Genomic DNA, 57430 nt, shown 5'->3' with positions numbered 1-57430 from the left:
CCCGGTACAGGCCGGAGGGAGCGGCGATCGAACCCCCGCCGCCGGTCCAGAGAACCATCGAAGGGGCGCTTCTCGGGCCGGGATAGGAGAGGCTCCGAACGGAGACCCGATGGAATCCCTTCGATGCTTCGGCCGAGGCGAGGCTTCCGACCTGTGTGCCGCTTTCGTCGAGCACCTTCAGTCCGACCTTCTTCGCCTCCTCAGGCAAGAAGTAGTCGACGACGATGCCGCTCATCGGGTTCGCACCGACTTCGGCGGTGGGATCCGTGCGTCCGCCGCCGCCCATGGAGAAACGCTGGCGGTAAGCGTCCTTCGGCCGAAAGAGCCAAGGGCGCGTCACAGGCTTGGCCCCTTCTCGGACGGCAACGGCCGCCTGCCTCAGAGATTCGATGTTGTCCAGAACCCAGAAGCTCCGACCATGGGTCGCGACGACGATGTCGTCGTCCTTGACGGTCAGGTCGTGGACCGGACAGACGGGCAGGTTGCTTTGTAGCGGACGCCAGGCACCCCCGTTATCGAAACTGACCCAGACTCCGGTCTCAGTCCCGCAATAGAGGAGGCCGGCCATCTCAGGGTCTTCGCGGACCACCCGGACGAAACTGTCTTGGGGCAGTCCCGTGACTTTGTTCTTCCATGTCTTGCCGAAGTCTTCGGTCACGAAGACATAGGGCCGCTTGTCATCGTTCTCATGGTTGTCGACGGCAAGGTAGGCCCGCCCCGCTGCATGGGGCGAAGGGTCGACCATGCTGCAAAGCCCCCAGTGCGGCATGTCTTTCGGCGTGACCGCTGTCCACGATCCGCCCGCGTTCCGTGTGACGTGGACGAGGCCGTCGTCAGAACCGGCCCAAATCAGACCCTTTTGTTTCGGTGACTCCGCGACCGTGAACACGGTCCCGTAGTACTCGACGCTCGTATTGTCTTGAGTGATCGGGCCGCCGCTCGATTGCAGGGTCTTGGGATCGTTACGGGTCAAGTCCGGACTGATCTCGTCCCATGACGCCCCGCCGTTGCGCGTACGGTGGACGACCTGTGAGCACGTGTAGAGCGTGTCGGGGTCGTGCGGCGAGAACACGATCGGGAACGTCCACTGGAAACGGTACTTCAGATCGACCGCCGCGTGCCCCATCGGGTTGTCGGGCCATGGGCTCACATCGCGGTAGATGCCTGTACGGTGGTCGAGCATGCCGAGTTCGCCTCCGTACGAACCTCCGAACACGACGTCGGGCTCGTCGGGTTTCGGCGTGACATAGCCGCTCTCGCCACCTGCCGTGGACGTCCAGTCAGAGGGCCCGATACCTCTTCCTCCCGTGCGCGAGGCGATCCGTACCGTGCTGTTGTCCTGTTGGGCGCCGTAGATCCTGTAAGGGAAGGCGTTGTCCGTCGCCACGTGATAGAACTGGGCGGTCGGGATGTCTTGTTCCGACCAGGACCGCCCGTCGACCGTGACCGTAGCGCCACCGTCGTTGCTTTGGACCATCCGCTTGTTGTCCTGCGGGTCGATCCACAGGTCGTGGGTATCTCCGTGCCTCGCGTTCACTCCCGTGAACTTGAAGCCGCCGTCCTTTGAACGGTACATGCCGACGTTGAGGACGTAAACCGTGTCCTTCTCGAGCGGGTCGGCCACGACCCGGGTGTAGTACCACGCCCGTTGTCGGTACTCTCGGTCGTCGGACGTGAGCTTCCAAGTCGCGCCGCTGTCGTCGGAACGGAACAAGCCGCCGTCTTGAGCCTCGACGAGGGCGTACACCCGCGTGGAATCGACCGGCGAGACCGAAACCCCGATCTTGCCGAGGACGCCTGCAGGCAGTCCCGGGTTGCGGGACAGGTCGCTCCAGGTCTCGCCGCCGTCCGTGCTCTTCCAAAGCCTGCTGCCCGGGCCTCCCGAATTGAGCGTGAACGGGGTCCGCCAGGCCTCCCATGTGGACGCGTACAACGTATCGGGACTCTTCGGGTCGATGCACAGGTCGCACCCTCCCGCTTTGTCCGACACGTAGAGGACTTTTCTCCAGGTCGCTCCGCCGTCCGTAGACTTGAAGACTCCGCGTTCCTTGTTGGGGCCATAGATGTGGCCGAGGGCTGCGACCCAGACGATGTTCGGATCCGACGGGTGCACGACGATCCGGGCCACGGTCTGGGTGTCCTTAAGGCCGACGTTCCTCCACGCTTTGCCCCCGTCCGTCGACTTGTAGACCCCGTCCCCCTCGCTGATGTTTCCTCGAATGTCCCTCTCTCCGGTCCCGGCGTAGACGACGTCGGGGGACGAGGGGCTGACGGTCACGGCGCCGACCGACGATGTCGCGAAGAACCCGTCGCTGACGCATTTCCATGTCTGACCGGCGTCGCCGGTCTTCCAAAGTCCTCCGCCACACGCCCCCATGTAGAACTCGGTCGGTCGCCCGACGACCCCGCTGCAGGCGACGGAGCGTCCCCCACGGTAGGGACCGATCGAACGCCACTTCAGTCCGTCGACGATCTCGTCGGGCTTCGTCTGGGCGAAGGCGGTAGGGACGAACAGCGTGAGAGCGACCAAGGCGAAGCGTCGACCCATATCGGACGACGTTACCACCTGGACTTGACCACGTCCCTACCGGATCGGTACCGCTTCGATCACGGCGTACCCCTTGGCCGACGGTACATCGATCCGCCGTAGGGTCGAGGGACCGACGACTTGCCCGGGCCGCAGTGCGCCATCGGTCTTGGCGACGCTCTCCGGCGCCAGGATGAAGAAGGGCCTTGTCTCGTTCTTCCAGGCAGAGGGGTCGTCGGTCGTCACGGCCGGACGCTTCAGATAGAAGAGGATCGACGGATGGCTCGTTTCGCGGAGAGTCAGCGAGATGGACGTGTCTCCTGATCCGCCGATCTTATAGACGTAGACGGGCCGGTCCGTTTTGCGGACGAACTTCGCTGCCTCTTGGACCCCCTTCATCCTGTTCGTCCAGTCGAGCGTGAAGGCCCATTGGGCGAGGATAAAGACCACGACGCTCCAGGACGCGCCCACCAAAGTCCAGTCCGTCCGAGGACGCCTTCGGACCAGAGCGGTCGCGAGCAAAGCGGACAAAGGGACGACGGCGGGAAGGATGTAATGGGGCAGCTTCGTGCCGCTGACGGTAAAGAACAGCAAGGGAACGGCGGCCCAGCAAGCCAAAAACGCAAGGGCAGGATCCGATCGCAAGGACGCCAGTGCCTTATGTCCCGGTTCTGGAGACGTCCGCTTCAGGAGCCGCCCGATCAGGAAAGGCAAGAACGAGGCCGCCAGGATGACAGGGTAGTAGACCGGGTGCGACCAAGCGGGGACGGCGTGCGCCTTGTCCCCACCCGCAAACCGTCCGACGTTCTGCTTGATCAGGAACTCGTCCACGAAGGACTGGCCGTTCTGCAGGTAGCACGGGACGTACCAACTCGCAATGACGGCCAGGAACACCAACGTCCCTGTCGCCCACCTCCAACCTAGGCGCGGCCAGCTCCGGGTCCAAAGGCCATATGTGACGACGGTTCCGACGAACAGGACGGCGGCGACGGGCCCCTTCGCAAGGACGGCGGCTCCGAGGGCAAAGGCGCTGACTTCCGCACCGAACTTCGGCCGACCGCCGTCTCCAGGGTAGGCGGCTTCAAAGAAGCACGTCATGGCCACGGTCAGGAAAAGGACGAGCGGTGCGTCCGTCATCATCATCCGGCCGATCGCGACAACCAAAAGGTTAGTACAGTAGACAAGCGTCGCTGTTTTAGATTCGCTAGAGCCGACCCAGCGGCGTGTGAACCGGGCGAGCACGACGGCCGTCGCCAACGTGCAGAGGACGCTCGGTAGCCGAGGCCCGACGTCCTCTCCGAAGAGTTTTAGGGCGGGAATCGAGAGCCAATAGGCCAGGATCGGCTTTTCGAACCAGGGCACACCGTTGAGGGTGGGTGTGATCCAGTCCCCGCGCCGGATCATATCGACGACGACCGCGCCGTAATAGCCCTCGTCCAGGTCGAACAGGCCGTACGTCCAAAAACCGAGAAACGGAAGGATGCAGGCGGCGACGAGCGCCCAACCGGGTAACCGCGTCTTGACCCCCGCCTCCATGTGCCCGCGAGTTTGACACAGGGCCCCCTTGCAAGCCGACGCGGGTGTCCTAGCCTTCCCAAAGCCCTTGCCTTGCCTCCCTCTATGCTGGAAACGTGAAATCTGCTCTTATCGTGTGGGGCGGCTGGGACGGTCATGAACCGGACAAGGTCGCCGGGTTTTTCGAAGGACTTCTGAAAGCCGAGGGCTTCGACGTGACGGTCCGGGACACGCTTGACGCCTTTCTGGAGCCGTTGGGCGGATACGACCTCATCGTCCCCGTCTGGACCATGGGGCAGATTTCCTGGGAACAGTGCCAGTCCGTCTGTAAAGCGGTGTCCGAGCAAGGAACGGGATTGGCAGGCTGCCACGGAGGCATGTGCGACGCGTTCCGCGAAAGCACCGAATGGCAGTTCATGACCGGCGGACAGTGGGTGGCGCATCCGGGTGACGACGGCGTCCGGTACACGGTCGAGATCGACCGGGACAACCCTCATCCGGTCACAGACGGGCTCCCCGACTTCGAGGTCGTGAGCGAGCAGTACTATCTCCACACCGATCCTGCGAACAACGTGCTCGCGACCTGCGCATTCCCTAACCCCTCCATCGGGGAGGCCCGGAACGGATTGGTCGGACCTTGTCGGATGCCGACCGTCTGGACGCGTTCCTACGGTCGTGGAAAGGTGTTCTATACGGCGTTAGGGCACAAGCGGGACGTTCTGGAAGCCGAAGTGCCGCGGGAAATCTGCCGCCGGGGCCTGCTCTGGGCGGCACGATAGACGAAAAACAGCGAGAATCGCGCGAAAAGGTGAAACGATCGGCGGTTTCGTGACACAAAGTCACTATGGGGCTGCGGATGTCACAGACGGTCAGGCTCGTCGGATTTGCGGGTTTGGCGGCGCTCGTCAGCGGTGGGACGCCTGCAGACTCCCGAGCGACGGGCGCATCGCCGGACCGGGCGCGGAAGGTTCGTGCCGAGGGTTTTCGTTATCCCAAAGAGAACGTCGGTTACAAGTACACCGTCCTTGGCGTCGCGGACTTGACCGGCAAGGCTCCGACGGCCTGGGACATCTCGGGGCACCGAGACGCCTACCTGACGCGGCTCGTCGCGGAAGCCCTTCAAAGGGATGGCGCTCCGACGGCCAAGACTGTCCCTGGCAGGAAGAACAGGTATCTCATCGTCTCCTTGACGGTGCACTTCAGCCCACGTGCCGATCCGGTCGTCGCGGACCGGATCGAAGACGACACCGCCTATGCCAACTGTATCCAGCTCTCGTCGTTCCGCGACGGCGATTCTCTGACGAGCCCCCGTACGACCGTTACGGCGATGCCGTTTTCCGCCGCGGCGGACCGGTCGTCAGCCTCGTTCTTCCTGCTCCGGACTTTGAAGCTTCCCGAAACGAAGCCGTTCCGATTGTTCCCTGGCGAAGGCGCCTCGCTTCAAGACCGGAGCGTGGTCTTTGCTCGAGCTGACAAGGGCGCGCCTCACGAAATCCCGGACATAACGGCTAAGGAGGGCTCTTGGTGGTCGCTAGAGTTCGACTGTGTCCAACCGAAAGACGATCCTGCGGAATACTATCTCACGGCCTTGGGATCCGATGGCAAAGCGATCGTCTGCACGGACCAGGACGGTACGCCCGTGTCCTCGAAAGTCCTCGCCGCGTCGAGAGCCGCCGAGGCGAGCGGAGGGCGACTTGACCCGCGGCGGCCGCTCGGAAACCGCTTCCGGATGCCTCTTCCAGGAGGGAGCGTCGCTCAAGACGGCAAGATCCGCGTCCTCTGCTCCGTCGATCCGGTCCGGATCGCCGAGATCAGGGTCGACGCTTACGTCCGGGAAGAGGTCGAGATCGCCGGCATTCCGCTCGATCCCGACGGCGTCCGACCTTAACGCCCTCGTTCGGCCCTTTCCGGTCGAGGCCACGTATCAGAATGGGGCGTGGTCAACGGAGGAGGAGCCTGAGCACCTCGAACCTGCATCGGGTCAGGATCGAAGCGACGCTCTTCGTCCTCGCCTTTCTGGACATGCTGGGTTTCAGTATGTTGATCCCGGACGTGCAACTGCGTCTGGACGCTCTCCTGCCGCCCCTGAGGGACCCCGCGACTGGATGGGACTGGAAAGGTGCCGTCATCGGCCTCGTCCTGAGCAGCATGTTCATCGTCCAGATCCTGGTCTCGTCGGGTTGGGGGCGGTTGAGCGACCGGATCGGCCGCAAACCCGTGGTCGTGATCTGCACGGCCGTTTCTGCGGCGTCGATGGGCGTGTACGCCTTGGCCACGAATCCGGCCCACATCCTCTTGAGCCGGATCCTGGCGGGCCTAGGGGCGGCCAACATCGCCGTAGCCCAAGCCTACATCGCCGACCTGGCCGCGACGGGCTCCAAGGTGGCAGCGATGGGGCGCATCGGAGCGGCGATCTCGGCGGGTCTGGTCGCCGGGCCCGCGATTGGAGGACGTTTGAGCGATGCGGGCGGGAACGCCCTCCTGGGAGCCGTCGCTTGCGGAGCATCGGCCGCCGGTGCGCTTTTGGCGTTGATCGTCTTGCCGTCGTTACCTGTCACGCCCCGCGAAAGCAAGCCCAAAGGAAACCTTGACATCCTTCGGACGGTCCCTGGCTTGACGCGGGTCTTCGTCGTCATCGTCATTGGTTGGTTCGCGCTTGCGACCCTCGAAGGGACGTTCGGTCGGTTGATCCATGCGACCCTCGGGCTCGGCACAAAGGAGTTCGGGGACGTGTTCAGCTACGAGTCTCTCCTTGGTCTCGTCGTCCAGGGCTTGCTCGTCGGGATCGTCGCCAAAAAGTTTTCGTCCACGGCGGTGCTTCGCGTCTGCTATGTCCTGATGGGTCTCGGCCTCGCACTGTTCCCCTACGCGCCGTCGTTGCCCGCGATTTTCGCAGCCTCGACCGTCTACGGCATCGGAACGAGCATCGCCAATCCCACGGCGAACGCGCTCTGCAGTCAATTGACTCCGGAAGAGCGCCAAGGAGAGATGTTCGGGCTTCTGCAGAGCGCACGTTCGTTCGGTTTCATGGTCGGCCCGTTGCTCGGCGGTGCGATCTTCGACGCGTGGCACGCCGGGCCCTACCTGCTCGCTATGGCGGTCTGCGTGTGTGCGGCCCTTGCCGTCCCTCGGATTCCCCAGCCCGAGGCGGCGACGTGACCGCAGACCTGCTCCGGCTCCGCGAAAGGCCCGACCTGCAGCCTGTCATGCGGCAGAACTGGCACGACCTGACGTTCCTCCATTGGTCGGTCGATCCGGACGTCGTCCAAAGGCTGCTTCCCCAGGGCCTGGAGGCCGACCTCTTCGACGGCCGCGCGTACGTCAGCCTGGTGCCGTTCACCATGACCGGAGTGACGCCCCTTTGGCTCCGTCCCCGGTCCGTGTTCGCCGATTTCCACGAGACCAACCTTCGGACGTACGTGCGCCGGGAGGGCCGAGAACCAGGTGTCTGGTTCTTCAGCCTGGAAGCTTCAAAGCGATTGCCCGTGGTCGTGGCCCGAAACCGGTACAGGCTCCCGTACCACTTCGCCCGGATGGAACTCCACCGGAGCGGTGGGTACCGCCTCTACCGGACAGTCCGAGTCTGGCCCGGCCCGCCCTCCGGGCTTACCGAGGTCGAAGCGTCGTTCGTCGAAGTGTTCCGGACCGCGGAACCGGACACCTTGGAATTCTGGTTGTTGGAGCGCTACTTGCTCTATTCGATGGTGCGCGGACGTTTTTGGACCGGGCGCGTCCATCATGCGCCGTATCCGTTCTGCACCGCCGAAGCGACCGTTAGGAACGAAACGCTCACGGCAGCGGCCGGCTTTCCGGGACTCGGGCCGCCGAACGTGGCCGCTCAGTTTTCTCCCGGAGTCAGCGTCGAAGTCTTCCCGCTCCGTCCGTGTTGACTAGAATGGGACATGGACGCGGCGACCGTCGCAGACCTCTTCGACCAGATCATCGGAGGGGAAGACATCCCAAAAATCGGCTACTTGCTTCAGCGGATGAGCCCGGAGACTGCTTCGCGAACGGTCCCTGGCTGGCCCTACTCGGTTTTGACCAACCTCGCCCATGCCGACTTTTGGCAACAAATCTGGTTGGCACGGCTCGAAGGCAAACCGAGGCCTAAGTTCCGAGACGACTGGCGCGTCCCTGAACCGGAAGAGTTCGAACCTGTCCGGTCTTCGTTCTTGACGAACTTGAAGCGTGCCCGCCAAATGGTGGCGGACTGGCCGCTGGGCCACGACTTGGAAAGCGACGACAAGGCCCTTCATATGCTCGTGTCGTTGGCCGTACACGACGCGTATCACATCGGGCAGATCAAACTGATGGCTAGAATCTTAGACGAAGGTCGGACGAAACAAGGGAAGGCCCGTACAGAGCGACAAAAAACACCTGTAAAATAAACGGGTTGCATTCGCGTTTGGAGAGGCACATATGACACTTTCACACCGCATCCGCGCCATCGCCGTCGCACTGTCCGTAGCCTTGTCGCCGGCCGTTCTCGCCGTCGACGCGATGACCTTGACCAGCGGAGACGTCCGTTGGTCGATGAGCGGTCTTCAGGGCCAACGACTGACCGGTTCGGGAGGCCAAGGAAGCTTTTCCGTCGGAGGCACGGTCTCCCCGTTCAGTCAATGGATGTGGTACCGGACCGAGTTCGACACGCGTGAGTTCGGGCTGTCCAACCAGACGTTCAGCGACGTCGGTACCGACCACGCCGCCTTACACTACACCGAAGATGCGGGCGGGTTCGACGACGCCCTCCTTGTCGTCACCGAGTACACGGTGGCCGATCTCGGTGGAGGCTCCGCAGAAGCGACCGTCAATTTCGGCGTCTTCAACCTTCTCGGACAAGCCGTGAGCTTCAGCCTCTTCTCGTTCGCCGACCCCGACCTCAACGGCACGGCCGGAGACGATTCAGCGGTCATCGGCGGTGACTTTAACGAGACCCAGTCCGTCTTCGACGCCGTTACAGGCACGACACTGACCACGACGGCTTCGACGCGCCGCCTCGAGGGATACGAGATCGGCCCTGGCGGCTCGATCTTGCCTCGGCTCACGGATTCGGCGCTCGATTCGCTGTCCGACACGGGCTCGCCGTTCGGGCCAGGAGACTACACGGGCGCCTTCCAATGGAACGCTTCGGTCTCGAACCTCAGCGTCGCCTTCGTGGGCAGCGTCAAATACCACTGGGAAGTGGTTCCCGAGCCGTCGCTGCTGCTGGGGCTCGGGATCCCGCTCCTTGGACTGTTGAAACGCCGGAAGCGCTAGAGCGGCTTACTTGGCCCGGTGCATGTCGAACGTGATCGATGCGCCGGGCTTTCCGTCCTGATAGGACGTCCATTCGCCCGTGATGTGGTCGTCGTCGATAAACCGATAGGTCGCCGTGTGCATGTGCATGTCCGACGGCTTCATGTTCGTCCCGCTGACGAACTCGAAGGACACCACTTTGGGATCCTTGCCCGGCTTCATCCGCATACGGGGCTGGTTGTGGCCGGCGCAATAGTGCACGAGTTCGAAACTCTCGTTGTTCAGGTGGTACATCGTCACCATTTCGTGCGGCTGGCCCGGTTCCATGGTCTCCATGACCACGCTTCCAGCTCCGGTCGTCTTGTAGGTCACGGTCGAGTCCATCTCCATATCGCCGACCTTGCCTTTGCCCTTCCAAGTCCCTTCAAGCTTCTTGAACATCTCGAAGGCGGCTTTGGCCTGTTCTTTATCGTCGCAATAGGCCGCCGTCGCGACAAGGGCCATCGTCAGCACAAGTGTGAGAATCCGCTTCATGTCCTCAGTCCTCTCAAACGGCACCTTTTACCCCAGTCCGGTCCCGCTTCAAGCTCAGGGTCGTCACGACAGGGGCACGAAAATCTCGTCGGTGGCGACAAGCCCTTGGAATCGTGGTACACCTAGCACCGCTCGACCGTGGTGAACCGATGACCGCAGCTTTGACCGCCGCCCTTCTCCTCGTCCCTTCTGCCGCTGACTGGAAGCCTCTCTTCGACGGAAAGTCGCTCACGGGATGGACGCGGCGCGGCGGGAAGGCCGCTTACAGTGTGGACAAAGGCGAAATCGTCGGACGGACGGTGGTCGGCGAACCCAACAGCTTTCTTTGCACGGACAAGTTCTACGGCGACTTCGAGCTCGAATTCGACGTCAAGACCGTCGCGACCCTCAACTCCGGCGTGCAGATCCGTTCCATGAGCGTCCCGGGCTACAACAAGGGGCAGGTCCACGGTTACCAGGTCGAGGTGGATCCTAGTGACCGTGCGTGGTCGGGCGGTCTCTACGACGAGGGACGGCGCGGCTGGCTCCAAGACCTCTCGAAGAACGAGCGGGGCCGCAAAGCCTTCAAGAACGGGCAATGGAACCACTATCGCGTCGTGGCCGAGGGGGACAGGTTCAGGATCTGGGTCAACGGCGTCAGCACCGTCGACCACCGGGACGACCTCACCCGCTGGGGGTTCATCGGGCTCCAGGTCCATAACCACGAAAAGGCTGGACTGGAAGTGCGTTGGAAGAACCTGCGGATCAAAGACAAGGGGATCCCAAGCTCGAACCCTCCCAAGGGCGCGGACATCCTGATCGGCGGTTCCAAGGACCTTGCGAACTGGCAGTCCGAGCGGAACCTGGGCCAGGCCAATCCGTGGCAGTGGGTGGACGGTGCGATGCAGGGCGTACCTGGATCAGGCGACGTCGTCACCAAGAAGGCATATGGCGACCTACGGTTGCACATGGAGTTCATGACCGACGAGAACGGCCAAGCCGGCCAGGCGAACGGCAACTCGGGGGTCTACATGATGCAAAGCTACGAAGTCCAGATCCTGAACTCGGCCCCCCGCGGCCCCCTGATCGACGAATGCGGCGCGATCTACTCGATCAAGGCGCCGGACACCGCGATGGCCTTCAAGGCAGGCGAATGGCAGACCTATGACGTCTGGTTCAAAGCGCCTCGGTGGGAAGGAGACAAGAAGGTCTCCGAGGGCCGCATGACGGTCGTCCATAACGGCACCCTCGTCCACCGCGACGTCGCACTGCCTCGCGAGACGACGGCGGGCCACCCCGAAGGCCCTGGGCTGCGTCCGATCCGGCTCCAAGACCATGGCCACAAGATCCGGTTCCGGAACATGTGGGCCGTCGGTAAGCTCTGAGAGGCCGTGTGACGGTGGAAGGGCACCCCTGTCCACCGTCTTTGGCACATGGTCGCAAGACCGATCAAAGTCCGGTCAAAGACCGATCAACGACCGATCAACGACCGATCACTCTCGGTCATCGCGCGGCTGTCGGGCCTTTCCCATCTGGACAAGCTCCGGGCGTGCACCGAGGTGCCAAAGGTGGTGCTCCGTCGCCGAATGAGGAATGTGGCGCCCGTCACCAGCTCATCCGTTGGGCTTCGGCTCGGCAGTAGGGGCACTGGAGCCGGTTCTGCCCCACCGGGAAGCTGATCGGGCCTGCGCAGTTCTTGCAGTTGACTTCGGGGTTTCCGACATCGACCTTCGTGCCGCAGTCTTCGCAGACCATCACTTTGGCGCCGGACACCGTCTGCAGTTCGCCTCCGCAGCCGCCGCAGTGCCGGACAGCGGTCTCGACAGGTTCGAGGCGTGAATACTCGCCTTTGAGCCCGGCGTCGGCGATCATTCGTTCCGAGTCCTCCGGTGACAGCGTCGGAAGCCACCCTTGGCAGAACATCGACCACGTCATGCGGCGCTGGAGGCTTTCCGGTGCCTGGTCCGGGTGGAGGTCGAGGATGCCCTCCTTCTTGAGGACGGTGTAGCTGTGCTCGAGCTGGTCTTTGACGGTCTGGTAGAGGGGCCAGAAGGTGGCGCTCTCGGCCGTCACCTTGGGGAACGTCCCCGCCCACTTGATGCCACGGACCTGCTCGGCGACCTTGGCGGCAAAGCCCTGATAGGTCTCATCGAACTCGTTGACGGTCGCGGTCTGGGCCATATATTCGACGAGTTGCGACCGGTAGTCCTGGTCGCGTTTGGCACGAGGGGACACCGCGTTCGGACAAAGCTCGACCCAGCGGTCGAAGAGCCTCTTTTGGATCGCCAGATAGGCGTCCCTGTCCTTCGTCTGGCGTGCGAGTTGGGCGTCGGCGTTGGTCTCATGGATGAGGGCTTCGTAGGCAGGCCCCGGCATCGCCGACTGCGGGTTCTCGCAAGCTTTCTGGAAGTCGTAGTCGGTGAGACTTCCGCAGAAGTCGCAGTAGACGTACGCGGTCTTCGGGGCAAGCGTCTTGGCCCCGCCGCAGTTGTGGCAGGTCGTCTTCTTCACGAACTGAGCTCGGGGCTCGGCCTTCTGCCCGGTCAGGGCCTCCATGTTGGCCGTGGCCTGCGCCATGAGCTGGTTGACGTCGGTGGTCTGCGACCCTTGCTGGACCTGGCCCGAGAACTGCTGCTGCAGGTCTTTGGCCTGTTTGATGAGGTCGCCAATGCCGCCTTGATCCCCCTTGTCACCGCCGCCGAACAGCTTCTTCAGAAAGCTCATACAAGCTCCATCATAGTGTATAGGTGCGGATCACAGGAACCTTTCGAAGAATCTCCGGTTACACTACGATCATGTCCGCACGGTCTTGGGGAGTCCTCTTCGTCGCGGCGACCGTTGGTGCCGCCCATGCCCAACTCCCTCAGCTCGGGACTCCGACACCGGTCGACGTCCGAGTCGACAACGTCTTATGGCACCCCCACGGCCTTGCACTTCTGTACTCGAGGAAGGAGAAGGAGGGTCTGGCCATCGGTGTCTACGAAGTCGGTGGCGAAGAAGGGCGCGTGGTCCTTCGCTTACCGGCGGGGACACGATGGATGGGACAGTGGTTCGAGAACCAGCGGACTTGCGTCCTCATCGTCTCCAAGTCCCTCGGCCCGAAGGAAGACGTCGATCCCCGCGAACTGAGCGTGCATTTGTTGGACGCAAGGACTTTGACCGACCGTGTGGTCTTCAAGCGCGTCTTCAAACCCGACGAGAGACTCGACATGAACGTCGATCCTTCGCCTTCGCTGTTCCACGCGATCTTTCGCCTTCGATCCCAAGGCCCGGTCAGGCACTTCGTGCTCAGTCCGGGGGCGAGCGTCCTGACGCCTGCGCCGGATATCGACGCCGCGGTCACCAACGGATTTCATGGGCCGAGCTGGTCGATCTATGGCACCGCCGTTTACTCTCAGTTCGAACCCCGGTCCCAGTCGAAGCTCGATCGGTCCTATGAGCGAGCCAAGGCGAGGGACAAGGCAGCCGCGGCCGTCCAGCAAGAAGCAGAGGCCGAACAGGTCGCCAAGTATCAAGCCGTTAAGTTGAACCTGACCTTGGAAACGGCCCGGTGGCTCGCCAAGCCTTCGCCGCCCCCGACAGGGTCTGACGTCGCCGAAGTCGTTCCTTCGAACGGAGTCCTCCGGCCTGTGAGGTTCCGAGGACCATGGGAGGACGCGGTGTCCGAGTGGCCCCTGTTGACCGACGTGAACCGACCGATGCCCTTGAGGTTCGACCCTAAGACCGAGTCGGCGAACAGTGTCTGGCTCGTCTTGAAGAGCGATCCTGAGAAGGCCGGGACGCTCGTCGGGGCGGACGTCGACCGGGTCTGGGTCTCGCCTTGGAACAACGCCGTGGCCTACCTCGTGGACGGTGCGCTCTTCGTCCGTCCGTGTGAGAAACCCTGACCGACGCCGCTCGGCCTGGGACGGGCTGATCCCGGTTCAGGGCCGGACCGAACGGTCGGGACGCAACGTTAACGAGGTTTGACACAGGGACAACAGCTCGACAACGGAACCTTAAGACCGTCGTCGGATCATGACCGACGGAGCGCAATCATGTTCCGTAAAGCATTCACACTCATCGAACTTCTCGTCGTGATCGCCATCATAGCGATCCTTGCCGCGATCCTGTTCCCGGTCTTCGCCCAGGCCAAGGAGGCCGCAAAGAAGACCTCCGCCCTCAGCAACATGAAGCAGATCGGCACGGCTTCCATGATCTACATTTCGGACAACGAAGACCGCTTCCCGTCCGTTTTCGACGGCGGCGATGCGACGAACTGTGGCGGCGACCCCATTTGCTCGCTGTACCCGTACACGAAGAACACGCAGATGTGGTCCCAGTACCGCCAGAACAAGGACGACGTCAAGCTCGACGCCAACGGCCACCTCGACTACGACAAGAACGACATCGGCTACAACTGGGGCTGGGAGATCCGGTGCGCCGAGGGAATGGTCAGCGAGGAGCAGTGCACGGACGGCGGAGCCGTCCAAGGTTGCGGCGGCCGGGGCGGCCGCCGTTACAACTCGGGCAAGTCGAACACTCAGATGGCGGACCCGGCCAACCTCTTCGCGTTCGGCAACACGTATGACACGCCGAGACAGACGATCGGCGGTATCGACTGGTACTTCGATAACTTTCCCGGCGCAAAACGGAACAACAGCATTTACTTTACGGGCAAGGTCACGATGGTGTACGCAGACGGTCACGCCGGAGTCGTGGCCTGGCACGGAGGAGACGCGGGCGGGTCCATGATCGGGTCTCCGAAGAGCTTCCAAAAGCGCGTCGACGGATACTGTTCGGATCCGAACGGAACGGTCAACCCGTTCCCGCGCGACGGCTTTCCTCTAGGCAAGAACTGGAAGTGCAGTACGTTCCTCGCTTATCCTGAGGCGATCGGGGTCACGTGGTGGCAAGACTGATCCGGACGATCTCCCTGACGGCCCTCTTGACCGTTCCGCTCGCGATGTCAGGGTGCGCCAATGAGCCCGCCGACGCCCCGGAGCCTCAGGCTTCGAAAGAGTCGGCGCAGGCCGAAGCTGCGGGTTGGACCGAGGAACAAAAGAGCGCCTTTCAGTCCGCTCACGAGAGGGCGCGGAAAGGCGAAGACGACAAGTAGCTTCTTCGGGCTCTGCCCGTGTACGGTCAGAGCCGGTCGCCCTTGGACGTTCAGCGGCGGTCCATGCCTTGCCCGTCCAGGAAGGCCTTGAGCCGGTCCCGACCCGTCAGTTTGCTGTCATCGGCCCGCCGACCCGACCGCATCGACCATGTGACCTCGCCTTTCATCCCTTCCAGGACGTAGAACGCGCGCATCCGTTCGTCGTATTCGCTGACATCGATGTCTGCGGAATACGTCTCCCGGAACCAGACCGCCGACTGAGCCAATCGGGGCTTGACTTTGGCCTGCAGCCCCTCGACGGGCCACCCTAAAGTCATGCCGAAGACGCCGAAGACGCCTTCGGGAAGTCCGAACAAGTCCTTGACCGCAGCCGCGTCGTTCCGCAGGGCGCCGATGTAGCACAGACCAAGGCCCATCGACTCTGCCGCACAGGCCATCCGCTCGGCCGCGAGAGCGGCATCGATGACGGCCATCGTGAGGAATTCGGTCGTGTCCAGGGCCGAACATCTCTCGCCGACCCGGACGGCGGCAGACCGTAGACGGTGGTGGTCGGCAAAGAAAGCGAAAAACCAGGGTGCACGACGGACGTGTTCTTGGTCGTCGCACAGACGGGCGACGGCTTCGCGACGGTCAGGTTCTTGGACGGACACGACAGACCAGAGCTGGAGGTTACTGCTCGTGGACGCGCTTTGGGCCGCGCCGATCAAGGAAACGACGACCGATTCGGGAACGGCACGGTCCGAATACCGACGGACGCTCCGGTGCCGGAAGAACGCGTCCGGTACCCCGTCGGCTTCGGGCCCTTGCTGACCGTATCGTGCTGACCACGCTTCGCCCTTGGTCTCGTCCACGCCTTTACTTGTCCTTGAGGACCTTACGAAGTTGCTTCTTGAACAGGGTCAGATCGTAATAGCCGTCGATCATTCCGAACGGCTTTTGACCCGGTTTTACGAAGAACATGACCGGAATCGCCGTTACGAGGTGTTCCTTTTGCAGCTCCTTGGTGGCCGGATCGTCGACGTCCAGGGAGACCGGGTGGGCACCTTGCAGCAACTTGGCCGTTTCGGCATCCGAAAAGACCTCTTTCTTCATGATTTTCGAGCCCGTATGCCAGGGGGCTTCGAAGACAAGGAGCACGTAACCGCCGTCCTTTCGAGCTTCGGCCGTCGCTTCGGCGACGGTCTTCGACCAAGAGACCAAGGAGGACTTTTCGAGTTGGGCCGGCGTCGGGCCCTGGCCCTGCGACGGGGCCGGAGTCGTCGGTTCCTTGTCCTGTGGCGGGTTTGACGATGTCGACGGCGTCTTTCCGTCGCCTGTCGCCTTCCGGTCGGTCGAGCCGTCCGGTGCGGGCGTCTGGTCAGAGCCGTCGCCGACCGGCCCTTGAGACGCCTGCTTGCCCGACCCGGACCCGTCGACCTTGACGGTGGGCTGATCGGTAGGGCCGTTGCACCCCGCCAGTGCGACGGAGAGGAGCAACGCCGGAAGCCAGGACTTCATAGTCTGGATTCTGGCCGATCAGCCGCCTTTCTTCTTCAGTTCCAGCAGAAGGTCGTAGGCCAGCGGGTCGAGGAGGACGGCACCCACCCAGCGACGGAGTTTGTCCCGGTCGGTCACTTTGCTCTCTTTGTCACCGGCGTTTTGGATCGAGTTGGTGGCGGCTTTGATCTGACCTTCGTCGAGGGTCTCTTCGACGGCTTTAAGGACCGTCTCCAATTGCTCGTTGACCATGATCTCCCTCACTTTGCGCAAGGCGGCCAAGACTCGCAGGTACTCGGTCGTCTTCTCTTTCGCCGTCACGAGGCCCTTTTCCTTGGCGTCTTTCAGGTCGCTGTCGACCTTCGGTTCGAGTTTCTTCAACTCGTCGAGTTCGATTCGTTCGGTCGCTTTGGACGCTTCGCGGGCCTTCTCGATCACGGGGAGCAGCTTGCCGAGTTGCTCTTTGGTCAAGAGGACGGGAAGGATCTGGTTCAGCAGGTCGAGTTGGCGTAGCTTGACGAGGATGCGCGAAGCGACGTCCTGCTCCGGCGGGCCGGACGGTAAGGCCGGACTGACGAGACAGACGGCGAAAAGCAACGGTACGAACAGACGTCTCATGAAGGATCCTTCTTAGCCACAGACGGCTCGGTGGCCACTCCCGTTTCCCGACGGAACGCACGGGATGCGACGGCGAGCGCGCCCCAAGCTTGGACGTACACGAACAGGGCGCCCAAGACCGTGACCGCGGCCCATGCCCACGGCGCAAGGACTCCGTCGACGAGCCCACGGCCGGCCGCGATCCCGACGAGTCCAGAGACCAGAAGCAACGCTCCGCCGATCAAGGCGAGGACGCCGAGGGCCGGATGAGGCGTTCTGGCGGAGGCCAGCACGCGCTTCGCAGCCCAGACCCCGAACAAGCACCAGACCAAGAAACTGAGACCGGCTTGCGCCCACAGCACGTCTGGCAATCTACCCGTGCGGACGCTTCCCGTCCGGGCCGGGTCTGCCGCCTCAAAAACGGAATGGGCCGGAACCTGCACAAGTGCAGATCCCGGCCGCAATCTGCGTAGCGGCACGTCCCCGAAGGGCGCCACCGCACGCCGGGCGTCCCGAACCCTGAGCCGGCGAACCGCCGAAGCGGTGCCGAGGGCGGTGCCCGAACGCTTTCGCCCGAAGGCTTCGGCGTCGTCCGCCGGACGAGGACCATCGGGTCGGCTTGAACCCGCTGCCCGATTCGACCAGTCTTAGCAAGCCTTATGGCGACCGGCCGAACCTCCGTCCAGCGTCGTGTCGCGATCGCTGCCCGCTGTTCGGCCCACGGATCCCGCAGGATCCTTGATGCGTGCCGGACGGGCGTTCCCGCTTCACGGTGTCGGTCTTCTGAGCGGCCACCGGTCTGAGCGGATTTCTCTCTCTGGATCGGCTTGTCGGCCTTTCTTCTTCCGACATGAGAACTGTACACCGTATTCGGGCGGGGCGCAAGCGGTTTCATCGGCTTCTCTGCACCGCTTATCCACCGACTTATCCACTTCGACTACAATGGAAGAATGATCTGGCTCCTGGCCGCGGCGTTGTCGGAGCCGCCCTGGCGGTCGTTCGGACTCGCGGATCCGGTCAGGGTCCTGGCCGACGGGACTCCGATCGATACCGAACACGGGCACGCCGCACCGTGCTTGGCCGATCTTGACCGCGACGGGAAGCCGGACCTCCTCGTGGGCCAGTTCGAAGGCGGCAAGCTCAAGGTCTACCGGAACACCGGGACGGCGGCCGCCCCCGTGTTCGGAAAGCCGCAGTGGTTCCAAGCAGGCGGCACGACCGGTGCTGTCTCCTATGGGTGATGCATCGGATTCGGCCCGCAGTTCGCGGACCTGGATCAAGACGGTCGGCCGGACGTGGTGTCCGGAGGTTATGACGGGCCTGTCACGGTTTTCCGCGGCCGGAACGACGGAACGTTCGACCTCGGCGTCACGATGTCTGGCCCGGACGGAAAGCCGCTGGCCCCGGACAGCGCGATCGCCGTGTCCCTCTTCGATTGGAACTCGGACAAGCGTCCCGACCTCTTTCTCGGTTCGCTCGGGGGGGCCGTCTACTACGCGCCGAACAAGGGAGCGCTCGCCTTGGGGACCCCCGTCAAACTGACGGCGGCAGGCAGCGAAATCGTGGCACCGGACGGAGGCCCTGCCGTCGCGGACTGGGACGGGGATAAGACCGCGGACCTCCTTCTGGGTTCGGAAGACGGTTCGGTCACGTTCTATAAGGGCGTCAAAGGCACGGTCCCGACGTTCGAAAAAGGCCGGGCTATCGTGCCTCCCATCGTTCCCCCAGGCGTCGAAGACGATCAAAAGCGGCTCGACATCTTCGATGCGACGGCAGGCAAACGACCTTCCATGAGGCCTAAACCGTTCGTCGGAGACTGGAACGGCGACGGGAAGTCCGACCTCGTCGTCGGCGACTTTACGATGCTGAGGGGCACTCCCCCGAAGTTGACTGAGGCCGAAGCGGCCGAGCATCAGAAGTTCACGGCCGAAATCGCCCGGCTCTCGAAGATCCTTGACGGGCTGCAGTCAAAGGCCAAGTCACGGGCGCTGAAAGACCTCGGACTTCGAGAGGGCCAGACCTTGACCGCAGACCAGGAGTCGCAACTCGCAGAAAGGTCGGCAGCGATCCTGTCCGAAGACCCGCAGTTCGAACCGACCAACAACGCCCTCATCGAAGTCTTCGGCAACGACCAGAAGTACCAGCCTCCCGTGGACTACCACGGGTTCGTTTACGTCTTCCTCCGAAAGTAGGCCCAGGGTCAGTAAGCTTTCGCCCAGACGACGCGACGTTGGCTCGGGCGGCCCGTCAGGACGCAAACACCGGGTTCGCCGTCGGCCGGATCGAGCGGCGACATCGGAATGCACCGGATCGTGGCCTTCGTCTCGTCGTTGATCCGCTGTTCCGTTTCCCTCGTGCCGTCCCAATGGGCGAGGACGAAGCCTCCGCCACCTTCGCCGTCGAAGGAGGATTTGAAGGCCTCCCACGTGTCGACGCGCTTCGTGTTCGCCTCACGCAAGGCTTTGGCGCGTTCGAACAGTCCGGTTTGGAGCGAGTCCAAGATCGACGCCACTGCGCTCGTCGCTTCCGAGAGTCCCATCGTCGACTTTTCGCCATCGAGACGGGAGGCGACCACGCAGACGCCCGCGTCCAGGTCGCGCGGCCCGAGTTCGATCCGGACGCACGCCCCCTTGAGCTCCCATTCATTGAACTTGAAGCCCGGTGACTTATCGGTTTTGTCCACGGTGACACGAAGAGCGGACCCGTGCCACGTCGAAGACCTCAGCTCGCCCGCGAGCCGGTCGCAGGCCTCATAGACCCGGTCACGGTCGTCTGCCTTTCCGATCGGGACGATCACGACCTGGACAGGGGCCAAGCGGGGCGGGCAAACGAGCCCCCGGTCGTCGCTATGGGCCATCAGCATCGTACCGATCAGACGCGTCGATACGCCCCACGACGTTCCCCAGACGTACTCCTCCCGGCCCTCTTTGCTTTGGTACTTTACGTCGAAGGCCTTGCCGAAGTTCTGTCCCAGATGGTGCGACGTCCCAGCTTGGATCGCTCGCAGGTCTTGGGTCATCGCCTCGATCGTGTAGGTGTGATCGGCGCCCGCGAACTTCTCGCCGTCGCTCTTGAGACCGGGCACGACCGGGACGCACATCCACTCTTCGGCCATCCGCCGATAGACGTCAAGGATTTTGAGCGACTCTTCCTCCGCCTCGTCGTAGGTGGCGTGTGCCGTGTGGCCCTCTTGCCAGAAGAACTCGGACGTCCGAAGGAACAGTCGGGGGCGCAGCTCCCAACGCATGACGTTCGCCCACTGGTTGATGAGGATGGGCAAGTCCCGCCAGGACTGGATCCAGTTCTTATAGGAGTACCAGATGATGGTCTCGCTTGTCGGCCGGATCACATAAGGTTCTTCGAGCTCGGCAGCGGGATCGGGAACGAGCCCCTTGCCGTCCGGGTTGCCGGTCAACCGCGTGTGAGTGACGATGGCGCACTCTTTAGCGAATCCCTCGACGTGCTCGGCCTCTTTCTCGAAAAACGACTTCGGGATCAGGAGCGGGAAGCACGCGTTGACGTGGCCCGTCGCTTTGAACATGCCGTCCAAGGCGTCCCGCATGAGTTCCCAGATGGCATAACCGTGCGGTTTGATGACCATGCAGCCGCGCACGACGGAGTTCTCCGCCAGGTCGGCCCGCTTGACCAGGTCGTTGTACCAATCCGCGTAGTTCTCCGCCCGGGGAGTGATCCCGAGATCCTTGCTCATGGACAAGGATTGTGGCACGGCCAGGGTCGGGAGTCCGGCCGACGGGTCGACTTACCGAGCGACGCTTCCGAACACCACGCGCACGGACTTCCGCGAGACCATTCGCCCGCCCCCATAGGCTTCGACCGTCAGGACGGCCGGACCTTTGGGAAAGGCCGAAGTGTCCAACACCCGTTGCCAATGACCGTCGGCACCCCCGCCTGTCAAGGGTTTGCCGTTGACCAAGAAGCGGGCCGACGGCTTTTCGTCGTTCACTTTGGCCCAAGCGGACAGCCGGACACGGCCCATGAGGGGTTCTCCGTCGCGGACAGGCATCGGCGTCACCGGCGGGCGGGCGGGCTCTTCGTCCGGAGCGTCCGAGTGCCCCAGGAAATAGGGTTGTTTGACGACGGCCCGATAGGTCGCAAGGACGTCCGGATCTTGTGTGACGGCGTAGTTGTTGTTCTTCGCGTGGCTCAGGTCGAGGTTGTTGCCGTTGAAGTAGTTGATCGCCTTGACCCTCGGATACTTCCTTGGTAAAGCGAGGTACAGCGACTTGATGCACCGCACGGCATATTCGGTCTTCTTCTCGTCCTCCAGGGCGGAGTAGTGCGTCGCGCCGTATTCGCCGATCATGATCGGTTTCCGGTCCGAATACATACGGTACACCGGGTCGAGCATGTCGCAAGGGTGGACCTGCCACCCGGGGGTCGATGGATCCTGGTTGAAGTAGGTGACGTTGTACATGTTGACGCCGACCCAATCGACGACGTCGTCACCGGGATAGAAGCTTGGAATGTTGGTCACGGGGCTACAGTACGGAGCCCACACCATCGCGACGTTCGGCGCCCGGTCGTGCATCGTCTCCGCGACGAGCCGGAACTTCTCCTTGTAGAGGTCCGGATCCTCGCTGTAAGGCGTCCACGTCCCGTTCATCTCGCTCCCAAAGCGGAGGAAGACCTTGGCTCCGGTCGACCTGAGGTCGTCGGCCAGTTCTCGGAGATAGTCGTCGCTTTTGACGTATGCGAGCCCGTTGTTCGGTTCGAGCGCGATGTGGACGATCCGCCCTTCTGCGCCGCGCTCGGCCACCCAAGCTTTGGCGAGGGGCACTCCGTACCCCATATAGAAAAAGTAGCTGGCATGACGCTTGCCCGCCAGGGCCTCGAAGTCCTCAGGGAACCTGTGGACCCGGCCGACTTCGTCCCGCTCGGTCCTTGGAAGGCTCCGGTCCAAGTCGATGTACGCCCCCAGGTAACAACCCCAAGGCGGTTCGAACCGGGCGCCGGTGTCGTTCTGGGCGACCTCTTCGGGAGAGGGCATCCGGTCGACGTACACCTCGAGCCGCCCGGCCGGATGGGTATCGGGCAGGCAGGTCAAGGCGAGTAAGAGGCGTAACGACGTCAAGCCAGTTTCCATTTTCGGCAGAATTGCCGGGTCTAACGATAGATGTCCTTCCGGACCGAGAAATAGGGCCGCCTCAAGGCGCCGTAGACGATCCTCTTTGCGCGGCTGTCGGCCCAGAGCGTGACGCCGCCCTCGTGGTGCAGCCATTCGAAGTGGCGCTTGGTCGTCCACGGCGGGACGTCGAACCAGCCGGGCCGCTGGAGGAAGTTACAGGCGGGTACGAACGCACCGTGTTCCCAGGCGACGAGGGTCGCGGTCGGTTCTTCGACCTCAGAGTCGCCGACCCCTTCGCAATGCATGTAGGGCACGGAATTGCAGTTCTTTCCACCAGGGCCGTACTCGTTCCCCTTCGCCTTAGGGTTGGTCTGGTAGTACGGCGACAGCATCTCCATCTGATTGAACCAGGAGTAGGCGATCACCATCTGGTAGCCCGTCGGCGTGTTCGGGCACCGTTTGATCGCCTCGTTTTTCAGGTAGGGGTCGATCATGCCGGGTGCGGCCGGATACTTGGCGGGCTGGTCCATCCGGCCGTAGAACCCGCTGTTCAACCCGGCGTTTCGCGTGTCGTAGCCCATCCACATCATTTGCGGCGGATAGCCGGGCGCCTGTGTCATGTTCGCGGTGGCGGGCCAAACGTCGTCGTTCGCGTCCCGGTAAAGGGCCAGACCAAGGCCGATCTGCCGCATCTGCAGGATGCACTGGGTCTGCTTGGCGGATTCCTTGGCCTGGACGAAGACCGGGAACAGGACCGCTGTAAGGACCGCGATGATCGCGATCACGACCAAAAGCTCGATCAGCGTAAAGCCGCGTCCGCGCCTCATCCCAGCATTGTAGGCCGTCCAGGGCCGAATCCCGGGTGCGCTACTGATAAATGTCCTTCCGGACCGAAAACATGGGACGGCGCAACTGTCCATAGGACATACGCTTGACGTGCCCGTCGCACCAGACCGTCACCGCCCCCTGCCTGTGGAGGAAGTGGAAATGGTTCAAAAAGTTCTCGGAGTCGGGAGGGCTGTCGTACCAGTTCGGCCCGAAGAGGAAGTTGCACCCCGGGACCCAAGCACCGTGCTCCCATAGCGCGATCGTGTTCGCGCTTTCTTGGATCTCGGAATCGTTGACTCCGCGGGTCTCGACGAATCCGCGGGGCGATTCGTAATCGACGGCGCCCGGCCCGTACTCGTTGAACTCGGCCTTGGGATTGCTGGTCCAATAGTTCGAATACGCACACTGGTATGGGACCTTGCATCGCGGCCACAGGTTGTAGGCGACGGCGAGCTGCCATCCGTCGGGCGTTTTCGGACACCGCTTGACGCTGTTGTTCTTCAGGTACGGGTCGATCTTGCCTTCGACGGGCGCGTTCCGCGCCGGTAAGGTCATGTCCCCGTAGAACCCGCCGATGAGGCCGGCGTTCCTCGTGTCATATCCGATCCAAGGTTGCTGCGGCCGTCCAGGTGCGACCGTCGTCGCGTTGGCCATCGGGCACCACGTGTCGTCATGGTCTCCCGCGTACATGATGAGCCCCAGTCCGGTCTGCTTCATCTGCATCATGCACTGGGTCTGTTTCGCCGATTCCTTGGCTTGGACGAAGACGGGGAAGAGGATGGCGGCCAAGATCGCGATGATCGCGATGACGACCAGAAGCTCGATCAGAGTGAACGCACGCCGCATGTCAGTTCCTTTTCGTCCCCGTACATCCTATTGCATCGGGGGCCCGGAAATCCCGGTCCGCAGCAAAAACGACGACGGCGGCCCTGGCGCCAGGGGCACCAGGGCCGCGTCAGGTCGCCGGGGGCTCACTGATAGATGTCTTTTCGGACAGAGAAGTAGGGCCGTTTGAGGGCTGAGTAGACGATGCGCTTGGCCCGTCCGTCGCCCCAAATGATCACGGCGCCGTCATGGTGCAGCCATTGGAAGTGGTCCTTCAAGGCCGGATTGTTCGGGGGAGAGTCGAACCAGTCGTCGGTCTGCAGGAAGTTGCACATCGGGACCCGGGCCCCGTGTTCCCATGCGACGATCGTGCCCGCAGGGTCTTCCATCTCAGAGTCGTTCGCCCCTTTACACTCGAACGTCCCCAGCTTGAACTCGCAATCCTTGGCACCGGGGCCCCATTCATTGCCTTGCGCCTTCGGGTTACGGCTGTAGTAGGCCGAGTAGTACTGCTTATTGAACCAGCTGTAGGCGATGACCATCTGGTAGTTGTTCGGCGTCTTCGGGCACTTCCGGATGTCGTCGTTCTTGATGTAAGGGTCCAACATCGCAGGCGCCGAGGGGCGCGTCGCGGGCATGTCCATCCTTCCGTAGAAGTTCTGGAACATACCGGTGTTCCGCGTGTCGTAACCGATCCAGATCATGGTCGGCGGATAGCCAGGCTGTCCTCCGCTGAAGTTGATCGCAGGAGCCCAGCAATCGTCGTGGTCGCCCTTGTACATGATGTGGGCGTAGCCGATCTGCCTCATCTGCATGAGGCACTGGGTCTGCTTTGCGGCGTCTTTGGCCTGGGCGAAGACCGGGAAGAGGATGGCGGCCAAGATCGCGATGATCGCGATGACGACCAGCAGCTCGATGAGGGTGAATGCACGGATAAGGGAATGTCGGGCCATAGGCTAGACCTCTGAGTGAACATGGTAATCCATGAACAGCCTCGAAGGTTGCATTTTTCTCGACTTTTTTGAAGCGCGGCCTGGAGGAACCTAGCGTCGTGCTCCACCGATGGCCGTCGGCTTTCGCGCCCTGAGGGCCATGAATCCGGCCAGGACGGCGAACTCGGCCGCCTGCGACGCGGTCACTGCCGCCGACGCCGTGACGACCCCCGGCCACCGGGCCGTCACGCCGTATTGGAGCACCGAGATCAAGACACCGACGGACGCGACCGTCGCTGCGGCGCGGGTGACGGTGACCTTCTCCGCCGTGAGGACACCCTTCGTGTAGCTTGTCGCCGCCGAGAGCAGAGGCAACGCCGACGACCACAAGAACGCCTGGTGGGCGCCTGAAGCCACGTCGGCGTCGGCCCGGATCACGGCACTGAAAAACGATCGGTCGAGCCCGGTCGCGGACATGAGGAGCATCAAAGCGGACAGTCCCGCACCGATGCCGAGGCAAAACCGTGACAAGAGCTTTGCGCCCGAACCCTCGTGCCAATTCGAGATCACGATCTCAGGAAGGGCGAACGTCATCGTCCGGAACAAGAACGCCAAGCCCAATGCGACTTGCCACGAATTCATGGCAAGGATGCCTTCCGGCGACTTGTTCAGAGCCCAACTGACCATCGGAAGCGTCGTCAGCATCGCCATCGTCGACAGCGACAACGGAAGGTGGAACCGGAGCAGGGCCTTCGCATCGAGCGGCCCGCCCCCGGATTCGCGCCAGAGCACGGTCGCCAACGCCCGCCGGCCCGCGAAATGAATATAGACGGCTTCGGCCACGACCGAACAACTGAGCGCGACGGCGGCCACTTCGGCGCCTTTCAATCCCTTCGAGGCGAACCCGACGACCGAGACCAGGGTGATCGTCGAGATGCGGACCAACGTGCCGAAGCCGATCGGCCGGGTCGTCCCGTTGCGGATCAACAGTCCTTGGACGTGCCGACGCCAACCGATCGCCGGACTCCAAGGAAGAAGGATCAGCATCGGGATGCGCGCCGCCTCCGCCACCTCTGTCGTCTGCCGCAAGACCGTCTCGAACACGAACGTGAACACGGGCGTCGCGGACAAGACGAAGTGGAACACGAACGTCCAGGCCATCAGCCAGCCCGTGAACTTTCGGATCGCCTGATAGTCGGAACGCGACCCGGCCAGTGTCGTCGACGTCGCCAAAAGGTCGATGACCGGGCTTTCGATGAACAAGGCCATCGCGAACACGACCTGTAGCGCGGCGAGCTGGACACGGTGGTCGGGCAACGAGTTCACCGTGCCTGTGCAGACCGGTGCCTCGGCCGCCATCATGATCCACGACACGGCGAGCGGCACGTAGCTCCGGACGACGTCGCCCAAGGCCGGCGCGGTAAGGGAGGAATGAGCGGCCAGGCGGGAATGGTACCGAGCGTGCCGCGTCGATCCGATGACCGTCGTGGGCCTTCCCGTACGATCCTGCGGGTCAGGGATACTGGCCCCGTGGCCAACCGACGGGCTGAAGGCAACCGGCACGAAGACCGTGCGGCCGAGTACCTTCTTGGATTAGGTTACACCTTAGTGACCCGCCGCTTCAAGGCTGCCGGCGGTGAGATCGACATCGTCGCCATGGACGGCGACACGCTCGTCTTCGTCGAAGTCAAGTTCCGCGCCAGGGGCGCACCGGAAGCAGCCGTCGGCCATACGAAAGCCAGCCGGCTGTCCGACGCGGTGGACGCGTACCTGACCAAGACCGGGACCCATGCGGCTCCGACCCGATTCGACATCGTCGCGGTCACGCCCGAAGGCATCCGTCACCATGTCGGGGCGTTCGGAGCTCCTAGACGACGCGACGGTTGACGTCGTCGTCCTGCCCGGCCATCCCCGAAATCCCGGCCGCGTCCCGCACGTTCTTGTGCGTGTACATCCAATGGTCGGCCCGTTGGACGACGGTCTTGGGGTCGGGACCGCTATGGGCGTAGCCGATCGAAGCGAACACGGTCATTTTGCGTCCCCGCACGTCCATTTCGGCGCACAGCGATTCGCGCAATCGGTTCGCGGCTTCAGTGAGACCGACGATGGTGACGTTCGGCATCAGGACGGCGAATTCGTCGCCGCCGATCCGTGCGACGAGGTCGCCCTCCCGGACCAGGTGCTGGAGCCTCTTTGCGAACTCGACGAGGACCTGGTCGCCGACCGTGTGCCCGAAGGAGTCGTTGACCTGCTTGAAGTCGTCGAGGTCGGCCAGCACCACGCCGAACTTCCGTTCGTCGGCCTGGGTCAGATGGGCCAGGGTCTCGTCGAACGCCCTACGGTTCGCGACTCCCGTCAGCGGGTCTTCGCCAGCGAGCTTGGCCATCCGCTGTAACTCGGCCACGAGGCGTCCTTCAAGGGCTTTGACCATGGACTGGTCTGAAAAGAGGCATCCGTAACCGGCAAAGTCCCCTTGCTCGTCGAAGATCTTCTCGGTCCGTACGGTCACGTGACGGACAATGCCTGAGGACGACTTGAGTTCTGCCTCGAACTCTCCCGGCGGACACCAGACCGAGGGTTTTTCGATCCAATCGGTCATGGCCGTGCCTTCGGGGTCTGGCAACTCGAGCCATCGGCACAACAACGGGTTGGCCGTGACGATCGTCCCTTGACCGTCTAGGAAGCAAGCACCTTGTGAGACGAAGTCGAAGAGAAACCGGAACGCGGACTTAGGTCGCAAGCGGAATGGCATGTGGTCGGTTGGCGGGCCTAGTACATCTGACGGAGCGGCACGGCTGCCGATGCCGACGACTCAGGACCTCCGAACCTTTTTAGGGCTCGACACCTATTTTAGCCGGACCACGAACCTTGCGTTGCCCAAAGCGATCTCGGTCCCGTCGAAGATCTCCGATTCCGTAACTTTTTCGAAGTCGTCCCTCAGAACGTAAGTCCCGTTGGAGGAGCCAAGGTCGATGATTCGGTAGACGCCGTCGTCGCAGGTGATCTTGGCGTGCTTACGGCTGACATAACTGCCCTCTGGAAGGTCGCCCAGGTCGATGTCCACCGGCCCGACACTGGCGTCGAAGCGACCGATCACGGCCGGAGCCTGGAACGGGAACACCTCGTCGGTCTCCTGGCCGGCGCGTTTCAGAACGAGCGAAGCTTCGATCGTCCCCGGTTCCGGATCCGACCCGCTCTCGTCTTGGGGCTCGACGGCGGCGACGGTCTGGTCGACGGCGGCTTCTTCGGCGGTCGCCGTTTCGGGCGCCGTTTCGTGCTGCGAAAGGTCCATGGTCGTTTACAGGGGCGACGACGCCCCCGTCTCACTATAATGGTCGGCTTGCAGGGCTCAAAAGGTTCACCATTCGGGCGGCGAGTCGGGCTCGCGACCGACGAACAGCAAAGCGGTACCGCTCTCCAACCGGGCCGAAACCGGTCCCGCGCCCTCGTTCGAGACGCTCAGAAAGCCCGCCGGAGCCATGTCCCGATCGGTCACGTCCCACTTCGTTCCGGTCAAATGGACGCCCCGGCACGAGGTCAACGGGATCAAAGAGACGCGCCGTCCGGCGGCGGCGGGCTCGGTCGCCGGAACGCCCGCCCGGACGATGTGGCCGATCCCGCTCCGGAAGACCACGCGAAGGTCGAGGGGGCTTCGTGCCAGCGTGGACAGGCTTGCCAAGACATGGTCTAAGAGGTCTCCTTCGAGCCCGGCCACGGTGGCCGATCGGCGGCCCTCGGCGTGGAGGAGGTCGAACACTTTGTCAGCGTCCGTGCGGTCCGGATCCGGATCTTCATGGACGCGCGCGACGCCGCCGGACAAGGCCCTGTCGAACGAATCGAGGTCTCCGACGACGATCGGCCGGACGCCGAGCCGGACGAGGCGGTTCGCCGCTTGGTCGGCCGCGTAAACGACGTCCGCGCTCTTCGCCCAGGCCTCGATCTGCGTGTCGCTGGAATCCGATCCGCCGAGGACGGCGAGCACCCTTTCGGACATGGTCCAGTCTGGCCGAAAGTCGGGCTCCGGTCCCGGACAGAGCGCGGGAAGGCCCGTTGAGAACCCGTGGGAAAATAATGTCGAAGGGGCCTGCCCGCGCACCGGGAATTCGACCGGCTCCGTGTGTATAATGCCCTTCCCCGACCGGCCACACGGCCGGCACTTGCGGCCATGGCGGACCAATACACGATTGAGGACAACGAGCAGCAAGTGATGCTAAAGACGGCCTGGGAGGCGGCTTTGAGATCGCTCGCAGGCGTCCTTCCCGATACCGCCATCAAGAAGTTCCTCAGGCCGTTGACGCCTGTCGGCCTCGACAACGGGACGGCCGTCTTCGACGCTCCGGGACAGTTCGTCCAGGAGTGGGTCCGCGAGAAGTACAGCGAGCCGGTCCAGACGGCTCTGTCCGACGCGGTCGGTTCGCCCGTCCGCCTCGAGCTCCGGGTCCAGCCGCGCGAACGGAGCGACCCCGCTTCTGATCCGGCCCGTCACGCCCTCAGTTTCGAACCCACGGTTTCCGACTTCCTTCCCGACGGGAGGTACCGCTTCGAGAACTTCGTCGTCGGCCAGAGCAACCGGCTTGCCTACGCCGGAGCAAAGGCCGTCGCCGCACAACCCGGAGTCAAGTACAACCCGCTTTTCATTTACGGGTCGAGCGGACTCGGAAAGACGCATCTGATGCGGTCGATCGCTTATGAGATCCACCGCCGGGACAACCGTTGCGTGGTCATGTACGTCACGGCGCAGCAGTTCGCCGAAGAGTTCGTCCAGGCGCTCCAGAACAACCGGATCGACCAGTTCCGCAAGTCGCAGCGCAACGTCCAGGTTTGGCTCCTTGACGACGTCCAGTTCATTGCAGGCAAGGAACGGACGCAGGAAGAGCTCTTCCACACGTTCAACTATCTCTATGCGCTCGGCAAGCAGATCGTGCTGTGTTCGGACAGGCCGCCGCGCGACTTGCTCTTGATGGACGAACGGCTGCGGTCGCGGTTCGAAAGCGGTCTCGTCGCCGACGTCCTCATGCCGGACACCGAAACCCGCTGCGCGATCCTTCTCGCCAAAGCTCAGCAAGAAGGCTTCGAAATCTCGCACGACGTGGCGATGTACATGGCCGAAGCCATACCGAGCAACGTCCGTATCCTTGAAGGCGCCTTGACCAAGGTCGCGGCCGAAGCGAGCCTCAGTTCGGAAGAGATCAGTCTCGGCCTGGCACAAAGCATCGTCGAGCGGTACTACCAGACGGTCGGCACGGCCAAACCCAGTTTCGAACAGATCCTCGACTCGGTCTCGAGGCACTATCAGATCAAAGTGGACGAGATCAAAGGCGTATCCCGTAAAGCGCCGGTCGCCCACGCCCGTCACGTCGCCGTCTTCATCGCCCGAGAGATCACAGGCGACTCGTGGAAGCACATCGGCGCCCTCTTCGGCAACCGCGACCACACCTCCATGATGCACGGTTACCGGAAGATCCGCGACCTCATGAACAGGGACAAAGAGCTCAACGCCTCCGTCCGCCTCCTGATGCGCGACCTCTACCCTGAAGTTTAGGTTTCGCAGGTAAGATTCCAACGGTTCGGCTCTTGCACCGGCTGGGTGCGGGTTCTTTTCGTCTGCGTTTCAGGGACTAAGCATGCGGGTGCTGTTCGTCGGGGGCCATAAGGAGGACATCCTCTTCTCGATCATGGGGTTCGAGCGCGCGTTGGCACGCGAACTCGAGGGTCGTTGCGAGTTCAAAATCGTCCGACCTGGGCCCGAGAACCCTCAGGGACAGAAGTCGAAGTGGTTCCGCTATTTCGAGAAGTACGTCCTCTTCCCACGGGTGCTGAAGCGGGAATCGAAGCACGCTGACGTGGTCCACTTTTGCGAGTCCGGCATGGGCATGAACGCGCCCCACGTCACGGCCGCGCCGACGCTCGTGACCGTCCACGATTTTCTCGCCTTAGAAGCCGCCATGGGCGAGTTTCCGGGTTGGGAAGTCCGGGCCTCCGGCAAGCGCTACCAGCAGATGATCCTGAACGGGGTACGCCAAGCGACCGCGCTTGCCTGCGTCTCCGAGACGACGCTCCGGGGCGTCGACCGGCACCTTCACGCTTATCCCGGAATCGTCAGACTGATCCGGAACAGCACGTACAAGCCGTATCACCGCGTGACTTCCGACCATGCGCGAGAGACGCTCCGAAAGTTCAAGTTGACCGGAGCCCCGTTTTTCTTCCACATCGGGGGCAACAAGGCGTACAAGAACCGGCCCGGCGCGCTGAAGATCTACGCGGCCATGCGACGCTTATCGCCCGACATGCCGCAGCGGCTCGTGATGGCGGGCGGCGACCGCGAGGAGGCGTTGGCCCGTCTCGAGGAAAGTCTGGGGATCGGGGCTTGGGTCGATTGGGCGCCGAACATCGGGGACAAGGAAGTCGAAGCCTTCTATTCCCTCGCGACCGCGCTGATCTTCCCGTCGTTGGCGGAAGGCTTCGGGCTGCCGATCATCGAGGCTCAGTGTTGCGGGTGCCCGGTGTTCGCCTCGAACCGGGCCCCGATGACGGAAGTCGGCGCCCAATCCGTCATCTATTTCGACCCGACTTTGCCCGACCTCGCCGCTGGGGAGATCCTGGCCCACATGGACAACCTTCCGGGCCTAGTCGAGCGCGGAGAGAGGAACGTCAAGCGCTTCGATCCGAAGGTGATGGCCGACGCGTACTTGGAGTACTACCGCGACCTTTCGGGTTCGAAGGGCTGACGGGGCGCGGGTACTATCGCGCCTATGCGTCACGGACGATACCTCTCGACCCTCGCCGTCCTCCTCGCGGCAGGAGCGCCCATGATGGCCGACGCTCAGGCCGATCCCTTCCTTGGCCCTTCGATCGGCGTGTTCTATCCGAGCGACAACACCCTTCGGGACGCCCTGGGCGACGCTTGGATCAGCTTCGGCGTCAGCCGCGTGCGCATCGATCCGTACTCGAAGCAGAACCTTGGATTCGACTGGAACGCCTTCAGCAAAGAGCGCAGCGGCAGCAAGGTCTTCATGATCGCGGGCACGATGGGCTACACGGTCCCCTTCGCTAAGCCGGGCCAGCAGATGCGCCCCTACCTCGCAGTCCGTGGCGGCCTTTCGTACATCGACTATGCGGTCAACAAGGCGGTCAACAACCGCGTGTCCGGAAAACGCATCGGCTTCAACGGCAACGCGGAACTCGGCGTCAACGTGGGTGAGAGGCTCAACGTCAGCGTCCGATACGACTTGTTCCCCGACTACGAAGGTCTCGGCTTCAGCGGCCTGAGCCTCTCGTTGAAGTGGGGCCTCGCCCGCTTCTAGACCTGGAGGTCCATGCCCCGGCCGCACGAGACACAAGAACCCACCGAAAAGCTGTTCCTCGTCTACGTCAATCCTGACGATTCCGAGGACGACCTGGTCGAAGGCGAACTGCGTGGGCTCACCGAGGCGGCCGGGGCCGAGGTCGCTGGCGAGATCCGACAGCGTCTGGACCGCCCGTTCAAAGGCACGTACATCGGCTCGGGCAAGGTCGGAGAAGTCGAAGCGGCCGCGGTCGAGACGGGCTCGGACACCATCGTCGTCGACACGGAACTGTCCGGTATCCAGATCCGGAACCTGGAAGAGAAGACCGGAAAGCGCGTCATCGACCGGCCGACGCTGATCCTTGACATCTTTGCCCGAAGGGCGCGCACCCGGGAGGGCCAGCTCCAGGTCGAACTCGCACAACTCTCGTACAGGCTCCCCCGCCTGATGAGCGTCTACACGAAGTTCGAGCGTCAACGAGGCGGCATCGGCATGCGGGGCCCGGGCGAAACCCAGCTCGAAAGCGACCGCCGGATGATCAACACCCGGATCGCGAAGCTGAAAGAGGAGATCGACGACGTCCGGCGTCACCGTGCGCTCCAGCGCAAGTCCCGCTCGACCCACCCCGTTCCGACCGTTTCGCTGGTCGGCTACACCAGCGCAGGGAAGAGCACTCTCATGAACCGGCTGTGCGGGACCGACCTGCTCGCCGACGCGATGCCCTTCGCCACGCTCGATCCCACCACCCGGCGCGTCGACGCGTCCGACGGGACATCGTTCTTCCTGACCGACACGGTCGGGTTCATCCGCAACCTGCCGACCACTCTCGTCGCCGCGTTCCGCGCCACGCTCGAAGAGGTCAGCCACGCCGACCTGTTGCTCCATATCGTCGACGTCAGCCATGACGAGTGGGAGGCTCAACGCGACGCCGTCCTGGAGACCTTGGAGGACATCGGCGCCGACGGTGTCCCGATGGTGACGGTCTTCAACAAGATCGACGCTATGGAAGACCCCGCTTTGGCTCGGGCGCTCGTCGCACAGTGGCCTGATTCTGTCGCCGTCTCAGCCCTCAAAGGAACAGGAATCCAGGAACTGGTCGAACATGTCCGCAAGCGACTCGCCGATCGCTGGACGCGCGTCAAGGCCCTCGTACCCTACGACAAGTCGAGCCTCGTCGAGTCCTGCCGGAAGACCGGCCGACTGATCAGCGAGGAGTTCCAGGAGGGGGGCGTGCTCATTGAGGCTGACGTGGTGCCGGAATACCGGAAAAAGCTGGCCCAGTACGCCGTCGACTGACCGGCAGCGACGAAGCCTCCTGGCTCGGGTCCGTTGTAGCCCAATGAGAGAGAGACGGCAGCAACGGGAACCAAGGCCGACCCTCGGCCCGTTTCGGACTTGTCCATGAGAAGTTTGTCGACGATCCTCGCCGCGGCTATGGCCGCAGCCTCCATCGCACAGGGGTTGCCTCCGCTGGCCTGGAGCGTGTCGGGCGCCCACTCCGGCCGGATCCAGGGAATGGACTTTTCACCGGACGGCCGGACGCTCGCCACCGTCGGAGAAGACAAGTCCTTAAAGCTTTGGAGAGCTTCCGACGGTGCCTTCGTGAGGGGCAAGACCGACTTTCCGCAAGCGGTCGGAGGGGTGCGTTATTCGCCGGACGGGCGGTTCCTCGCCACGTGCAGCTTCGTCCATGAGGGCCTCGATCAGAACGACCATACCGTGCGCGTCTTCGACTCGACGACCCTGTCTCAAGTCGCCGTCTTGCCTGCCCTTCTTGCAGACGTTCAGGCCGTCGCATGGTCGAAGGACGGTTCGGTCTTGGCCTGCTCGACCCGGGACGGGTGGTTGCGGTCATGGAAGACGGACGATTGGACGGTCCTGACTTCGAAGTTCCTCACGACGTGGCCCGTCATGGACCTCAAGACCTCGCCGGACGGGACCGCTTTCGTCAGCCTCGACTTTTCCGGCGACGTCCGTGAGCACGACGTCCAGACCCTAGAGGTCCAGCGCACCACCGTCACCGACATGCATTCGTGCTTCCCTTGCCTCGCCTTCGGACGCGGATCGCGCACCGTCGTCGCGATCGCGTTTTCCGTCATGCCCTGGATCGACCGCACCACCGGGCAAACGGTCTACAAAGCGAGCCAGATCAGCCAGTGCTATGCGGCCGACACGGCTCAGGACGGTCGGACGATGCTGTTTGCCGGGCTGGGCGGCGACCGGGAGATCGAGGTCTGGGACGTGAACACGGCCCGTCGGATTAAGCTGTACGACTCGAACGAGACAAGCGGATTCGACCACGTGTTCTCGCTCGCGTGCGTGCCGGGTTCGTCCGACCGCTACGCTTTCGGAACGTTCAAAGGCAACTTGAGGATGGCCGTCAACCCGTACTGCAGACCGGCGCTGGCCGTCGGGCCTTCACGGTGAACCCGGCGGCCGTGGCACAATCCCCGTGTGAGGGCGGACACTTGGATCGCAGTCGCGACGGACCGCCTAAGGGCGGCTGGAGTCCTTGAACCGCGCCTCGACGCCCAGCTCCTTGCGGCCCGTGCGTGCGGGCAAGAGCGGAGCTGGATGCTCGCCCATCCTGAAGCCGAAGTCCCTGACGAAGCGTCGGAACTTCTCGACAGACGGCTCCGGCGCGAGCCTCTCGCGTTGATCCTTGGTCGGCGCGAGTTTTATGGCCGGCCGTTCCTGGTCGAACCGGGGGTCTTAGTCCCGCGGCAAGAGACGGAGACCCTCGTCGACGCGGCGCTCGACGGTCTGGGCGGCAAGGTGCTCGACGTCGGCACAGGTACCGGCTGCTTGGCCGTCTCGATTAAGCTTGAACGGCCGAATTGGATGGTTGCGGCCTGCGACATCGATCCCGTCGCGGTCCGGCTCGCCCGGAAGAACGCAGAACGGCTCGGGGCGACCGTCCATGTCACCCGGTCGGACCTGTTCGAAGCCTTCGAAGGCGTCGTTTTCGGGCTGATCGTCTCGAACCCGCCGTACATCGCCGAGAACGCCGTCCTCCCGCCAGAAGTCGGCGTCCATGAACCTGAGCGAGCCCTTTTTGCCGGTCCGGACGGCCTCGACGTCTATCGTCGCCTCGCGCGTGAAGCCAAGGGCCGATTGATGCCATGGGGACGTCTGATCGTCGAGCTCGGAGACGGCATGTCCGCCTCCGTGACCGACGTGTTCGAAAGCGAAGGATGGAGGACCGGCGAAGTCCGGAACGATCTGGGCGGAATGCCGCGGGCGGCGACGTTCTTGCCTTCCGAACCGGTCTGACCATCGCCGCCTTCGGCCGAGCCGCCATAATTTTCGGCAGAACATGCAGATCGTCGTCCCAGACGAGTTCCAGTACCTCTTCGTGCACGACGAGGACCACCCGGTGATCAAAATCCCGGCCGATGTGTTGCGCCAGACGGCCAAGACCATCGACAAGCTGTCGAAGCGCCACGTGCAGTTGATCGACAACATGCTGCGCATCATGCGGGAGGCCCACGGGGTCGGGCTCGCCGCGCCTCAGATCGGCATCCTCGAGCGCATCGTGGTCATCGCCCCTCGAGGCCGGCCGATGGCGCTCGTCAACCCGGTCATCCTGGAGCGGGAGGGCGAGGTCGTCGGAGAAGAAGGCTGTCTCAGCATCCCCGGACTCTACGGTGACGTCGTGCGGGCCGAACGCGTGACCGTCCAAGCCCTCGACCGGAAGGGACGCGAGTCCACGTATGAAATGGAAGGCATGGCGGCGCGGATCGTCCAGCACGAAATCGACCACTTGGACGGCGTGCTCTTCATCGACAAGGTCGACCCCACGACCCTTCATTGGATGCACCCGTACGCGGACGACGAGAGGGTGGAGTGAGGCTCGTCGCGTTCGGCACGGCAGACTTCGCCGTGCCTGCCCTGCGCGCCGTCGCGGGGTCGGTCGTGCTCGTCGTCTCTCAGCCCGACCGTCCGAGCGGAAGGGGCCTCGGGCTCAAGCCTTCACCGGTCAAGAGGGCCGCACTTGAGCTTGGGCTACCGGTCGAAACACCGCTAAAGTGCCGGGCGCCGGAGTTCGTCGAACGGATCGCGGCTCTTGACGCAGACGCGCTGCTCGTGGCGGCGTACGGTCAGATCCTCCCAAGGGCGCTGCTCGAGGCGGCAAAGCACGGCGCCGTCAACCTCCACGGTTCGGTGTTACCCGAATACCGTGGGGCGGCCCCGATCCAGCGGTGCATCTTGGACGGTCGGACGGAGACGGGCGTGACTTTGATGCAAATGGACGTGGGAATGGACACGGGCGACACGATCGCGGTCGAAACCGTACCGATCGGGCCTGAAGACACCGCTGGTCATCTTTTCGAGGTGCTCGCCGGCTTGGCCGGGCGGATGGCCGCAACATGGATGCCCCGCATCGTTTCAGGGGACTATCCCCGGACGCCGCAGGACGACACGAGGGCCACGTATGCGCCCAAGGTGACCAAGGAGGAAGCCGAACTGCGTTTCGAAGGCGACGTCCGCCATGAACACTCCCGGTACAGGGCCTTTACTCCGTTCCCCGGTGCCTTTTTGATCCTTGGATCCGGACACCTTCGGATATCTCAAGCGCGGTTGCGGCCGAACTTGAATCCTGGCCCAGGCCTCGCGACGGTGGAACGGGGTAGCTTGTCGGTCGGGTTCCAAGGGGGCTCTCTCGAGCTCTTGGAAGTCCAGCCGCAAGGGAAGAAGCGGGTTTCAGGCGCAGAGTTCGCGAACGGGGCACGGCTTGTGACCGGAAGTTGTTTGAGGCCATAAAGAAAACCATGGAGAAGCAGACCGCCTTCGAGACGCTCGGCGTCGCACCCGGATCGGACGAACGCACGGTGCGCCGGGCCTACCGGGGCCTTCTGTTCGAGCTGGAAGACAAGGGTCAGAGCGATCCCGGATATCCGGCCAAGAAGGAGCGCTTGGAGCAAGCGTTCGCCGTCTGTCTCGAAGAGGCCAAGAGCGTCGCACCGACCATCGCTTCCGCGTTGCCGGAAACCCCTGACGAGAAAGGGGCGACCCGGAAGAAGACATTGCGCTTCCTGGTCGGAGCTCTCGGCGCAGTCTCGATCTTCGCCCTTTTCCTGTTCTTCCAGCAGAGCACGGTCGACGTCGATGGCAAAGATGCGAGCGACACCGCAGGAATGATCGCTGCGCTTGAGACGGTAGGGCAGAACACGAAACTGGTGGTCTTTAAGTTCGACGGGACGAAGACCGACGTCCCAGGTTATGTGGGCGGGACGTCCGACCGGGATCCGGCCTGGAGGCCTGACGGCTCACGTCTCCTGTTCACGAGCAACCGGGACGGCAACTTCAACATCTATCGTTGGGATCCGGTCCGCGGGAAGGTCGCGGCCCGCTCCAACTTGAAACGTGCCAAGTCGAATCTTTGGTTCGGCCTCACCGACGATCCCAAACAAGCGGACTCCGGGCTGTTCACGTCGGGCGGCTTCGTCTTCAAGTACGACCAGAAGACAGGGGCGACGGAGCAACTGCTCCCTGTACCGAAGGGCAAGACCGCTGTCGAGTCGGACGAAGGGGGCGGTAGCACGGGCCAACTCGACGCCGTGTACGACAAGATCGGAAAGGGGTTCAAGACAGCGCGATGGGGCCCAGGTCGGCTTTCGGTCTACACGGTCATGGACCGTGAAGGCGACGACGTTTTCGTCCAGAACCCGCTGACCCAAGAGATCAATAAGGGGCGCCCGCTCCCGTTCGTCGCGGCGCGGCGCATCGAGTTCGACACCGACGCGGCCGGGGACGCCCTGATCGCGATCCGCCACTTCCAGTTCGTCGATCCTGAAAACGTCCCAGAGGAATATCTCAAGGACGGACGGGCCGTACCTCCCTATGACAGCGGGCTCATGCTGGTTCCGGCGAACGGCAGCCAGCCTGTTCTCATCTGCCAGACGCAAGGCCCCAAGTTCTTCCTGGGCAAACCGGACAAGCCGCTCATCACCAGTAAGAAGGGATCGATGACGATCGGATCGCCGCGGCTTTCACCAGACGGTTCGGTCGTCGCGTTCGTCATCGGCGACACGAGCGGCGAGCGGGGGATCCAGGGCCAGGGCGTCATGGTGGTGCCTCTCAAAGCAGGCACGCCGTTTGAAGGTCCGCAAATGGTCGCTGAAGGTCACGTCGAAGATCTGGCATGGAGCCCGGACGGACGCTACATCGCCTTTACCGACCAGGTCTCACCGACAGAACGGACCTTGAACCTTGTCGACTTTCAAGCCAAGCAAGCCACAGTCTTGGGGAAAGGCGGATTGTTCTCGTCCCCGGCCTTCAGTCCTCAGACCGGCGGGAGTCCGAAAGCTTCGTGAGCAGGGCGGTCGTCGACCGTCCTGGCAAGAGGTCGAGGATCACCACACGTCCGCCGTATCCTTCGACAACGGCCGTCTCGGGCATGTCTTCGGGCCGATAATCGCCTCCTTTGACATGAACGTCCGGCCGAAGCTTCTCGATCAAGGCACAAGGATCGTCTTCGTCGAAGCTCAGCACCGCGTCCACGCATCTTAAGGCGCCCACGACCCGGGCCCGGTCCTCCAACGGGTTGACGGGTCGTCCTGGCCCCTTACCGAGCCGTCGGACACTGGCGTCCGTGTTCAGCCCCACGACGAGCAAGTCGCCGAGCGCCCGAGCCTTCTCGAGATAGTCGACGTGCCCTGCGTGCAGGACGTCGAACACCCCGTTCGTAAAGACGAGCGTTTTGCCTTGCCTGGCGGCGCGAAGGGACTCGGGAAGGACGGTGTTCATGTCGTCAACCTGGACGTCACGGCTGCGAGGACTTGCTTGACGGTCGCGTCCGGGCCGTAGCACCCGTCGATCTGACCATATGGACAAGAGCGCTCGGGACGGGTCAGAGTATACAGTCCGACGGCCGGGCGTCCCAAAGCAGCAGCGATGTGGGTCGTACCCGTGTCCCCGCCGACGTGGACGGCCGCGAGGGAGACCAGTGCGACCAGTTCACGGACGTTGGTCGCGCCGGTCATGTCCAACGAGCCGGCCGCCCCGAACCGCCTGACTTCGGCGACGGTGGAGGCGTCCGCCTTCGCCCCACAGAAGACGACGGCCACGCCTGTCGAAGCGAGTCCGTCGGACAGGGCCGCGAATTTTTCGGGATCCCACCTTTTGGTCGCCCAAGCCGCTCCGGCGTTGACCAGGACGAATGCCCGTCCGTCCATCCCCCGCTCCTCCAATCGACCTTTGACGGTCGTGACGTCTTCCTCTTTCGGCTCCAGCGAGAACACCGCTCGGTCGGCATCGAATCCCGCAGCGCGCGCCACGTCGACGTACTGATCGACCACATGGTGGGACGAGGGATCGGGGAGGACGGCGCTTGAGAACAGTTGCGCGCCTTCCCTCTGCCAGTGATAGCCGAGCTTTCGAGAGGCATCGGCCAATCCGGTCAGAAGGGCCGATTTCAGGAGCCCTTGCAGGTCGAAGGCGACGTCGAACCTCCCCATGTTCCGGACGGCCCTGGGATCGCTGGGACGTTCAACGACGGACGACACCGCCGTACAGCACTCGACGATGCCTTTGAACCGCTTGTCGACGATCCAGACGACCTCGGCGTCCGGGATCGCCGCGCGTACGGCCGACGCCACGGGCAACGAGCACACCACGTCTCCCATCGCGGACAATCGGCTAACAAGGACGCGCAACGGCACCGCCTTCCTTGCGGAGTCTGAGACAAGCTTCGACGACGTCGTCCGGGGCGATATCGGTCACGGACCGGGACGGCCGGAGCACGTCGCCCTTCGGCGTCCATGGTCGGAACCTGGCCGGATCCGTCCGGCCGAAGAGGCTGACGACAGGTACGCCATAGGCTGCTGCGGCATGGCCGGTCCCGGTATCGCCCGCGAGATGGACGTCAGACCCGGCCACGACTGCCAGGGTCTCGCGCAGGCCGAGCGTCCCGACCGTCTCTTCGACGCCGGTGACGTCGAGCCTTGGGTCGGATCCTGAGCCCGTCGTGACGACCCTCAGTCCTGCACTGACCAAACGGTGGGCCACGTCGCGCCACTTTTCCGCTGGATAGGACTTGTCCGGCTCGCCTGTCCCGGTCTGAAGGCTGACGTAACCGCGCTTCAGCAACGTCGCGACTTCTGGCATGACGGTCCGCAACGGTGCCATGACGGCGAATCGGTGGCGCACGAGCGACAGGCCCCTCTCGACCTCGTGCTCGCCTTCGCACGGGACCGGCGGGTTCAACCGGGCCGCGAGTGCGTCCGTGGCCCGGGATGCGAACCGCTCCTTGGCCCCGGAAAGCCTTAGCATGAGTGCGGTCTTCGAGTGACCTTGAAAGTCGAATCCGACATCGATCCCCGACCGCCTGAGGGCCGTATAAGAAAGGACTTGCTCCCTCCACACGGCCGGACTCCACCGTCTCCGCTTCCAAGCGTCCCTCGGCACCACGTGGAGGGACGATACCAACCGGTCTGTATCGACGACCGGCGCACAGCGGTCTTGCACGGCCCAGACGATATGGGCTTCCGGCAAGTGCTCACGAAGGGCCGTGACGGGCCACGTCGTCATGACGCAATCGCCGATGGCCGCGAACCGGACGATCAAGACCTTCATAGCAGTCCGGCCTCACGCGCCCCCCTCCACCGGTCGTGGAACCACAGCCACTGCTCCGGAACCTTCCGGATCTCCCCTTCTAGCCACGCGTTGTAGGCCCGCAGCAGCCCTTCGCCTTTGACCTCGAACCCCGGCTCCGGTTCCAGCCAGTCCCCGAACTCCAACCGATAACGGTTCGGCCCCGTCCGGACGCAGGTAAACGTCTGCACGACCGACTGCGTGCGCCCTTGGACGACGCCGATCCCTAGGTTCGTCCCCGCCGGCCGTCCGAAGAAGGGCAGAAAAGCGTCCTCGGCGTTCTGATCGGCAAGAATGCCGAGGATTTCGTTGGCTTTGAGGCACTCCAGCATCGGCCTGACCGCATTGCCGCGCGGGATCACTTTGGTGCCCGCCATCGTACGAAGGGAATTCACCACTTGGTTCACACCTTGCTGGTTGGCGTCGCGGATGATGACGTTCAGAGGGTAGCCGCTGTACGAAAGCCACGCCGCGGCCCGCTCCCAGTTGCCGAAGTGCCCGGTGACGAGCAAGGTGCCCTTTCGTTGCGCGATGGCGGCGTCGAGTCGTTCCCGTCCGACGATCTCCATCGAGGCCTCGAGGTCCGCCAGTTTCCGCGTCCGGCCGGCAAGGAAGTCGAGCGCGGTCAGTCCGAAGTGTTCGAAGACGGCCCTCGCGGTCGTCTCGATACGGTCGTCCGTCCATTGCGGAAACGCTAGTCTCAGGTTCGACAGGGCCGTCCTGCGACGGCGTTTACCGAACCTCCAGAACAGCCTTCCGAACCGGATGCCGATCGATTCGATCTTCGTCGGCGACTTTCGGGCGAGCGACGTTTGAAGCCGGACGAGGGCCGCACCGCCCACCGAATCGAGGAGCCGCTTCTTAAGCGCCGCCATCGATCCTCTCCAGGAGCCAGTCACGGAACGACTCTTCAGGACGCACGAAAATCTCATACCCGGCCGCGTAGACCGTGCGCGTCCCCAAGTCGTCGCGAGACCGCAGTTTGACCCAGTCCTTGGCCGTCACGATCAGGGGCCGGCCCGGATCGAACGGTTTGAGCAGATCGGGCTGTCTCAAGCGGTCATGGTCTGGCAGAAACCGGGCCTCGGCGATCTCGTACCCCTCGGATTCGAGCGAGGACGAGAACCGGTAAGGACGTGCGAGCGCGCACAAGACGCCGACTTTGACGGATTTGAGGTCGGCGGCGTCCCCGTTGACGAGGTCCATCGACGTCGGTGAGCGGTAGAGCTGGAACCGCTCGTTCGGAAGGACGATCGTGGCACGTCCGAGCCCAGAACCGCGCGGTTCGCGATAGGGGCCCGCAGGGAGGCAAAAGTCGTTCTGCGGACGGGGGTCGACGACCAGTGTCGTGCGCTGGCGGAGTCGCAGGTGCTGGAAGCCGTCGTCCATGAGCAGGATCCGGTCGGGCCCTCCTCGCTCGGCGATCTTGGCGGCTTCGACGCGGTCGCGACCGACGATCAGGTCCGCCTCCGGCCGTATGGCCCGGACCATGGCGGCCTCGTCGCCCCACTCGGCCGCGTCCAGCTCTCCTGGAGGAGCGGCTGTCGCCGATTCGGCCCTCGGGGAGCCGTAGCCGCTGACGGAGACGACGACCCTCCGTCCGGCCTCGCGCAGGATCCTTTCGACGGTGAGCGTCAACGGCGTCTTTCCGGCTCCTCCCGAGATGACGTTCCCTACAGTGACGACCGGGATCTGAGGCTCGAACGGGTGTTTCAGCCCCAAGTCGTAGACCGACCGGTAAGCCGTCCAACCGACCGCGTAAAGGACGGCCAGAGGGGAAAGAAGCCACGCCTCCATCCCCTTTTCCTGCCAGACCGACTCGAACCGGGTGCTCAAACGGTCACATTGTGACAGTCCTTGGGGGCCCGCCACGGAACCTGGCCCGGTGTTCCGTCACGTACAATCGTCCGGTGCCCAGGGCCGCCTTCACGACGCTCGGATGCAAAGTCAACCAATACGAGACCCAGAAGATCCTCGAGTCGTTCGCGGAGGCGGGTTTCGACGTCGTTCCGTTCGACGCCGTCGCCGACGTCTACGTCCTGAACACCTGTAGCGTCACGGGGCAGGCCGAGTCTAAGAGCCGTTATGCGGTGCGCAGAGCCCGCCGCTCGAACCCGGACGCGAAGGTCGTGGTCACCGGGTGTGCCGCGCAAATGGCGTTGAACACGACAGGTCAGGGTATGGACGGCGCCGACCTGACGGTTCCGAACCCGGACAAAGCGGAGACCCTCGCCGCGTTCCTTTCGGCTTTTCCAGAGATCCGTCCCTCGGGTCAGGTTGCAGCGCGGGAGCGGCCCCGGTCCCGCTCACGGGCGACGCTCAAGGTCCAGGACGGCTGCGACGTGCTCTGCAGCTATTGCTCGATCCCGTTCACCCGGCCCGGGATGAAGAGCCGGCCGTGGACCGACGTCTTGGACGAGGCCCGGAACTTGGCCGCCCAAGGGTATCAGGAAGCGGTCCTCACGGGCGTCCTGATCGGTGCTTACGGTCCGGAGTCCGGAAGCGGGGGCCCCGGTTTCGAGGAGCTTGTCGAAATGCTCGCCCTCCGCTCTGGACTCGACCGACTTCGGATCAGTAGCATCGAAGTCCATCAGGTCACCGACCGGATCATTGGACTCGCCACCGACGGTCTCGTCGCGCCCCATTTCCACGTCCCCTTACAAAGCGGCGACGACGTCGTCCTGAAGGACATGAACCGCAGGTACGACCGGACGACGTTCCTGACCCTCGTCGAAAACCTCTATCGGCGCGTGCCGGACGTTTCCGTGACCACCGACGTCATGGTGGGCTTCCCGACGGAGACCCCGGAGCGGTTCGCTTCGAGCGTCGACGTACTGGAACGGTCGCGCTTTCTCAAAGCCCATGTCTTCCGGTTCAGCCCGCGGCCAGGAACGCCGGCCGATGCCTGGGGCGACCCCGTGGCCCCCGAGGACAAGCAGGAACGGGCCAAAACACTCGCCGAGATCGGGGAGCGGACGGGTCGCGAACACTCGCGCAGGTTCTTGGGACGCACGTTGAGGGCCGTCGTCGAAAACCGGCCAGGGCGCGACGGGCTTTACGACGCCGTCACCGACAACTGGATTTCGGTCAAGGTCAACGCTCCGGCCTCGGCCGCAGGGACGTCGAGCTACGTCAGGCTCGAGGAGGAGGTCGCCGGGACCGTCTTCGGCGAACTGACGGCCGCCTCGTCGCCGGTGTCGTCACTTCGGACGGCCCAGGTTCCGTCCGCGCCTCTCGTCGGCTAAACTCAGGGGCAGACATGAAGCCCGTTCGCGTGCAGAGCGTGGTCCTCACGGCCCTGTCCGTATCCGTCCTGGCGGTCGGATTGGCCGGCGCCCGGACACCGTCCGCAGCTTCAAAGAAAGCGACCTTCGAAGACGACGTGCTCCCTGTCTTCAAGGCCCACTGTTTCTCGTGCCACACGGGCGCCGAAGCAGCAGCCGGACTGGACCTCACCCGCTACGAAAGCGTCATAAAGGGCGGCGCGTCGGGCCAAGCCGTCGTCGCCGGAAAGCCGGACGAGAGCCTTCTGACCAAGCGGATCGTCGGTACCGCGGCGGGACCCCAGATGCCGATGGGGTTTGCCCCGCTCAGCGCCGCGAAGATCAAGGCCGTCCGCGACTGGATCGCCCAGGGGGCGGCCGCTTCCGGAGAGAAGCGCGCCCATTGGGCGTACGTGGCCCCGAAACTTCCGGCGCTGCCGAAGGTCAAGGACGCGAAGTGGCCACGCGGCCCGCTCGACCGGTTCATACTCGCCCGGCTTGAAAAGGAAGGGCTGAAGCCGTCACCTGAAGCCACCAAGGCAGCGTTGGCGAGGAGGTTGTTCCTCGACCTGACCGGACTTCCGCCAAGTCCGGAAGCGGTCGCAGCATTCGAAGCCGACCGACGTCCGGACGCGTACGAGCGACTCGTCGACAAACTTCTGGCGAGCGAGCACTATGGGGAACGCATGGCTCGGCCGTGGCTGGACCTCTCGCGGTACGCCGATTCGGACGGCTACGAAGCCGACGCCAACCGTGTCGCATGGACGTACCGCGACTGGGTCATCGACGCTTTCAACCGGAACATGCCCTACGACCGCTTCTCGATCGAGCAGATCGCCGGCGACATGTTGCCCTCGGCGACCATCGACCAGAAGATCGCGACGGGATTCCACCGGAACAGCATGTTCAACCGTGAAGGCGGGGTCGACCCCGGTGAGGCGCAGTTCTACGTCGTCATGGACCGCGTCAGCACGGTCTCGACCGTCTGGCTCGGTTCGACTCTCGCTTGTGCGAGGTGCCACGACCATAAGTACGACCCCTTCAGCCAAAAGGACTTCTACGCCATGGTCACGGTGTTCGGGAACACCGACTATGAGAAGGCCGGAGACGCGAACGTCGGGCAAGAGAAGTGGTACGAGCCGAACATCGAAGTCCCGTCGCAAGACCAGACCGTCGAACGCGACAAGCTGAAGAAGGACCTCGCAGATGCTGACAAGGACCTGGCTGCTGCCAAGACCGCGTCCGCGCCGGCGTTCCAGGCGTGGTTGACAGGCTCAGAGCGGAACAAGGTCTGGACGGCGCCCTCCGACGTGACCGTCAGCACAGTGTCGGGTGAAGTTCCGGAGAAACTCGAAGACGGATCGTTCCTCTTCACGGGACCGCCTCCGGCGAACGACACTTACGAATTGACCTTTACGACAGGCACGCCGGTGACGGCGCTTCGCCTCGAAGCCTTGCCCGACTCTAGACTGACGATGAACGGGCCAGGACGCTCCGTCAGCGGAAATTTCATCCTCACGAACGCCGTAGTCGCGGCGGACACGTCCCCTGTTCCGGTGTCCCAAGTCCTCGCTTCCTACACCCAAGGAGGCTACGACCCCTCGCGGATCGCGGAGGCTGTTCCGGCCGGGAGCTGGGCCGTGTACGGCGCGATCGGCAAACCTTCCGAGATCGCGTTCGTCCTCAAGTCCCCGATCCGACCGGGACGGTACAAAGTCTCGCTGTCGTTCGGTTCGAAGGAGTGGCCCCAGCACCTGATCGGCAGGCTCCGACTGACGACGACAACGTCGCCGGCGCCGTACGTCGTCCCCATGAACCTGCAAGAGGCCCTGGCCAAACCGGCCCGCTCCAAGTCCGAGGACGACGCGCTGTTCGCGTTCTTCCAGTCCGTGACGCCTCAGACGCAAGCGCTGGCGCAAAAGCGGTCGCAAACGGCTCAGGCCCTCGCCAAGCTCGAAGCATCGATCCCCAAGGCGATGGTCGTCCGTGAACGGCCGACGGCCACGCCGCTCGTCGGCAACCTCCATCTCCGGGGCGAATATCTGAGCAAAGGCGACCCGGTCACGGCCGCCACGCCCGCGTCCTTGCCGCCGATGCCGAAGGCCGCACCTGTCAACCGACTGACGGTCGCCAAGTGGCTCGTCAGCAGGGAAAACCCGCTGTCAGCGCGCGTCGAAGTCAACCGTCTCTGGGAACTCGTCTTCGGCAGGGGCCTCGTGGAGACGAGCGAGGACTTCGGGACCCAGGGTGCCCGTCCGAGCCATCCGGAGCTGCTCGACTGGCTCGCCGTGACGTTCATGGAGGAAGGCTGGGACGTCAAGGCCACGATGAAACGGATCGTGATGTCGGCGACCTACCGACAGTCCTCCGCCGCCACTCCGGACCTCTTGGCCCGAGACCCCAAGAACGTCTTGCTGGCCCGTGGCGCGCGGTACCGCATGGAGGCCGAGATGATCCGCGACAACGCCCTTACGATCGGCGGACTCTTGAGCTCCAAAGTCGGCGGCCCGAGCGTCTTTCCGACCCAGCCGGACGGCGTCTGGGACACGCCCTATAACGGCGAACAATGGGCGACCAGCACCCGCGGCGACCAGTACCGACGAGGCCTCTACACGTTCTGGAAGCGATCCTCGACCTACCCCGCCTTCATGTCGTTCGACGCGACCAGCCGCGAAGCCTGCACCGTCCGCAGACTGACGACCAACACGCCGCTCCAGGCCCTCGGGCTCTTGAACGACCAGGTCTCGATGGACGCCGCACGCGGCCTCGCCCGCCGCACCGGGGGCGTCCAAGCCAAGGCCCGCGTGTCCGCCATGTTCCGGACGTGTACGGCCCGAATACCCACGGAAGAAGAGTCGGCACGGCTTCTGAAGCTTTATGCGCGCCTCAAAGACCGGTACGACAAGGATCCGGAAGCGGCGGCCAAGCTCGCCAAAACGCCCGATGACGCTGCGTGGACGATGGTCGCCAACACCTTGCTGAACCTGGACGAGACGATCACAAGGAACTGACCCGGTCGGTCGGGCCGCCGCCCGACTGGGTAGATTCCTGCATCAGCGCATGTCTCTTCGGAAAGAGAGCAATCTCAAAACGGCCGCGAAAGAACCCATGAACCTCTTTGGAGTGGCCGGGCTGTTCGCTCTCTCCTTGGCCACGCTGAACCCGATCCCGCTCCTGTTCGGGGCCGTCGCCGAAGCCGTGTACTTGCTGTTCGTCCCCGACTCGAAGTGGTACGGCGAGCGGCTCGAAGCCATTTACGACAAAGAAGTCGAAGAGCGCCGGCAACGCCTGAAGAAACAGGTCTGGGGCACGCTCTCCCAAGAGGTGCAGTCGCGCTTCACCCGGCTGGAGAACCTGAGGACGCAACTCGTCTCCCCGACCTATCAAGGCCAGAAGGTCTACCGGGCGGTCTTGCGCAAACTCGATTACCTGCTCGAGAAGTTCTTGCTGTTCGCGAGCAAGCAGGTGCAGTTCCACCAATACCTCCTCGGCGTCCTGGGAGGCGTCACGCCCGTCACGCCCGGCCCGCCGCCCGCCGTCTTCGACGATCAAGGGCGCCCGGTCAAGAAGAAACAGGGGAAAGTCCCCAGGGCCTCCTACGACGACGAATGGATCCGCGAGACGGTCGATAAAGTGCGCGGCGCCTACCAGAGCGAGATCGACGAGATGAACAAGAGCCGGGCCACGGTCGAAAACCTCCACAACCAGGCCCTTCTCGACAAGCGGGTCGAGATCCTGATGCGCCGGCAAGAATACGTCCAGAAGATCGGAGAAGCGCTCAGCAACCTTCAACACCAACTCGACCTGATGGAGGACACCTTCGGGCTGATCAACGACGAAATCCGGGCCCGCTCGCCCGAACAGATGCTCGCCGACATCGACGACGTCGTCCTGCAGACCGACTCGCTGACGGAGGCGCTACAGGACGTCGCGCCGTTCGACACGACGCAGGTCGAAGACGGGGCCGGACCGCTCTATAATGTGCCCGGAAACCCCTGAAGATGGGCATCAAAGAGACGCTGATCAAGGCTCGAGGCCTGTTCGTCGAGTTCGACGCCCCGGCCGAAGGCTCGGCACCGGCCGCGCCTGCCGCACCGTCGAAGACCGTCGAGCAACTCGTCAAGGACACGCCCGGCCCGAACCTCGATGAGATCAAGGTGCCGGAGGAGCCCGTCACGCCCTCCCAACCGCTCTTAAACCCCGACGCGTCGCTTAACACGGCCGCGGTCTACCGTCTCGCGAACCTTCCCGAGGCCCCGATGACGGCCGAGCAAGCGATCGAGATCATCTCGTCGTTCCCGGCCGATCTCCCCGTCGCGAGCCGCCGCGCCGCGATGAAGGTCACGTTGGACGCCATGTCGAAGGCCACCGGCGCCTCGGCAGAGTCCGTCGTCGCCGACGCCTCGCGCAAGCTCGCCGCCCTCGCTTCGTTCGCCGAAAGCTACGGCCAACAGGCCGACAAGTACACCGCCCTCGCCGAACTCCAGATCGAGGACCTTCAAAAGCAGATCGAAGCCAAAAGGGCCTCGATCGCGGACGCCCAGGCGAAGAAGGAGCGCGCCCAAAGCGACTGCGAGCGCGAATCCGACCGGCTCGACGACGTCCTTGAGTTCTTCACGCTCGACGTCGGACCGTCGAAGCACGCCGGCTGAACGGACTTTCGCCCCTTCCCGTCGCGTTCGCGACGAATACGACCGTAGAGAACCCTGACGGACATGAAGCCGCCCGGAGCCAAACGGACCCCGCCCTTCTTCGCCATTTGGGCTTTCGTCGGCGCCGCCATCCTTCTCGGAGGGCAGCCTTTCCGTTCCCATGGCACGCCGCCCGGTTGGACGACCGACCTCGGGGCCGCCCTTGCACAAGCCAAGAAGGAACGCAAGAACGTCCTCGTCGACTTCAACGCGACCTGGTGCGGACCGTGCCAAGAGTATAAAGAGAAAGTCTTTCCAGGCCCCGAGTTCAAGAAATCGACCGCAGACATGATCCTCGTCGACCTCGACGTCGACAAGGACCAAGCCGCCGCAGCGGCCCACAAGATCGGCCCGATCCCCCATATCAAGATCCTGGACCCGGACGGACGCACGGTCGCCGAAGTCATCGGTTACGACCCCATCGGCCTCGCAGGCGCGCTGGCCACGGCCAAAGGCAAGTAGCGGAACGAAAGAAAGCGGGCGCCCGCCGCTAAAGGGCAGGCGCACCGCCGGGCCGAGGCAGGAAGTCTCTTAGGTGCCGATCCGCGCGACGAAGTCCCGGTCGACCTTCAAACCGAGCTGCGTTCCCGCCTTCAAGTCGACGTCAGCCGCGCGACGGTCGCCCTTTTGGATCAGGTCGTAGACGTAACCCAAGGCGCCGCCGATCAACGTGTCCGTCAACAAGTTGCCCTTGGTGAGAAGGGCGAACACCGCGCCCGCGCCGGCGCCGACGATCACGCTCTGTTGCGTGTTCGAAGCCGCGCGGTCCTTCGCGATGATCCGTCCGTTCTTGTGCTCGACGTTCTTGTCTTCAAGCGAGATCAAGGAGCCGTCGATCGGGAACTTGTCGCCGTTCGGAGCGACGATCTGGTCGTATTCGAGCGCAAGCACGCCCGGCTTCTTGTCGTTCATCGCACGGACCTGCGTGACGTGTCCGATGACTTTCGTACCGCGGGGAAGGCCGTTGTAATCGGCGTTACCCGTCGTGTCCACGGTCGCCATGAACGTGTCGCCTTTTCGGGCTGTCCGAGAGTTCAGGGGCTCGTCCAACGTGACCGGAATGACGGAGTTCGCGTCGAACGTGACCTGGCGCCATGGGTTCTGGCCTCCCCGGTTCCTGTCGCGGTCGCGGTCGCGGTCGTTGTTGTTCCGCCACCTGTCGTCGTCGTTGTTCCGGTTACGGTCGTTGTCGTTGCGCCATCGCCCGTCGTCGGAGGCGCCCACTCCGGAACCGCCCGCCGACGTCACGTAGACGGCCTGGAGCGAGTCGTTCCATTTCACGTCGGCCCCGAGCGCCTCACTGATGAACCGGATCGGCACGAGCGTGCTGCCGCCTCGGAGCATCGCGGGTTGGTCGAGCATGACGGTCGCGCCGTCGACCTTGGCCTGATGGTCGCCGATCCGGAGCCAGACGGTCTTCTGCCCCTTGGAGGCGTAGACCGAAAGGTCGTCGTTGTTCCACCGGACGTCGGCGCCCAGCTTTTCGAAGACACCGCGCAACGGCACCATCACGCGGTCGTTGACCTTTGTCGGGCTCGCATCGGCGAACCACACGGGCTGGTCGTCGACGTAGACGGTGATCGGTTGGGCGACGGCCTGCACGGCCATCGTGGCCAGCGCCGCCCCTGCTAAGACTGTTCGAAGTGGTTTCATACGTTCTCCTGTGCCTCAAGCCGACGCCTCTCAGGAGACCGAATCGGCGGGGTCCTAGCCCCTTTTGCGGGGTGGACAGGCGGTCTTTGACGGCTTTCCTACGCCTGGGACACCACGGCGCTTAGGGTTTCCTTACGGCCCCGAACCGTGAAACTCCGAGCCTCCGAACCCCCGAACCAACCGAACTTCCGAACCTTTCAATGATCGTCATCCCGAGCGAAGCCGAGGGACCTCCCCGTCCGGAGCACTTCCGAGCCCTTAACGACGGATGTCCCCCTCGCCTCGCCTACATGGAGTGACCCTTGCCCCCGATACCAGGTTTTTCGCTTCAACTCGCCAGGCACTCTGACGTGAGATAGACTCTGTGTCTTCCAGATTTCCATTTTTCGAGACAGAGGACTTTCACATGAACAAGACCATCGGCCTCGGAGCGGCGTCTCTCTCCGCCCTTGCACTGCTCGTTATCACCGCCCGCCAAGCGCAGACCCAAGTCATAGGAGCCCTGCCGGCTTTCGTCAGGATTCAAACGACGACCCCCGGAACTCCTCAAGCCGGGCATTCCAACATCACGGGCACGGCCATCGCAGGTCAACACGTCGGAGGCGGGGCGGGACTGACCAACGTCAATGCGGCCCTTCTGAGCGGATTAGGCGCCTCCGCTTTCGGTAGGTTGAGCTCGGTCAACACCTGGACGAACTCGAACGCTTTCCAGGCCGCGGGCAACGTCTTCAACGGGAACGGCAACGGACTCACGAGCCTGAACGCATCGAACGTCTCGGCCGGAACTCTCAACGACGCCAGGCTCTCGTCGAACGTCGCGCTTCTGGCTGGAAGCCAGCAGTTTACGGGCCAGAAAATCTTTACCGGCGGGTTCGTCACCGATGCGTTTCAGCTCGTCGGCGGAAGCACCTCCGGATATGTCCTCAAAACGAACTCGTTCGGTGTCGGAACCTGGCAGCCGGACGGGCTGACGATGCCAGAGTCGAATTCGCTCTCCGGCACAAGCACCGGTCTGGCCCTCACCCACAACGGCACCGGCGATCTCGCCGTCTTCACGATCACGGACGCGACGAGCGCGGGCGAGGCCGTCCAAGGCGACTCGAACGGGACAGGAAACGTCTTTCAGGGGATCAACTCAGGATCGGGAAGGGCCGGTTATTTCCAGACGACGAACGCGAACAACAGCGAAAGCACGGTCTTTGTGACGAACAACGGAAACGGCCATGCCATCGAAGGGGTCAGTACCAAGTTCGGCCCTGCAGGTGTCCGCGGCGAGGGCTTTTCTTTCGGCGGCTCGTTCACGGCGACCGGTAACACCGCAGGCAACGGGATCCGAGCCGTCCAGGGTCGCGCTTCCGCCACAAGCGGCGGAACCTATGGCGGCCATTTCACCTCAGCGTCAAATACCGGGACCGGCGTCTTCGGCCAGGGCTCGTCTCTCGATCCAGGAGCTACGCCGTTCGGAGTCTTCGGACTGGTCAACACCGGCACCCAAGGATATGCCGTGTACGCAGCCGGAGATTTTGCCGCGACAGGGGTCAAATCGTTCCGGATCGATCACCCGTTCGACCCCGAGAACAAGTACCTGATCCATTTTGCGAGCGAGTCGCCCTTCCCGCAGAACTTCTACAACGGCAACGTCACGACCGACGCCCAAGGCTTCGCCTGGGTGTCGCTGCCCGACTACTTCACGGCCATCAACACGAACTGCAAGTACCAGCTCACGGTCCTTGACGACAGTGCGGACTTCGTCCTGGCCAAGGTCACCAAAGAAGTGGCGGACAACAGGTTCCAACTGAGGACGAGCAAGCCGTTCGTCAAGGTGTCGTGGCAAGTGACCGCCGACCGCGACGACGCGAGGATCCGCTACAACCGACCGACCGACGTGCGCGTCAAACCGGCTTCGGAGCGAGGGAAACTCCAACATCCGGAGTACTACGGTCGCCCGGATTCGGACGCTTGGCCCGCGAGACACTGATCCCAGGTCCTCCCCTGATTTCCCGATGCTTCGTGCGGGACCGCGGGGGAGGTGGCAAGCGGATGCCTCGTGCACGCCGAACCACCAGTGATCGTCATCCCGAGCGGAGCCGAGGGACCTCCCCTTCCGAACCTCCCGAACCACCGAACCAATCCGAACCATCCAAACCCCCTCCGCCCTACAGGCACCTCCCCCGATGGCGGCACGAGCCGTCCGCAATCAGGGGAGGAACTGCCAAGAGTCGTCCCGCTCCAGGTCCTCCCCTGCTTTCCCGATGCTTCGTGCGGGACAGCGGGGGAGGTGGCAAGCGGAGGGATCGTGCCGCTTGACGGAGGGGGAGGCGTCTCAGGGGGAACCCCCTCCGCCCTACGGGCACCTCCCCCGATGGCGGCACAAGCCATCCGCGATCAGGGGAGGACCTGCCAAGAGTCGCCTCGGTCCAGGTCCTCCCCTGCTTTCCCGATGTCCGTGCGGGACAGCGGGGGAGGTGGCAAACGGATGTCTCGCGCATGCCGAACCCCCAATGGTCGTCATCCCGAGCGGAGCCGAGGGACCTCCCCTTCCGAACCTCCCGAACCACCGAACCAATCCGAACCCCCTCCGCCCTACAGACACCTCCCCCGATGGCGGCACGAGCCGTCCGCAATCAGGGGAGGAACTGCCAAGAGTCGTCCCGCTCCAGATCCTCCCCTGCTTTCCCGATGGTCCGTGCGGGACAGCGGGGGAGGTGGCAAGCGGATGCCTCGTGCACGCCGAACCACCAGTTCTTCGTCATCCCGAGCGGAGCCGAGGGACCTCCCCTTCCGAACCTCCCGAACCACCGAACCAATCCGAACCATCCAAACCCCCTCCGCCCTGCGGGCACCTCCCCCGATGGCGGCACAAGGCATCCGCGATCAGGGGAGGACCTCATGCATACCCGAACCAACCCGAACGCCCCCAAAAACACAACACCCCCCGCCGCCGGTGCAGGCGAAGGGGGGCGGTAGGAACGAAGAGAAGGAGCAGCTAGGCCGCCGCGCCGACGTAGGCCGAATCGACCTCCGACCACGGGCCTTGCTGGCCCTTAGAGTTCATGTAGGCCGTCCGGTATTCCAGCGTCTCCGCGTTGGAGTTGCCGACGATGTGGACGAACGGCGAGGTCGAAGCGACCGCGAGGAACTGCCACTCGGTCGCGTTGGCGTGCCGGAACTGGATCAGCACCGTCTTGGCCGGGTAGGGGAACTTGTTCAGGCTCTCGTTCCCGGGGTTGTTGCCGATATGAAGAGTGACCTGGCCGCGCTTGCTCCAGTCGAGCTCGAGCAGCGGGCTGTCCGTCGGGACGGGGGCGGGGCTGCGGTGGGTGTCGCGGATCGTGATGCCGAGCTGGGCGCGCATCGTGTCGGTGCAGGCGGGGTTGGCCTGGATGCGGGTCACGTAGCCGCGGATCACGGCCTCGGCCGTCTTGCGCTGGTTCGCTTTGGTCTGGGCCGCACCCTTGGCCGCGTTCTGGGCCGCGATGTTGGCGGTGTAGGCGGTGTTCCAGTTGGTGTAGGCGCCGTTCATCGTAGAAATGTCGGCCGGGTTGAAACCGAGGCTGACGGCCAGACTGGCAAAATTGACCTTGAAGCCGTTGAACCATCCTTCAAAAGAGCCGTCTGGGTTGGGGATGTAGTCTGCCATTGTGTTCTTCCTCCTCGCCCGGACGAAACGAACAGAAGGACTAGGGATCGGTGGACCCGGCATCGTTTCGCTCCTCCGCCTCGCGGCTCGGTTAGTAGGGATGGTTGACAGGTCCGGCCCGGTTCCTTAGGGCAAAGGCGACATTAATTTCGTATTTTGGTCGCGGCAGGCTCTCCTGGACCTTCGAAAGGGCCCCTTTTCCGGAGCGCGAGGCCCCCGCCGAGCGGCTCCAGTGGTCGCCACGACGCGGGACGTTGAAGGGTCCCGGATCCCAGCCGCCCCGATCGGTCACGTCCGCTCTGGCGAATCGTCCCGCCACCGCCCAGTACATCCCGTTGAGCGGGGGTCTTTTGCCCACGGTGTGGATGACCTTGTAGCGCCGCTTCTCCTTGGTGGTGAACTCGCGCTAGTAGGCGGGGCGGATGTTCAGCTTGCCGCCACAGCCGCGCCCCCTAGAGCTAATCGGCACGGTAAGCCGCAAGCTCGTCGGGACTGATCAGATCTGCGGGAACGAGCTGATAGTGCTTTTCTTCGACGACCCTGATTTCGTCGTCTTCCTCGACAAACTCGAACACGGCGATCACTTCTTTGGGAAGGAACATAGCTCCTACAGGTCGACACAGAAGAAGCGGGAACCTTTCACGGCAGAAGCAGATGTCTTGCCAAATCTGAACCGTGCTCAGCTTGTCGGTCTTGCCCTTGGCCTGTACTGGAGCCACATGATGAACCCCGGCGCGGTCAATGCCCAAGTACAGTTCGTCCACTTCGATTTGCCCGACCCCTTTAACCTTCGTGCGCAAGTGATTCTGAAGGGAGTAGCAGGTCAATCGGAGGAATAGATCAATGAGTCGATTGTAACGGAGCTTCGCAAGTAGCGCCTGTTCGTCGTTGAGTGCGTATTTGGCGATGATCGAGGGCGTTGCATCGGGAACCTTGATTACCGAGCGATTCGCGGAAGGCAATATTTGACCACCCTTCTTCAGGATAAAGCGATAGATCGCATCGCCGGCTCCCTGGATCACCCATTCGTAGCCGGGCGGCGCGAGTTCAGAGATTGCTCTTGGGAGGGCAGCCCGGTAACGCTTCTGGTAGATTACATCGCCCAGGTTCAGGATAGACAGACCAAGCTCCTTGGCGATCTGGTCTAGCCGCGACCTGTTTATGATCACTTCCGTTTTGCCCGTTGCGTGCTTCTCAAGAAAGGCAATCTCAATGACTCTGTCGTATGCGCTCGCCACTAGCCCGACCACCTTAGAACCACGACTTCTTCGCGGAGTTGCTGCTTCGTAGCCGTCGCCATCCGTGTTCGGAACAAATCAATGGAGACGACTTCGTAGCCCTGGCGCTCGGCGATCTCCGCAAGGAGTTGCCCGGTCTTGATTTGGATTTGCAGATAGGAGGCTTGATCACCTACGACATATCCGAGCATCGCGCCAGGCTTCAGCTTCGGCTGCAAACTCTGCAGATGCCGGGCCATTCCTCCAAAGTAGAGTTTCGTGACCCGGTGGTACAGGCGTTCGAACCCTGAATCCTTACCCATCTCAAGCCTCCTCGCCTCTATCTCTCGCGCGATTCGCTGGATTTCGGGCACATCAGCCACGAACGTGTCGTCCTTATCCGCCACGTAAACATTCCGCGTGTTGGATCGGAGCAAGCCTTCCTTCAGAGCTCGAAGATCGGCCTTGCTCTTGATCAGTCCAAGAATCACTGACTCGAGACGCGTAGTTCGTGTGTAGTCCTTCTCGTTTGGATAGGGCGGGGACGTGAAGACGGCAGAGATCGACTTATCCTCCAGTTGCGACACGTCGCGGGAATCTGCTTGGATCAGCTGCGTGGGAATGTGCTGTCGATCCGAGAACAACGCTAGGTCTGTTGCCATTCGCCTGCATTGCTCAAGCCAGAGGGTTGCAACGTCGCTATCGTCCTTTGGCTTGGTGATGCCCACTTCTGGGCCAAACCGAATGTTGCCAGAATGCACAACAAGGGTCCATGCGAGTGCCAATTGAAGTGCTTCAACAAACTCGGACGCCGCCCTACCGATCCAGCGATGCAGTATTAGGGCCCGGTATAGTGGCTTGGGGCTGATCGAATCGGCCAGCAGGAGCCTCTGCGCTGGCTCGTCGAGACTAATCATGCCATAGATGTCTAACTGCTCACGGACACTGGAGAAATCTAGCCCACAAATCCTTGACATTGTAGCTTCGATTTCTTCACGGGCTTTTCCAGCCGCCCATTCCGCTACGCGCTCCAGCTCGGGCCCCCACAGTGTCCAGTTTGTTTTAACTCGGCTTGCGAGCGCGGCCATCGGATTGGCCTCAAATCCAATTGCGCTGATTCCCTGCTTTTTGCATTCCACGATTGTTGTTCCAGTCCCACAGAAGGGGTCGAGGACTACATCGCCTGGCGTGACTCTGAAAGTCGTCAGGTATTGGCGAACTAGATGGGGTGGGAAACTCAGAACAAATCGATACCAAGCATGCACGGGACGATCCTCTTCCGCGAGTTTGTTGTGAAGCGGACTGCTAATGTGCCACTGGGGGCGATCCAGGTCTCTTATGGTCTGCATGGTTGGCTTTCCCGAAAGACGAATTCCAGGCGTTGTATTTGTCGACCGAATGGCACGGTGTTCGCCTGCTTCAGCACCTTTGCGTACTCCGGGTTGTTGAAGGCCGCGCTAAGCGCAAGCGGACGGGTCATGTTCTTGTCGAGCCGAAGCAGGTGATCGACATCTTCCATGTTGATCGCGGCGCCCTTGTTCAGATTCGCCACCTGGTTGATCTCGGCCCCGGACGGCTGCTTCTTGCAGTATGAATCAGGAATCACCATCATGGTCGGCTTTTCGCTAGTGAGGCCTTGGGTTCCGCGGGTCAATGCCTTCGTGGGTGCCCAGCCCAGATCGAGCGTGGCCGACCATTCGACAAGTCTCGCCGAAACCCATCCATTGTCCGCAAGGATACGGTCACCACCAGGCTTCCTTCGGCCATTCCCGCCGTCGGACGTCGGCCAGAGTCGCGCGGAAGGACTCGGGCGTCGATGCCGAGCACCCTCCACCGGGCAGACCGTCCGACTTGCGGACGACGAACACGGTGAACGTCGGCCAGCCCTTTCGCCGGCACTCCTCCTGGATGACGGCGAGCGGCGCGCCCATCCCGCGAGCGATGCCGCCGACCTCCTGCGCGAGCTCGCCATAGGTCAAGGAGTCCTCGACCTGCCAGGGAAACTTGTTGCGCAAGTGCGCGTAGACGCGGCGGGCCGATTCGACCGTCTTTGTGCCCTTTGCCGCCACAAGCCAAGTCTAGCCGGGGCGACTGTTAGGATAAAAGGGTGAAGGACACCTTTTTGCAAATAATCGATAATGCGGGTAATCGGCTTCGCGCTCATGCCGCCCGACGCACGCCCAGTGGCACCGAGAAAGCGTCCCTGGCCGGTGTGCGGAATGTCGCTTCCCGGTTTCGGCACTCCGGGTCGAAAGCTGAAGGCCGTTGTGAGGTTTTGCGCCTTCTTGAGGGTTTCAGGTTCAACCGGTTCGAGAGGGTTGCGAGGTTTTTCGGGGCTCTTGGCGCAGCGCCGTTCCTGACCGGTGGTCGGGAGGGAGGTCCCTCGGCTCCGCTCGGGACGACGTGGTATCGGGAGTGGGGCGTTGGTGGTCGGAAGGGAGGTCCCTCGACTC

The 57430-nt window shown here is 63.2% G+C and carries 55 protein-coding genes and 1 pseudogene (1 of these 56 only partly in view); 28 read left to right on the top strand and 28 right to left on the bottom strand.

The genetic code is table 11. From position 1 onward, the window contains the following. On the bottom strand, positions 1-2548 hold the 5' portion of the coding sequence (locus tag JST30_05905) for a glycosyl hydrolase (protein ID MBS1713854.1). It extends 623 nt beyond the left edge of the window; 2548 of the gene's 3171 nt are visible here — the first part of the coding sequence; its start codon is at positions 2546-2548; the stop codon falls past the left edge of the window. A gap of 36 nt (positions 2549-2584) precedes the next feature. After that, positions 2585-4063: a glycosyltransferase family 39 protein gene (locus JST30_05900; protein MBS1713853.1), complete on the bottom strand. Its 1479-nt coding sequence runs from the start codon at positions 4061-4063 to the stop codon at positions 2585-2587. 95 nt (positions 4064-4158) lie between these two features. Here JST30_05900 and JST30_05895 point away from each other — a divergent pair, with 95 nt between their 5' ends. The 6 genes from JST30_05895 (at position 4159) to JST30_05870 (ending at position 9298) form a co-directional block, all read left to right on the top strand. Beyond that, on the top strand, positions 4159-4821 hold the full coding sequence (locus JST30_05895; protein MBS1713852.1) for a ThuA domain-containing protein: 663 nt from the start codon (positions 4159-4161) through the stop codon (positions 4819-4821). 65 nt (positions 4822-4886) lie between these two features. Continuing rightward, positions 4887-5930 carry a hypothetical protein gene (locus tag JST30_05890; GenBank protein MBS1713851.1) on the top strand — a complete coding sequence of 348 codons (1044 nt, stop codon included), beginning with the start codon at positions 4887-4889 and terminating at the stop codon, positions 5928-5930. 41 nt (positions 5931-5971) lie between these two features. Further along, entirely contained in the window at positions 5972-7201 is a 1230-nt protein-coding gene (locus tag JST30_05885; protein ID MBS1713850.1) for an MFS transporter, read from the top strand. Positions 7202-7248: 47 nt separating this feature from the next. After that, positions 7249-7932 carry a DUF2071 domain-containing protein gene (locus tag JST30_05880; GenBank protein ID MBS1713849.1) on the top strand — a complete coding sequence of 228 codons (684 nt, stop codon included), beginning with the start codon at positions 7249-7251 and terminating at the stop codon, positions 7930-7932. Positions 7933-7944: 12 nt separating this feature from the next. Continuing rightward, positions 7945-8430, top strand: coding sequence for a DinB family protein (locus JST30_05875; protein MBS1713848.1), 486 nt, complete (start codon positions 7945-7947; stop codon positions 8428-8430). A gap of 31 nt (positions 8431-8461) precedes the next feature. Beyond that, entirely contained in the window at positions 8462-9298 is an 837-nt protein-coding gene (locus tag JST30_05870; protein ID MBS1713847.1) for a hypothetical protein, read from the top strand. Between the two features lie 6 nt (positions 9299-9304). On the opposite strand, the gene JST30_05865 is transcribed toward JST30_05870, so the two are convergent. Further along, the gene (locus JST30_05865; GenBank protein MBS1713846.1) at positions 9305-9811 is read right to left on the bottom strand and encodes a hypothetical protein; all 507 of its coding nucleotides are present in this window, start codon (positions 9809-9811) and stop codon (positions 9305-9307) included. A gap of 149 nt (positions 9812-9960) precedes the next feature. Here JST30_05865 and JST30_05860 point away from each other — a divergent pair, with 149 nt between their 5' ends. Further along, entirely contained in the window at positions 9961-11175 is a 1215-nt protein-coding gene (locus JST30_05860) for a DUF1080 domain-containing protein (protein MBS1713845.1), read from the top strand. A 220-nt stretch (positions 11176-11395) separates the two neighbouring features. On the opposite strand, the gene JST30_05855 is transcribed toward JST30_05860, so the two are convergent. Next, positions 11396-12514 (bottom strand): hypothetical protein, encoded by a 1119-nt coding sequence (locus tag JST30_05855; protein MBS1713844.1) that lies wholly within the window; start codon positions 12512-12514, stop codon positions 11396-11398. 71 nt (positions 12515-12585) lie between these two features. On the opposite strand from JST30_05855, the gene JST30_05850 reads away from it, so the two are divergent. From JST30_05850 to JST30_05840, 3 genes and pseudogenes are all read left to right on the top strand, one after another. Then, entirely contained in the window at positions 12586-13677 is a 1092-nt protein-coding gene (locus JST30_05850; protein ID MBS1713843.1) for a hypothetical protein, read from the top strand. Between the two features lie 150 nt (positions 13678-13827). After that, positions 13828-13974, top strand: a pseudogene (locus tag JST30_05845) (prepilin-type N-terminal cleavage/methylation domain-containing protein). Between the two features lie 704 nt (positions 13975-14678). Further along, on the top strand, positions 14679-14888 hold the full coding sequence (locus tag JST30_05840; protein ID MBS1713842.1) for a hypothetical protein: 210 nt from the start codon (positions 14679-14681) through the stop codon (positions 14886-14888). 50 nt (positions 14889-14938) lie between these two features. On the opposite strand, the gene JST30_05835 is transcribed toward JST30_05840, so the two are convergent. The 4 genes from JST30_05835 to JST30_05820 are packed head-to-tail and all read right to left on the bottom strand — an operon-like array spanning position 14939 to position 17323. Then, on the bottom strand, positions 14939-15739 hold the full coding sequence (locus tag JST30_05835) for an NADPH-dependent oxidoreductase (protein ID MBS1713841.1): 801 nt from the start codon (positions 15737-15739) through the stop codon (positions 14939-14941). Between the two features lie 4 nt (positions 15740-15743). Then, positions 15744-16385, bottom strand: coding sequence for a thioredoxin family protein (locus JST30_05830; GenBank protein MBS1713840.1), 642 nt, complete (start codon positions 16383-16385; stop codon positions 15744-15746). 18 nt (positions 16386-16403) lie between these two features. Next, on the bottom strand, positions 16404-16982 hold the full coding sequence (locus JST30_05825; protein MBS1713839.1) for a hypothetical protein: 579 nt from the start codon (positions 16980-16982) through the stop codon (positions 16404-16406). Then, entirely contained in the window at positions 16979-17323 is a 345-nt protein-coding gene (locus JST30_05820; protein MBS1713838.1) for a hypothetical protein, read from the bottom strand. The genes JST30_05825 and JST30_05820 overlap by 4 nt, the downstream gene beginning before the upstream one ends. Before the next feature lie 588 nt (positions 17324-17911). Here JST30_05820 and JST30_05815 point away from each other — a divergent pair. Further along, a complete protein-coding gene (locus JST30_05815; protein MBS1713837.1) occupies positions 17912-18202 on the top strand; it encodes an FG-GAP repeat protein in 291 nt (96 codons plus the stop codon). A gap of 54 nt (positions 18203-18256) precedes the next feature. After that, positions 18257-19153 (top strand): VCBS repeat-containing protein, encoded by an 897-nt coding sequence (locus JST30_05810; protein ID MBS1713836.1) that lies wholly within the window; start codon positions 18257-18259, stop codon positions 19151-19153. 8 nt (positions 19154-19161) lie between these two features. Here JST30_05810 and JST30_05805 read toward each other — a convergent pair whose 3' ends face one another. The 6 genes from JST30_05805 to JST30_05780 form a co-directional block, all read right to left on the bottom strand. Beyond that, on the bottom strand, positions 19162-20670 hold the full coding sequence (locus JST30_05805; protein ID MBS1713835.1) for a proline--tRNA ligase: 1509 nt from the start codon (positions 20668-20670) through the stop codon (positions 19162-19164). A gap of 51 nt (positions 20671-20721) precedes the next feature. Further along, positions 20722-22065 carry a copper amine oxidase gene (locus JST30_05800; protein MBS1713834.1) on the bottom strand — a complete coding sequence of 448 codons (1344 nt, stop codon included), beginning with the start codon at positions 22063-22065 and terminating at the stop codon, positions 20722-20724. Positions 22066-22085: 20 nt separating this feature from the next. Continuing rightward, positions 22086-22874, bottom strand: a complete 789-nt coding sequence (locus tag JST30_05795) for a type II secretion system protein (GenBank protein ID MBS1713833.1) — start codon at positions 22872-22874, stop codon at positions 22086-22088. Between the two features lie 40 nt (positions 22875-22914). Continuing rightward, a complete protein-coding gene (locus JST30_05790; protein MBS1713832.1) occupies positions 22915-23721 on the bottom strand; it encodes a prepilin-type N-terminal cleavage/methylation domain-containing protein in 807 nt (268 codons plus the stop codon). A gap of 125 nt (positions 23722-23846) precedes the next feature. Next, positions 23847-24653 (bottom strand): prepilin-type N-terminal cleavage/methylation domain-containing protein, encoded by an 807-nt coding sequence (locus tag JST30_05785; GenBank protein ID MBS1713831.1) that lies wholly within the window; start codon positions 24651-24653, stop codon positions 23847-23849. Positions 24654-24743: 90 nt separating this feature from the next. Further along, the gene (locus tag JST30_05780; protein ID MBS1713830.1) at positions 24744-26042 is read right to left on the bottom strand and encodes a hypothetical protein; all 1299 of its coding nucleotides are present in this window, start codon (positions 26040-26042) and stop codon (positions 24744-24746) included. A 39-nt stretch (positions 26043-26081) separates the two neighbouring features. On the opposite strand from JST30_05780, the gene JST30_05775 reads away from it, so the two are divergent. Further along, entirely contained in the window at positions 26082-26519 is a 438-nt protein-coding gene (locus JST30_05775) for a YraN family protein (GenBank protein MBS1713829.1), read from the top strand. Here the strand turns inward: JST30_05775 and JST30_05770 are convergent. The 3 genes from JST30_05770 to JST30_05760 form a co-directional block, all read right to left on the bottom strand. Continuing rightward, complete coding sequence (locus tag JST30_05770; protein MBS1713828.1) at positions 26500-27372, bottom strand: GGDEF domain-containing protein; 873 nt, start codon at positions 27370-27372, stop codon at positions 26500-26502. The genes JST30_05775 and JST30_05770 overlap by 20 nt on opposite strands. A 105-nt stretch (positions 27373-27477) precedes the next feature. Next, entirely contained in the window at positions 27478-27924 is a 447-nt protein-coding gene (locus JST30_05765) for an FHA domain-containing protein (GenBank protein ID MBS1713827.1), read from the bottom strand. Positions 27925-27990: 66 nt separating this feature from the next. Further along, positions 27991-28626 (bottom strand): thiamine diphosphokinase, encoded by a 636-nt coding sequence (locus JST30_05760; GenBank protein ID MBS1713826.1) that lies wholly within the window; start codon positions 28624-28626, stop codon positions 27991-27993. A 171-nt stretch (positions 28627-28797) separates the two neighbouring features. On the opposite strand from JST30_05760, the gene dnaA reads away from it, so the two are divergent. The 9 genes from dnaA to JST30_05715 all read left to right on the top strand — a co-directional run bounded on the left by dnaA (position 28798) and on the right by JST30_05715 (position 38235). After that, positions 28798-30174: a chromosomal replication initiator protein DnaA gene (gene dnaA, locus JST30_05755; GenBank protein MBS1713825.1), complete on the top strand. Its 1377-nt coding sequence runs from the start codon at positions 28798-28800 to the stop codon at positions 30172-30174. 82 nt (positions 30175-30256) lie between these two features. After that, positions 30257-31360: a glycosyltransferase family 4 protein gene (locus tag JST30_05750; GenBank protein ID MBS1713824.1), complete on the top strand. Its 1104-nt coding sequence runs from the start codon at positions 30257-30259 to the stop codon at positions 31358-31360. Positions 31361-31384: 24 nt separating this feature from the next. After that, positions 31385-31936 carry an outer membrane beta-barrel protein gene (locus tag JST30_05745; protein MBS1713823.1) on the top strand — a complete coding sequence of 184 codons (552 nt, stop codon included), beginning with the start codon at positions 31385-31387 and terminating at the stop codon, positions 31934-31936. A gap of 12 nt (positions 31937-31948) precedes the next feature. Further along, entirely contained in the window at positions 31949-33214 is a 1266-nt protein-coding gene (hflX, locus tag JST30_05740; protein ID MBS1713822.1) for a GTPase HflX, read from the top strand. Between the two features lie 105 nt (positions 33215-33319). Further along, positions 33320-34345 (top strand): hypothetical protein, encoded by a 1026-nt coding sequence (locus JST30_05735; GenBank protein MBS1713821.1) that lies wholly within the window; start codon positions 33320-33322, stop codon positions 34343-34345. Between the two features lie 27 nt (positions 34346-34372). Next, positions 34373-35191, top strand: a complete 819-nt coding sequence (gene prmC, locus JST30_05730; protein ID MBS1713820.1) for a peptide chain release factor N(5)-glutamine methyltransferase — start codon at positions 34373-34375, stop codon at positions 35189-35191. A gap of 43 nt (positions 35192-35234) precedes the next feature. Further along, a complete protein-coding gene (gene def / locus JST30_05725) occupies positions 35235-35768 on the top strand; it encodes a peptide deformylase (GenBank protein MBS1713819.1) in 534 nt (177 codons plus the stop codon). Then, entirely contained in the window at positions 35765-36682 is a 918-nt protein-coding gene (locus JST30_05720; protein MBS1713818.1) for a methionyl-tRNA formyltransferase, read from the top strand. The genes def and JST30_05720 overlap by 4 nt, the downstream gene beginning before the upstream one ends. Before the next feature lie 8 nt (positions 36683-36690). Beyond that, positions 36691-38235, top strand: coding sequence for a PD40 domain-containing protein (locus JST30_05715; protein ID MBS1713817.1), 1545 nt, complete (start codon positions 36691-36693; stop codon positions 38233-38235). Here JST30_05715 and rfaE2 read toward each other — a convergent pair. The 5 genes from rfaE2 to lpxK are packed head-to-tail and all read right to left on the bottom strand — an operon-like array spanning position 38198 to position 42349. Continuing rightward, on the bottom strand, positions 38198-38668 hold the full coding sequence (gene rfaE2 / locus JST30_05710) for a D-glycero-beta-D-manno-heptose 1-phosphate adenylyltransferase (protein ID MBS1713816.1): 471 nt from the start codon (positions 38666-38668) through the stop codon (positions 38198-38200). The two genes, JST30_05715 and rfaE2, sit on opposite strands and share 38 nt — an antisense overlap. Continuing rightward, positions 38665-39582, bottom strand: coding sequence for a glycosyltransferase family 9 protein (locus tag JST30_05705; GenBank protein ID MBS1713815.1), 918 nt, complete (start codon positions 39580-39582; stop codon positions 38665-38667). Before JST30_05705 ends, rfaE2 begins: the two co-directional genes overlap by 4 nt. Then, a complete protein-coding gene (locus JST30_05700; GenBank protein MBS1713814.1) occupies positions 39560-40495 on the bottom strand; it encodes a glycosyltransferase family 9 protein in 936 nt (311 codons plus the stop codon). Before JST30_05700 ends, JST30_05705 begins: the two co-directional genes overlap by 23 nt. Next, complete coding sequence (locus JST30_05695) at positions 40492-41388, bottom strand: lysophospholipid acyltransferase family protein (GenBank protein MBS1713813.1); 897 nt, start codon at positions 41386-41388, stop codon at positions 40492-40494. Before JST30_05695 ends, JST30_05700 begins: the two co-directional genes overlap by 4 nt. Beyond that, on the bottom strand, positions 41375-42349 hold the full coding sequence (lpxK, locus tag JST30_05690) for a tetraacyldisaccharide 4'-kinase (GenBank protein ID MBS1713812.1): 975 nt from the start codon (positions 42347-42349) through the stop codon (positions 41375-41377). Before lpxK ends, JST30_05695 begins: the two co-directional genes overlap by 14 nt. A 74-nt stretch (positions 42350-42423) precedes the next feature. Here lpxK and mtaB point away from each other — a divergent pair, with 74 nt between their 5' ends. The 5 genes from mtaB to JST30_05665 all read left to right on the top strand — a co-directional run bounded on the left by mtaB (position 42424) and on the right by JST30_05665 (position 48929). Then, positions 42424-43758 carry a tRNA (N(6)-L-threonylcarbamoyladenosine(37)-C(2))-methylthiotransferase MtaB gene (gene mtaB, locus JST30_05685; GenBank protein ID MBS1713811.1) on the top strand — a complete coding sequence of 445 codons (1335 nt, stop codon included), beginning with the start codon at positions 42424-42426 and terminating at the stop codon, positions 43756-43758. A gap of 14 nt (positions 43759-43772) precedes the next feature. Beyond that, a complete protein-coding gene (locus JST30_05680) occupies positions 43773-46787 on the top strand; it encodes a PSD1 domain-containing protein (protein MBS1713810.1) in 3015 nt (1004 codons plus the stop codon). 49 nt (positions 46788-46836) lie between these two features. Next, positions 46837-47775, top strand: coding sequence for a hypothetical protein (locus JST30_05675; GenBank protein MBS1713809.1), 939 nt, complete (start codon positions 46837-46839; stop codon positions 47773-47775). A gap of 2 nt (positions 47776-47777) precedes the next feature. Next, positions 47778-48428, top strand: coding sequence for a hypothetical protein (locus JST30_05670; protein ID MBS1713808.1), 651 nt, complete (start codon positions 47778-47780; stop codon positions 48426-48428). A gap of 63 nt (positions 48429-48491) precedes the next feature. Continuing rightward, positions 48492-48929 carry a thioredoxin family protein gene (locus JST30_05665; GenBank protein MBS1713807.1) on the top strand — a complete coding sequence of 146 codons (438 nt, stop codon included), beginning with the start codon at positions 48492-48494 and terminating at the stop codon, positions 48927-48929. A 69-nt stretch (positions 48930-48998) separates the two neighbouring features. On the opposite strand, the gene JST30_05660 is transcribed toward JST30_05665, so the two are convergent. Beyond that, entirely contained in the window at positions 48999-50120 is a 1122-nt protein-coding gene (locus JST30_05660; GenBank protein MBS1713806.1) for a copper amine oxidase N-terminal domain-containing protein, read from the bottom strand. A 406-nt stretch (positions 50121-50526) separates the two neighbouring features. On the opposite strand from JST30_05660, the gene JST30_05655 reads away from it, so the two are divergent. After that, on the top strand, positions 50527-52098 hold the full coding sequence (locus tag JST30_05655; GenBank protein ID MBS1713805.1) for a hypothetical protein: 1572 nt from the start codon (positions 50527-50529) through the stop codon (positions 52096-52098). Between the two features lie 1008 nt (positions 52099-53106). Here JST30_05655 and JST30_05650 read toward each other — a convergent pair. The 5 genes from JST30_05650 to JST30_05630 form a co-directional block, all read right to left on the bottom strand. Next, the gene (locus JST30_05650) at positions 53107-53760 is read right to left on the bottom strand and encodes a hypothetical protein (protein ID MBS1713804.1); all 654 of its coding nucleotides are present in this window, start codon (positions 53758-53760) and stop codon (positions 53107-53109) included. A 458-nt stretch (positions 53761-54218) separates the two neighbouring features. Next, a complete protein-coding gene (locus JST30_05645; protein MBS1713803.1) occupies positions 54219-55010 on the bottom strand; it encodes an endonuclease in 792 nt (263 codons plus the stop codon). Beyond that, entirely contained in the window at positions 54998-56326 is a 1329-nt protein-coding gene (locus JST30_05640; protein ID MBS1713802.1) for a DNA methyltransferase, read from the bottom strand. Before JST30_05640 ends, JST30_05645 begins: the two co-directional genes overlap by 13 nt. Continuing rightward, on the bottom strand, positions 56314-56589 hold the full coding sequence (locus JST30_05635) for a hypothetical protein (protein ID MBS1713801.1): 276 nt from the start codon (positions 56587-56589) through the stop codon (positions 56314-56316). Before JST30_05635 ends, JST30_05640 begins: the two co-directional genes overlap by 13 nt. A gap of 130 nt (positions 56590-56719) precedes the next feature. Continuing rightward, on the bottom strand, positions 56720-57046 hold the full coding sequence (locus JST30_05630) for a hypothetical protein (protein ID MBS1713800.1): 327 nt from the start codon (positions 57044-57046) through the stop codon (positions 56720-56722). Positions 57047-57430: the final 384 nt, after the last annotated feature.

The organism is Armatimonadota bacterium (genome assembly GCA_018268395.1).
In the GTDB taxonomy this organism is placed as follows: domain Bacteria; phylum Armatimonadota; class Fimbriimonadia; order Fimbriimonadales; family Fimbriimonadaceae; genus JAEURO01.
Note: the sequence above shows the minus strand (reverse complement) of the source record. Positions and strands in the feature narration are given on the sequence as shown.

Excerpts from the sequence above, each read along its gene's own strand:
- JST30_05900 (MBS1713853.1), bottom strand. The coding sequence starts at position 4,063 with ATGGAGGCGGGGGTCAAGACGCGGTTACCCGGTTGGGCGCTCGTCGCC.
- JST30_05890 (MBS1713851.1), top strand. The coding sequence starts at position 4,887 with ATGGGGCTGCGGATGTCACAGACGGTCAGGCTCGTCGGATTTGCGGGT.
- JST30_05885 (MBS1713850.1), top strand. The coding sequence starts at position 5,972 with ATGGGGCGTGGTCAACGGAGGAGGAGCCTGAGCACCTCGAACCTGCAT.
- JST30_05880 (MBS1713849.1), top strand. The coding sequence starts at position 7,249 with ATGCGGCAGAACTGGCACGACCTGACGTTCCTCCATTGGTCGGTCGAT.
- JST30_05875 (MBS1713848.1), top strand. The coding sequence starts at position 7,945 with ATGGACGCGGCGACCGTCGCAGACCTCTTCGACCAGATCATCGGAGGG.
- JST30_05870 (MBS1713847.1), top strand. The coding sequence starts at position 8,462 with ATGACACTTTCACACCGCATCCGCGCCATCGCCGTCGCACTGTCCGTA.
- JST30_05865 (MBS1713846.1), bottom strand. The coding sequence starts at position 9,811 with ATGAAGCGGATTCTCACACTTGTGCTGACGATGGCCCTTGTCGCGACG.
- JST30_05860 (MBS1713845.1), top strand. The coding sequence starts at position 9,961 with ATGACCGCAGCTTTGACCGCCGCCCTTCTCCTCGTCCCTTCTGCCGCT.
- JST30_05855 (MBS1713844.1), bottom strand. The coding sequence starts at position 12,514 with ATGAGCTTTCTGAAGAAGCTGTTCGGCGGCGGTGACAAGGGGGATCAA.
- JST30_05850 (MBS1713843.1), top strand. The coding sequence starts at position 12,586 with ATGTCCGCACGGTCTTGGGGAGTCCTCTTCGTCGCGGCGACCGTTGGT.
- JST30_05830 (MBS1713840.1), bottom strand. The coding sequence starts at position 16,385 with ATGAAGTCCTGGCTTCCGGCGTTGCTCCTCTCCGTCGCACTGGCGGGG.
- JST30_05825 (MBS1713839.1), bottom strand. The coding sequence starts at position 16,982 with ATGAGACGTCTGTTCGTACCGTTGCTTTTCGCCGTCTGTCTCGTCAGT.
- JST30_05815 (MBS1713837.1), top strand. The coding sequence starts at position 17,912 with ATGATCTGGCTCCTGGCCGCGGCGTTGTCGGAGCCGCCCTGGCGGTCG.
- JST30_05805 (MBS1713835.1), bottom strand. The coding sequence starts at position 20,670 with ATGAGCAAGGATCTCGGGATCACTCCCCGGGCGGAGAACTACGCGGAT.
- JST30_05800 (MBS1713834.1), bottom strand. The coding sequence starts at position 22,065 with ATGGAAACTGGCTTGACGTCGTTACGCCTCTTACTCGCCTTGACCTGC.
- JST30_05795 (MBS1713833.1), bottom strand. The coding sequence starts at position 22,874 with ATGAGGCGCGGACGCGGCTTTACGCTGATCGAGCTTTTGGTCGTGATC.
- JST30_05790 (MBS1713832.1), bottom strand. The coding sequence starts at position 23,721 with ATGCGGCGTGCGTTCACTCTGATCGAGCTTCTGGTCGTCATCGCGATC.
- JST30_05785 (MBS1713831.1), bottom strand. The coding sequence starts at position 24,653 with ATGGCCCGACATTCCCTTATCCGTGCATTCACCCTCATCGAGCTGCTG.
- JST30_05775 (MBS1713829.1), top strand. The coding sequence starts at position 26,082 with ATGGTACCGAGCGTGCCGCGTCGATCCGATGACCGTCGTGGGCCTTCC.
- JST30_05765 (MBS1713827.1), bottom strand. The coding sequence starts at position 27,924 with ATGGACCTTTCGCAGCACGAAACGGCGCCCGAAACGGCGACCGCCGAA.
- JST30_05760 (MBS1713826.1), bottom strand. The coding sequence starts at position 28,626 with ATGTCCGAAAGGGTGCTCGCCGTCCTCGGCGGATCGGATTCCAGCGAC.
- dnaA (MBS1713825.1), top strand. The coding sequence starts at position 28,798 with ATGGCGGACCAATACACGATTGAGGACAACGAGCAGCAAGTGATGCTA.
- JST30_05750 (MBS1713824.1), top strand. The coding sequence starts at position 30,257 with ATGCGGGTGCTGTTCGTCGGGGGCCATAAGGAGGACATCCTCTTCTCG.
- JST30_05745 (MBS1713823.1), top strand. The coding sequence starts at position 31,385 with ATGCGTCACGGACGATACCTCTCGACCCTCGCCGTCCTCCTCGCGGCA.
- hflX (MBS1713822.1), top strand. The coding sequence starts at position 31,949 with ATGCCCCGGCCGCACGAGACACAAGAACCCACCGAAAAGCTGTTCCTC.
- JST30_05735 (MBS1713821.1), top strand. The coding sequence starts at position 33,320 with ATGAGAAGTTTGTCGACGATCCTCGCCGCGGCTATGGCCGCAGCCTCC.
- def (MBS1713819.1), top strand. The coding sequence starts at position 35,235 with ATGCAGATCGTCGTCCCAGACGAGTTCCAGTACCTCTTCGTGCACGAC.
- JST30_05715 (MBS1713817.1), top strand. The coding sequence starts at position 36,691 with ATGGAGAAGCAGACCGCCTTCGAGACGCTCGGCGTCGCACCCGGATCG.
- rfaE2 (MBS1713816.1), bottom strand. The coding sequence starts at position 38,668 with ATGAACACCGTCCTTCCCGAGTCCCTTCGCGCCGCCAGGCAAGGCAAA.
- JST30_05700 (MBS1713814.1), bottom strand. The coding sequence starts at position 40,495 with ATGAAGGTCTTGATCGTCCGGTTCGCGGCCATCGGCGATTGCGTCATG.
- JST30_05695 (MBS1713813.1), bottom strand. The coding sequence starts at position 41,388 with ATGGCGGCGCTTAAGAAGCGGCTCCTCGATTCGGTGGGCGGTGCGGCC.
- JST30_05680 (MBS1713810.1), top strand. The coding sequence starts at position 43,773 with ATGAAGCCCGTTCGCGTGCAGAGCGTGGTCCTCACGGCCCTGTCCGTA.
- JST30_05675 (MBS1713809.1), top strand. The coding sequence starts at position 46,837 with ATGTCTCTTCGGAAAGAGAGCAATCTCAAAACGGCCGCGAAAGAACCC.
- JST30_05670 (MBS1713808.1), top strand. The coding sequence starts at position 47,778 with ATGGGCATCAAAGAGACGCTGATCAAGGCTCGAGGCCTGTTCGTCGAG.
- JST30_05665 (MBS1713807.1), top strand. The coding sequence starts at position 48,492 with ATGAAGCCGCCCGGAGCCAAACGGACCCCGCCCTTCTTCGCCATTTGG.
- JST30_05660 (MBS1713806.1), bottom strand. The coding sequence starts at position 50,120 with ATGAAACCACTTCGAACAGTCTTAGCAGGGGCGGCGCTGGCCACGATG.
- JST30_05655 (MBS1713805.1), top strand. The coding sequence starts at position 50,527 with ATGAACAAGACCATCGGCCTCGGAGCGGCGTCTCTCTCCGCCCTTGCA.
- JST30_05650 (MBS1713804.1), bottom strand. The coding sequence starts at position 53,760 with ATGGCAGACTACATCCCCAACCCAGACGGCTCTTTTGAAGGATGGTTC.
- JST30_05640 (MBS1713802.1), bottom strand. The coding sequence starts at position 56,326 with ATGCAGACCATAAGAGACCTGGATCGCCCCCAGTGGCACATTAGCAGT.
- JST30_05635 (MBS1713801.1), bottom strand. The coding sequence starts at position 56,589 with ATGATGGTGATTCCTGATTCATACTGCAAGAAGCAGCCGTCCGGGGCC.